Raw genomic sequence first — 57,671 nt, forward strand, 5'->3', positions numbered from 1 at the left:
CGTCTGCTTTGACAAGCAAAGTGGAACAATAAGCGATGATCCTGAAAAGCAGAGCAAAGGGCTCACTAAACTTGCACAAGCCTGGCAAGGCGATGGGCGCGTGCCCGGTGAGGGGCAAGACCCTTATGTACAAAGAGTCATGCGTCAGCTTGATCCAGAAAACGTCGAAGCCATCATTGCTGAGGCAGAGCGCTTTCTTTTACCTGTGGTTCAACATAATCTGGCCTAGGTGCCGAGATAAAAAACTATCTGTTGCCTGTGAGGTCTGAGTTATTTAGCACGCTTTTGGTTAGAGGTTCGGTCATTTTCGACTCTATAGCCTGAGTTATCTTTTCTATCAAGGGAGACAGGTAATGTTAAAACAGCTTACCCGTGTAAGCGGGTTACTGTTGTTGTTGACGTTTTGGGCCCCCGCAGTCTGGTCCGCGACAGACTGGCAACCCATTGCAGAAACAATACATAAGAGTCAAAACGATCCTCGCCAGTATCAGGCCATTAAATTGTCCAATGGTATGACGGTACTACTTGTTTCCGACGCCAATGCCAGCAAGTCACTGGCTGCGCTGGCCGTGTCGGTTGGGTCCTTACAGGATCCCGATGGGCAACTGGGGTTGGCGCATTTTACTGAACATATGCTGCTGATGGGTTCAAAAAAATATCCTAAACCTGAAAGCCTCTCCGAGTTTCTCAAGATGCACGGTGGCAGCCACAACGGCAGTACCGCCTCTTACCGCACCGCTTTTTATCTTGAGGTTGAAAATGATGCTCTGAAAGAGGCGGTCGATCGCCTCGCTGATGCCGTTGGTGAACCTTTACTTGACGCAAGCTATGCCGACAAAGAACGTAATGCGGTCAATGCCGAGCTTACGATGGCGCGTTCGCGTGACGGCATGCGTATGGGACAGGTTCGTGCTGAAACGCTGAATCCGGCGCATCCTGGGTCGCGCTATGCAGGTGGGAACCTTGATACCTTAAAAGATAAACCGGGCAACAGTCTGCATGATGCGCTGGTCAATTTTTACCACCGTTATTATTCCGCGAATCTGATGGTCGGCGTGATTTACAGCAATAAGTCCTTACCCGAGCTGGCGCAAATCGCCTCCGATACGTTCGGAAAGATTGCCAACCACAATGCTGTTGTCCCGCCAATAACCGTGCCAAGCGTCACTCCGGCTCAGCAGGGCATTATCATTCATTACGTGCCTGCGGAGCCGCGCAAGCAACTGCGCGTCGAATTTGCTATCGATAATAACAGTGCTGCATTTCGCAGTAAGACGGACACCTATATCAGTTACCTGATTGGTAACCGTAGCAAGAATACGCTGTCAGACTGGCTGCAGAAAGAAGGGCTTGCAGACGGAATCAACGCCGGTGCCGACCCGATGGTACAGCGTAATCAAGGGATCTTCGCCATTTCGGTGTCTCTCACTGACAAGGGGCTGGCGGAGAAGGATAGGGTGATTGCAGCCATTTTTAACTATCTGTCGCTGATTCGCTCAAAGGGCGTTAAAAAAGAGTATTTCGATGAAATTGCACACGTGCTGGCGTTGGATTTCCGTTATCCAGCGGTGACACGTGATATGGATTACGTCGAATGGCTGGTAGATACAATGGTGCGAGTGCCCGTCGATCATGTTCTGGATTCACCTTATCTTGCCGACCAGTTTGATCCTCAGGCCATTGATAGTCGACTGGACTCCCTTACTCCAGAGAAAGCCCGTTTCTGGATTATCAGCCCGAATGAACCCCATAATAAAATGGCCTATTTTGTTGATGCACCTTACGAGGTGGATAAGGTCCCCGCCGCAGAATTTACCCAGTGGCAGCAGTTGGAGGGCCAAGTCAGTTTGTCCTTGCCGATGCTAAACCCCTATATTCCTGAAAATCTCGATCTGGTCAACAAAAGCAATGCGCCTGTCAAGCCTGCTCTTATCGTTAATAAGAAGGGGCTACACGTTCTTTATATGCCAAGCCACGACTTCTCCGGTGAGCCAAAGGCCGACATCACGCTGGCATTTCGTAGCGAACAGTCACTGAACACGGCAAAAAAACAAGTGCTCTATGGCCTGAATGATTATCTGACCGGCGTGGCCTTCGACCAGCTGAGCTATCAGGCTTCGATTGGGGGTATCGGTTTTGCGACCTCCCCGGACAATGGTCTGGAGCTCAATGCGAATGGCTTTACCAATCATCTCCCTGATTTATTAAGCGAGCTGGTAGAGGAGTATCCTAAGGTCGTGCCCACACCGGAGCAGCTTGAGCAGGCCAAGTCCTGGTATCTCGAACGGCTCGCTTCCGCAGACAAGGGTAAGGCGTTTGAATTGGCCCTACAGCCTATTCAGTTGATTTCACGCCTGCCGTACAGCGAACGTGAGGTACGTGAAAAGCTGGTGAAAAGTATCACGTTAAAAGAGGTAGTCGACTACCGTAAAAGCCTGCTGGATGATGCGGCGCTCGAAGTGTTGGTGGTGGGGAATATGACGGCTCCTCAGGTTGAAAAAATGGTCAACAATATTGAGGCCAAGGTTAAGCCTCGCGGTACGCAGTTCTGGCGCGGAAGCCGGATTATTATCGATCGTCCCAAGAAGGTTAATATGCAGCGCGTTGGTACCTCGACGGACTCTGCTTTAGCTGCGGTTTATGTCCCCGTAGGCTACGACGAGGTTCGCAGTATGGGATATAGCGCGCTGCTGGGGCAGATAATTCAGCCTTGGTTCTACAGCCAGCTTCGCACGCAGGAACAGCTCGGTTATGCGGTGTTCGCCTTCCCAATGCCGGTCGGCAAGCAGTGGGGGATAAGCTTCCTGCTGCAGAGCAACAGCAAGCAACCCAAATATCTCTATGAGCGTTATCTTGCCTTCTACCCTCAGGTTGAAAAACGTCTGCGCGATATGAAAGACGCCGAATTTAATCAGTATAAGCAGGGGCTGCTGAACGAGATGTTGCAGAACCCACAGACCATGACTGAAGAGGTCGGGCGTTTTAGCGAAGACTTTAGCCGCGGTAACGACAAGTTTACGACCCGAGCCAAGGTTATTGCGGTGATTCAGGGGCTGACGCAGAAACAGCTGGCAGATTTCTATCATCAGGCTGTCATCAGCCAAACCGGGTTTACTATGCTTTCTCAGGTTTCGGGCAATGACAGCAAGGTTCATGAGTATGCTGCACCGTCAGGTTGGAAAACTTACTCGACGACCTCAAGTTTGCAGAAAACCTTTCCACATCAGGTTAATAAATAATGACAGAAACAATCCCGCACAAACTCAACCCTCTCACTCTGCCGCTGTCGGGCGAGCGTTTGATTGAGGCTTCTGCGGGCACCGGAAAAACTTTTACACTGGCGCTTCTTTACCTGCGCCTGCTGCTTGGCCTTGGCAAGGAGGCCGCATTTTCCCGCAGGCTGACGGTAGAAGAGATTCTGGTGGTCACTTTTACCGAGGCGGCCACAGAGGAACTGCGTGGTCGTATTCGCAGCAATATCCACGAGCTGCGGCTGGCCTGTATCAGAGGTAATAGCGCTAACCCGATGCTTACGGCGCTAATGACTGAAATTGTTGACCTGTCGGAGGCGGCCTCGACGCTGTTGGCCGCTGAGCGTCAAATGGACGAAGCGGCCATCTATACCATTCACGGCTTTTGCCAGCGCATGCTGATGCACAACGCGTTTGAGTCGGGCATTCTTTTTGAGCAAACGTTAATTCAGGACGAACTGCCGCTGCGCCGTCAGGCCTGTGCCGACTTTTGGCGGCGATATTGCTACCCGTTGCCGCTCGATATTGCCCGTGTGGTTTCGCAAGAGTGGAGTGGGCCTGAAGCCTTGCTTGGAGACTTGTCCTCTTATCTTCACGGCGAAGCGCCGCAGCTGCGTTTCCCGCCCGACCAGCAGGAAACGCTCGAAGACCGACATCAACGTATTGTTTCGCGTATCGACGACATCAAGCTGCAGTGGCTTGCCGCTGCGGCAGATTTTGAAAGTCTGATAACTCAGTCGGGTATCGATAAACGGAGCTACAGCAGCCGCTATCTTCCCAACTGGCTTGCTGCCATTGGCTACTGGTCTTCTCAGCCAACGGAAAGCTACAGCCTACCGAAGGAGCTTGAACGTTTCCGCCAGTCGGTGCTGCTTGAGAAAACCAAGAAAGGTGAGCCACCCGAACATAGGGTGTTTAGTGCCATCGATCGGCTGTATGAAGAACCATTAAGTATTCGAGATCTGGTGATTGCTCGCGCATTGACGGCAATCCGCCAGTCGATTGCCGAAGAAAAACGTCAGCGTGCCGAGTTGGGGTTTGATGACCTGCTTAGCCGGCTTGATAATGCGCTGCGCCAACCTGGTGGAGAGGCGCTGGCCCAGGCTATCCGCCAGCGCTATCCGTTGGCCATGATCGATGAGTTTCAGGATACCGACCCACAGCAGTATCGTATTTTTCATCGTCTTTATGGTAAACAACCGGCCTGTGGCCTGTTGCTAATCGGCGACCCTAAACAGGCGATTTATGCTTTTCGTGGTGCCGATATTTTCACCTATATGCGTGCGCGTTCCGAAGTGAGTGCTCATTACACCATGGACACCAATTGGCGTTCGTCGGTGCCGATGGTCAACGGCGTGAACAAGATTTTCTCACGGCTGCCGACGCCGTTTCTGTTTGCGCAAATACCCTTTATTTCGGTGCAGCCTGCGCCTAAAAATAACGAGCTGAGCTTTGAGCTGCACGGCGTTAAACAGCCGGGATTGCAGTGCTGGCTTCAGCCCGGGGAAGGCGTTGGCGTGAGTGACTACCAGCAGTTTATGGCACATTACTGTGCCTCACAGATTCGTGACTGGCTAACCGCTGGCCAGGAACAGCAGGCATGGCTGGTTTCGGGTCAAACGCGCCGGGCAGTTCAGGCATCGGACATTACGATTTTAATCCGTAGCCGTCGTGAGGCCGCACTAATCCGTGACGCGTTGAGTGCACTGAATATTCCCTCGGTTTATCTTTCGAATCGCGACAGTGTCTTTGATACCCCAGAAGCGATGGACGTGCTTTGGTTGTTGCAGGCAGTGTTGACGCCGGAACATGAAAGAACGCTGCGAAGCGCAATGGCAACCGGCCTGATGGGGCTTGATGCCCTGACGCTCGACGCACTCAGCCAGGACGAGCTGGCGTGGGACAAACTGGTGGACGAGTTTGACGGCTATCGTCAACGTTGGATGCAGCGTGGCGTATTGCCGATGCTTAAAAATCTTATCTCCCACCGACACCTGGCTGAGGATCTGCTGGCAAACCCTGGGGGAGAACGGCGAGTCACCGACTTGCTGCATCTTGGCGAGCTTCTTCAGGAGGCCGCCGCACAGCTCGACAGTGAGCATGCGTTGGTTCGCTGGCTTGCACAACAGATTGCCCAGCCAGACACTCAGTCCCAGAGTCAGCAGCTAAGGCTTGAGAGCGACAGGCATCTGGTCAAAGTTGTGACTATCCACAAGTCGAAAGGACTTGAGTATCCGCTGGTTTGGCTACCGTTTATCAGTAATTTTCGCCTTCAGCAGCAGGGGCTTTATCACGACCGTGAGAGCTTCGCGGCGCTGCTCGATCTCAGTGAGGACGAGAAAAGCCTTGAACTGGCCGAGGAAGAACGCTTGGCCGAGGACCTACGCCTCCTCTACGTTGCGCTCACGCGTTCTGTTTATCACTGTAGTCTCGGTATTGCGCCGCTCATTCAGGGGACGCGTAAAAAACAGGGCGATACCGATCTGCACCTCGGCGCTCTTGGGTACCTGGTTCAGGGCGGACAGGCTGGTGATGCGAGTTATCTTGCCGAGTCTCTACAGGCTCTGGCCGATGAAAACGTGGCTGTTGCACAGGCTGCTACAGTGGAGCAAACCCTGTGGGTCGCGCCTGAAGTGGCGACTCCTGAGCTTTCGGCAGCACAGATAAGCCGTAGTCTTGCCGACTTTTGGCGTGTGACTAGCTATTCCGGTTTGCAGCAGCATGGCTCATCACTTGCTCAGGACTTGCTGCCAAAACTTGACGTTGACGCAGCCGGTGAGCAACCCGAGGATATTGCGCCGCAGATGACACCGCACAGCTTCCCACGCGGTGCTGCACCGGGGACTTTCCTCCATAGCCTGTTCGAGGAGATAGACTTTAGCCAGCCGGTAGACCCACAGTGGCTGCTGGAGCAGCTCGAAGCTCAAGGTTATGCTGGCGAATGGCTGCCGGTGCTTGAAGAGTGGGTAAATAATGTGCTGACCGCGCCATTAGACGAGAGCGGCATGGCGCTTGCCGAGCTGGAACCTTCTCAGCAGCAGTCTGAATTACAATTTTATCTGCCGATCGACGGATTGCTCAAGTCTGAGCAGCTTGATGCTCTGGTTCGTCACTACGATCCCTTGTCTGCGCAGTGCCCTCCTTTAAATTTTCAGCAAGTTCGTGGCATGTTAAAAGGCTTTATAGATTTGGTTTATTGCTGGCAGGGACGCTATTACCTGCTCGACTACAAGTCCAACTGGCTTGGGGAGGACAGCAGTGCCTACACCCGTTCTGCGATGGAAAACGCTATGGCGCAGCATCGTTATGACCTGCAATATCAACTCTATACGCTCGCTCTTCATCGTTATCTGGGACATCGATTAGCGGGATACAGCTATGAAAAACACTTCGGGGGCGTCATCTATCTGTTTTTACGCGGAGTGGATTCGGCTCATCCCGACAACGGTATTTACCGTCAACGCCCAGACGAGGCGTTTATTGAGGCAATGGACAGTCTGTTTAAGGGTGATGAGGTGCCAATGTTGACCTCGTTGTTGTTGCAGGAGAATTCATGATGTTGGCCCTTTACGAACAGGCGATGGCACTCGGTGCGTTGCGTGCACTCGACGTACAGTTTGCTCGAACGATAGCGGGAGATAATCCGGCCATGATGCTGGCTGCAGCCTGCCTGAGCGCCGAAGCTGGAAAAGGGCACGTATGCCTTCGCCTCGAAGAGCTACGGCCTGACCGGTTGTTTGAGGGCCGTTTCCCCGCGTTGGCGAGCAGTCTTTGGCTCAGCGCGGGCGAGCCTGATGAAGCACAGTGGTTGTCTTTATTACAGCAGCATCCTGCGGTCAGCGACGGGAGCGGAGCGACACCTTTGGTTTTGCAGCAGCAACGGCTTTATCTCCAGCGTATGTGGCAGGACGAAGGGCAGGTTGCCGCGTTCTTTATTGACGAAGGCGTTCTGTCGTCGCTCAACCCGATGGAGCAAAACGGTGAAATTGCGGTTGACGAGGCTCGCCTGCGTGAGGTTCTCGACCAGTTGTTTGGGCCAGCGACCCCAGGCGAAATTGACTGGCAAAAGGTTGCCGCCGCCGTTGCAGCAACCCGTCGTATAGCGATTATCTCCGGGGGACCGGGGACGGGTAAAACCACGACGGTGGCCAAACTCCTTGCAGCGCTGGTACAGCTCAATAGCGAGGGGCGGCTGCGTATTCAACTGGCTGCTCCGACGGGCAAAGCGGCTGCAAGGCTTACCGAATCGTTGGGACAGGCGAGCCGCAGGCTGAATCTCACCGACGAGCAGCGCGTTCAGTTCCCCGATGAAGCCTCGACACTGCATCGTCTGCTGGGGGCTCAGCCGAACAGCCAGAGGATGCGCTACCATCAGGGCAACCCACTGCACCTCGACGTGCTGGTGGTCGACGAAGCGTCTATGGTCGACTTGCCTATGATGGCTCGTCTGATTGCCGCATTGCCTGCCGAGGCGAGGGTCATCTTCCTAGGGGATCGTGACCAGCTCGCTTCGGTTGAAGCGGGTGCTGTACTCGGTGATATTTGCCGTTTTGCCGAGGAGGGATACAGCCCGGCACGCGCCGCAGAGCTAGAACGGCTCACCGGCTGCGCGATAACCGGCGAAGAAGGGGAACATGCGGCCAGCGTCCGCGATACGCTTTGCCTGCTGCGTAAAAGTTATCGATTTGACTCGGGTTCCGGCATTGGCATTCTGGCAAAGGCGGTTAACGCCGGGGATGCTCAGCTCGCAGGTCGCATTCTGTCGCGGGATTTGCCGGACGTCGGCAGCTTTGCTCTCAACGAGACAGAAGATTTTAAAATGCTGCTCGATGCCTGTGTGGCGGGTTATCGCCCTTATTTACAAGCCGTGGCCGCAGGTGAGGATCCGGCCGAAATCCTCAAAGCATTCGGCACCTTTCAGGTACTTTGTGCGCTGCGCGAAGGACCATTTGGTTTGACAGGGCTTAATGAACGCATTGAACAGGTTTTACAGCGTGAAAGACTTATCCGCAGACCGACCGCGTTGGGTGGGCGTTGGTACGCCGGAAGGCCGGTGATGATAAGCCGCAATGACAGTGCGCTCGGGCTGTTTAACGGCGACATCGGCATCACGCTGCGTAACGAATTGGGCGAGCTTAGGGTATATTTCCAGCTCCCCGACGGACAAATCAAATCGGTACAGCCGAGCCGACTGCCGGTGCATGATACCGCTTATGCGATGACGGTGCACAAGTCGCAGGGGTCTGAGTTTGAACATACGCTGCTGGTCTTGCCAAATCACTTCTTGCCGGTGTTGACCCGTGAACTGGTGTATACGGCTATCACGCGTGCCAAGCGTCGGCTGTCGCTTTACGCCAGTGAGAAGGTTTTAGGGTTGGCAATACGCACGCCGACGCTGAGGCGAAGCGGGCTTGTCGAGCGGTTAACCACAGGTTAAGGCATCGATAAAACAAAAAGGCAGACTGAGTGAACTCATTCTGCCTTTTTTATTTTTACGCCGCTACGTGGCTAATTACAGGTCGGCGATCAGGATCTTGGAGCGGCGCTGGTAGTTGTACATTTCCTGCTTTTGAATCGGCAAAACGTCGACGTCAGCCGGTTTGAATCCGCGCTCCTGGAACCAGTGGATGCTGCGGGTCGTCAGCACGAACAGGCGATTAAGCCCCATCTGTCTTGCGTGGCTGGCAACGCGTTTTAGCAGCATCTCGCCGCGCGACGAGCTTCGATAATCAGGATGCACGGCGACGCAGGCCATCTCACCTATCTTCTCGTCGAGGAATGGATACAGTGCAGCACAGGCGATGGTCAGGTTATCGCGCTCGATGATGGTAAATTTATCAATTTCCATCTCAAGCTGTTCGCGAGAACGGCGGACCAGAATACCCTGTTGCTCAAGAGGACGAATAAGCTCAAGGATGCCACCGATGTCGTTGATAGTTGCACGACGCACCTGCTCGGCGCTTTCCATCACGACCTGCGTACCGATTCCGTCACGAGAGAACAACTCCTGGACCAGTGCGCCGTCTTCCTGATAGCTGATCAGGTGACTGCGACGCACGCCGCTGCGGCACGCTTTGACAGCACCGCGCAGGAAGCGCACAGTTTCTGACTGGTATTCGCCTTTATCTTCAATTTTCTCGATGAAGTCCTGCGCCTCATTAGGGAAGAGCTCGGAGATAATGTTGCCTTCTTCGTCACTTACACCCTGTTCGGCGCTGAAACCGATCATCTTCTCGGCCTTTAGTTTAATCGCCAACTGAGTCGCGACCTCTTCAGACACCAGATTGAAGCTCTCACCGGTAACGGAAACCGCAACCGGCCCCAGCAACACGATGGCGTTGCTGTCGAGCTGGCGGTGAATCGCCTCTTCATCGATACGGCGGATACGACCGCTGTGGCAATAATCCACGCCGTCGTCCACACCCAAAGGCTGCGCAATAATGAAGTTACCGCTGACCACATTGATATGCGCACCCTGTAACGGCGTGTTATTCAGGCTCATCGACAGACGTGCAGTAATATCGAGCTGCAAAAGACCCGCAGCCTGCTTAACCAACTCTAATGCTCGGGCGTCGGTCACGCGGGTGTTCTTGTGATAGATCGGCTGATAGTCATGCTCGGACAAGTTGCTGTCGATTTGTGGTCGTGCGCCATAAACCACAACCAGCCGAATACCCAGGCTATGCAACAGCCCGATATCGTTGACTATATTTGTGAAATTCTCATGTTCAATGGCCTCACCACTGAGCATGATAACGAAAGTCTTACCCCGGTGAGCATTGATGTAGGGAACTGAGTGGCGAAAACCTTGGACCAATTCAGTGCTTCGTTCCTTCACGGCAAAACCTCTTTTGCATTTTTATTCGTAATTTTCGTATTTTTATTCTTTTGTGGCTGTGTGGCAAGTAAGAAATCTCTGTTTTTGAAATTCAATTATTTCTAAGGCACAAAAAACTGAAAAATCCTGACAATCCTGAAGGTGACAGCAGCGGATCGATTCGTTAAAGTTTGTTCTATTGCGTTTTGTTACTTTTATTTATTATTTGATATCTTTGAGACTGCATGCCTGACGAACAACATAATTCTCGCCGTCGCCTCCTGTTACAAAGCGCAGCAGCATCATGGTTGTTAAGCGTTAGCCGGATTGGTTTTGCCGCCAGTCCGCACGTTGTTGCCGTTCGCGTCTGGCCCTCGGCCACCTATACCCGCATTACGCTGGAATCCAGCCAGTCGCTTAAATATAAACAGTTTAGGTTACAGAATCCGTCGCGTGTCGTGATTGATATTGAAGACGTGCAGCTTAATTCTGTGCTTAAGGGGATAGGTGAAAAAATACGCGCGCAGGACCCTTATATCTCTCAGCTGCGCGTCGGGCAATTTAATAAAACCACTGTACGACTGGTGATTGAGCTCAAGCAAACTATCTCTCCACACCTGTTCACGCTGCCGCCTGTGGCGGGGTTTCGTCATCGGCTGGTTATTGACCTCTATCCTGAGCAGGGCGGCGGCGAGCAGGACGATCCCCTGTTAGCATTGCTCGAAGACTACAATCGTGGCGATGTTGCGCGAAGTTTGCCGCCAGAAAAAAAGAAGGACGGCAAGGCAGGACACGAACGCCCAATTGTGATTATGCTCGACCCTGGTCACGGTGGTGAAGACTCCGGTGCCATCGGCAAATACAAGACGCGAGAAAAAGACGTGGTGTTGCAGATTGCCCGTCGACTGCAAAAGCTCATCAGGCAACAGCCGAACATGACCGTTTACATGACCCGCAACGAAGATATCTTTATTCCCTTAAAAGTGCGTGTCGCCAAGGCAAGAAAGCAGCGCGCAGACTTGTTTATCTCCATTCATGCTGATGCCTTTACCAGCCGAGCGGCACGAGGCTCATCTGTGTTTGCGCTCTCAACCGAAGGCGCGACCAGCGCTGCCGCGCGCTTTCTGGCCCACTCCCAGAATGAATCGGACAAAATTGGTGGCGTCAGTAAAAGCGGTGACCGCTATCTCGACCATACTTTATTTGATCTGGTGCAGACTGCCACCGTCAATGACAGTCTGAAATTTGGCAGAGAGGTGCTGACGCGAATGGGTAAGGTCAACCATCTGCATAAGCACAAGGTCGATCAGGCGGGGTTTGCGGTATTGAAAGCGCCTGACATTCCATCGATTCTGGTTGAGACCGCCTTCATTAGTAACATCAGCGAGGAGCGAAAACTACGTACCAGCCATTTTCAGCAGCAGGTTGCGGAATCTATTCTGGCCGGGATTAAGGCCTATTTTGCAAACGGCGGCATGTTGGCCCGTCGATAAACAAGGAGGTTTAGGGGGGAGGGGATAAATCGCGGGCAAAAAAAAACACCCGTAGGGTGCTTGTTTTTAACAGATTCACATTTAATGTGACAGTAAGATTGGTTGCGGAGGCCGGATTTGAACCGACGACCTTCGGGTTATGAGCCCGACGAGCTACCAGGCTGCTCCACCCCGCGTCCGTCTACTGCTATCTGTTTTTTACTTCTTTACTACCCATTCGGTTAGTTGGTTGCGGAGGCCGGATTTGAACCGACGACCTTCGGGTTATGAGCCCGACGAGCTACCAGGCTGCTCCACCCCGCGTCCGTATACTAACTTACTTTTTACTTCTTACGCAATTAAATCACGTAGTTATCGAACTTACATCCATTTTCGTATTGAGCAATGCGAAATTGGTTGCGGAGGCCGGATTTGAACCGACGACCTTCGGGTTATGAGCCCGACGAGCTACCAGGCTGCTCCACCCCGCGTCCGATGGAGGCGAACTATACTCCCCGTGAGAAATGATGCAACCTCTTTTTGTATTTGATTGAGATAAATCGCTTTATCGCTTTCTTTTTGTTCATAATGCCGGTTATTTCTGCTGTTTTCCGTTAAAGCATTTTTTTCTGCGGCGTAATTCCTTTCCTATTCCCCCTTTGTTATCTTTCCTCCCAGAAATCCGGCGCCATAATAGCGACAGTCGCGCTGGATTAAGAATTTTGATCCCTGAGCAAGAGAGCGCATTAATGAAAGGACGTTGGACTAAATATTTGCTGAGTGGGCTAGTGCTTGCCGTGCTGGCTGGCTGTTCATCCCGACCGACCGATCGCGGCCAGCAGTACAAAGACGGGCGTCTCGACAATGCGCTTGAGTATGTCAACGAGCCAAACGCCAGCGGTAAGCCAGTGAATGCGCGCGATTACGCGAATCAGGTGCTGGAGGTGCAGGCTGCATCGTCCTCTCTTTATAACCGCCATACCAATACCTATAGCGCCATCGAACGTTGGGTACGTTCTGGAGCGGACACCCGCACGCTGAGCCAATACGGTATTAGCGCCTATCAGATGGAAGGCGCAGACAATTTCGGTAACGTGCAGTTTACTGGCTACTATACGCCGGTAGTCCAGGCGCGTTACACGCCGCAGGGTGAGTTCCAGTATCCTTTATACCGTATGCCGCCAAAACCACGCGGCGGTCGCCTGCCGGATCGCTCGGCAATTTACGCCGGTGCCATCAGCAGTCGCTATGCCGTGGCTTACACCAATTCCCTGATGGATAACTTCATGATGGAAGTGCAGGGCAGTGGCTACGTGGACTACGGCGACGGTCGTCCTCTGACCTTCTTCGGCTACGGCGGCAAGAATGGTCATGCGTATCGCAGTATCGGCAAAATCCTTATCGATCGCGGCGAAGTAGCGCGTCAGGACATGTCGATGCAGGCCATTCGCCACTGGGCGGACACACACAGCCAGGCTGAGGTGCTCGAGCTACTGGAACAGAATCCTTCCTATGTGTTCTTCAGGCCTGAACCTTTCACGCCAGTGCGCGGTGCGGCGGGCGTTCCTTTGGTTGCCAAGGCATCGGTGGCCTCTGACCGTTCCCTCATCCCTTCTGGTACTACGCTGCTTGCCGAGGTGCCAGAGCTGAACAACAACGGCAAATTTACCGGTAAATATCATCTTCGCCTGATGGTTGCTCTGGACGTAGGCGGTGCAATCAAGGGACAACATTTCGATATGTATCAAGGGATTGGTCCAAACGCGGCGATTGCGGCAGGATTTTATAATCACTATGGGCGCGTATGGGTGTTAAAATCCTCGCAAAGCGCTCAGCCAATGTTGACCTCGTATCAGGAAGGGCAACTCGGCGGCGGGTCTCAGCTTGTTCCGGCAGCTGACGCCAAGAATCCTTTTGCAGACAATTAATTAGCACTTAGATTTGAGAGGTCACACAACATGGCAGCGGAATACTCTGAGGCTTATCAACAGCGCTTCGGCGGCACGGCGCGTTTATACGGTCACCAGGCTCTGGCGCTGTTTTCTGCTGCACATGTCTGTGTGATTGGCATTGGCGGCGTGGGATCCTGGGCCGCTGAGGCACTGGCGCGTACCGGTATTGGCGCAATTACGCTGATTGATATGGACGACGTTTGCGTCACCAACACTAATCGGCAGATCCATGCGCTGCGTGAAAACGTAGGTCAGTCAAAGATTGAAGTGATGGCACAACGCATTCTGGCGATTAATCCAGAGTGTAAGGTGACCTGCATTGACGATTTTATTACGCCCGACAACGTTGCCGAGATGCTCAATCGAAATTTTAGCTATGTGATTGATGCCATCGACAGCGTACGTCCGAAGGCTGCGCTGTTGTCATACTGCCGCCGCTATAAAATTCCGGTCGTCACTACCGGCGGCGCGGGGGGGCAAATTGACCCGACGCGTATCGAAGTAGCTGATCTGGCTAAAACTATTCAGGATCCGCTGGCGGCCAAGCTGCGTGAGCGCCTCAAAAATGATTTTAACGTCACCAAAAACAACAAGGGTAAGCTGGGGATTGATTGCGTGTTTTCCAGCGAACCGCTGATGTATCCGCAGGCAGACGGTTCTGTCTGTGCATCCCGCGCCACGGCCGAAGGGCCGAAACGGATGGACTGTGAGTCTGGATTTGGTGCGGCAACGATGGTCACCGCAACCTTTGGTTTTGTTGCAGTATCTCACGTGTTGAAGAAGATGATGGCCAAGGCAGAAAGAATGGCAGCCGCTGAGGCTGTTAAAAGTCCTACAGCGGCTGTTTAAGACATTTTTAAAGACAGGCGCGGGCGATGTTCTGTACGCCCTGTGAGAGCGCAGCCAGCCCGCTGGCACGGCTGCTGCTCAACTGTTCACGCAGCTGTAGCGTCTCAAAAAGTGCAAGCGGGTCTCGGTTCAAGATTTCTTGCGGCGTTTTTCCCTCGACGGCGGTGAGGAGAACTGCAAGTAAGCCTTTTACTATTCTGCCTTCGCTGTCGCCATAAAAATGAATCCCACCGTTTTCGAGTCGTTCGTAGCCTAGCCAAACGCGATTCTCACAGCCCGAAAGCTCAATCGATGGCGTTTTCAACGCTGCGTCGAGCGGCGGCAGGGCTTTAGCCAGCATCACCAACTGACGATAGCGGTCTTCCCACAGGCGGAAGCCGGAAAACGTTTCAATCAACGATGACTCGGTAATCTCGTATCCAAAAGGGTGCGGGGCTAACATAATTTCTCTCTAATTCAGTCTGCCAATAGCTCGAGGGCGAATTGAACGCCGTCGACCAGCCGTTCAACGTCCTGCTGGGTATTATAGGGCGCAAAGGAGGCGCGCAAGGAGCCGCTGACGCCAAGCGCCTCGGTTAAAGGTTGGGCGCAGTGTTGGCCGGCGCGCAGTGCCACGCCTTTCTCGGCCAGCAAGGCAATGATATCACTGTGGTGTACCCCTGCGATATCAAACGCCAGCAGCGATGAACCGCTGCGACGGAAGCTGCGAAAACCGGGGACGGCGCTGAGCGCTTTTTCTGCGTTGTCTGCCAACTGCGCGCTATAGCGCTCAGCGGCGATACGGTCTAGGGTGCTCAACCATTGAACGGCCGACCCCAAACCCAGCACGCCCGCGATGTTAGGCGTACCGGCTTCGAAGCGATGCGGTGCCTGTTGCGGAGTAAAGCGTTGCATGTCGGTATGGGTCAGCATTTTTCCGCCGCCGTGCCATGGCTGCATCGATTCCAGTCGCTCACTTTTGCCATAAAGCACGCCAATCCCCGTTGGGCCATACAGTTTGTGCCCTGAGAAAGCGTAAAAATCTGCGTCGAGTGCCTGTACGTCCGTTTCGCCATGCACCACACCCTGCGCACCGTCGACCATAACGGGCGTGCCGTTGGCGTGACAGAGGGCAATTGCGGTCGCGAGGTCGGGCTGTCCACCGGTTACATTAGACATCTGGCCGATAGCCAACAGGCGAGTGCGTGAATTAAGCAATGCGGGCAGGGCAGAGATGTCGGGCAGAAAGTCGGCGTTCAGCGGGAGTGTCACCACCTTTGCCTGACACTGTGCTGCCAGCATGAGCCAAGGGACGAGGTTGGCATGATGTTCGGCCTGACTGACAATAATCTCGTCGCCCGGCTGTAAACGCGGGCGTAGATAGCTTTGCGCAACCAGGTTTATTGACTCGGTGGTGCCGCGTGTCCAGACGATATCCTCTATGCGGGGAGCATGAATAAAATCGGCGACCTGCTGGCGTGCCTGCTCATAGGCCAGTGTTAAAGATTGTGCCGCTTTATGCTGGCTGCGGTGCACCGTGGCCCCTGCGTTTTGATAATAATTCACCGTCGCGTCAATCACCGTCTGCGGCGTGAGCGCAGTCGCGGCACTGTCTAAATAGCACAGTGTCTGAGCCGCGTCTTGGTTTAACGCGGGGAAATGGCGGCGAAATTCGGTGAAATCAAAAGGCGTATTGGTCATCAAAAATCCTGGTCATACCGGCGAATACGTTAATCGGTTAAAGGCCTGCATATAATGAAACAAGCGTCTTATATCACCTTTAGGAATGCTTACCTGGAAATATACCAGAAGCTTGTTATGCTGAAATGGAGTGTCTATCGAATTTTAGCGATATCTTTATCCTGAAATTCAAGCATTTTAATCTACAGGAGTTAATTATGAAGAAGATCTTCGCCGTAGTTTCAGCTGTTTTACTTGCCGGTACCCTTGCTGCTTGTTCAAGCAATTATGTGATGCATACTAACGATGGACGCACTATCGTTGCAAACGGTAAACCAAGCACAGACAGTGACACCGGTATGATCAGCTACACGGATGCCTATGGTAACAAACAGCAGATCAATAAGTCAGAAGTAAAAGAGATGGTCGAAGGTAACTAATCCTTCAGGCAAAAAAAAGCACCGCAAAATGCGGTGCTAAAAAATCACTTTGGACAGACAGGGTAATGTACAGGAAGTGAAAATTTGTAGCACTTAAGCTACTGGTCTGGATTGCCAGACAATACAAACACAACATCACAACCACTAGCCAAAAGCATCACGGCATCCTCATACCACTCAACTTTTCGTTCCGGCTACAGGAAGTGGCGCAACTATAGGTTTTTGCCTGTACATCCTCAATGGACAATTTATAATGTCTCGGATTAAAAAAACTAATAACTAAAATTGTGCACGGGTCTTTGGCCCGCGGCCTGAATGAGAAGTATCCACTTCATGTCTAAACGTTTACCCCCACTTAACTCATTGCGTGTGTTTGACGCAGCGGCGCGGCACCTGAGTTTTACCAAGGCGGCCGAGGAGCTTTTCGTCACACAGGCCGCAGTAAGCCACCAGATCAAGTCACTTGAGGACTTTTTGGGCTTAAAACTGTTTCGCCGACGCAATCGATCACTTTTGTTGACCGAAGAAGGGCAGAGTTATTATCTCGATATTAAAGAAATTTTCTCGTCGCTGAATGAGGCAACCCGCAAGCTTCAGGCGCGCAGTGCGAAAGGCGCGCTGACCGTCAGTTTGCCGCCGAGCTTTGCCATTCAGTGGCTGGTTCCGCGTCTCTCTGGCTTTAACTCAGCTTATCCGGGGATCGACGTTCGTATTCAGGCCGTTGATAGAGAAGAAGATAAATTATCGGATGACGTAGACGTGGCAATCTTCCACGGTCGAGGTAACTGGCCGGGACTGCGCACCGAGCGTTTATACGCCGAATATCTCCTGCCGGTTTGCGCGCCTTCGCTATTAATGGGCGATAATGCGTTGAAGACGCCGGAAGACTTATCCAAACACACGCTACTGCACGACGCCTCGCGCCGTGACTGGCTTGCGTATACCAAGCAGCTGGGTTTGCAGCATATTAACGTGCAGCAGGGACCGATATTCAGCCACAGTGCAATGGTGGTTCAGGCGGCGGTGCATGGTCAGGGTGTGGCGCTGGCGAATAATGTGATGGCGCAGACTGAGATTGAGGCGGGCCGCCTGGTGTGCCCGTTTAATGAAGTTTTAATCAGTAAAAACGCTTTTTATCTGGTTTGTCATGACAGTCAGGCAGAACTGGGTAAAATAGCCGCCTTTCGTCAGTGGATCCTCGCGCGCGCTGCCAGCGAACAAGAAAGGCTGCGCTTCCGCTACGATCAACCGCAGATATAGAAGACTTCTATAAAAGAAAAAATTTCGATATCCAGAGTATCAACGCTTCTGGAATTTGAAACTAAAGGATAACACTAGCTATGAGCAGTCGTGCAATGTTGATTTTTGCCGCCATCAGCGGCTTTTTCTATGTCGCCTTTGGCGCATTCGGCGCACATGTATTAAGCCAATCGCTGGGCTCTGCCGAGATGGCGTGGATTCAAACCGGATTAAATTACCAGAGTGTTCACACGCTGGCGATATTGGCTCTGGGCGTTGCCATGCAGCGTCGCAGCAGCCTCTGGTTTTATTGGAGCGGCGCCTGTCTGGCTCTGGGAACCGTATTATTCAGCGGCAGTCTTTACTGCCTGGCGCTGTCAGGACTCAAATTCTGGGTCTTCGTTACACCGATCGGTGGAACCTTCTTCCTGATCGGTTGGATATTGATGTTAGTCGGCGCGCTGCGTCTGGGACAAAAGGCACAACGCCATGAATAATAAACTCGCACTCTACTGCCGTTCTGGCTTCGAAAAAGAATGCGCGGCGGAAATCACCGCCAAAGCGGCCGAGAAAGAGATCTTCGGTTTCGCCCGCGTTAAAGAAGACAGCGGCTATGTGCTGTTTGAGTGCTACCAGCTGGAAGACGCCGATCGGCTGGCGAAGGAAATTCCTTTCCGTGAGCTTATCTTTGCCCGCCAGATGCTGGTTGTTGGCGAGCTGCTTAAAGACCTGCCGCCTGAAGACCGTGTAACACCTATTGTGGGTATGTTGCAGGGCGTTATCACTAACGGCGGCGAGCTTCGCGTTGAGGTCCCTGACACCAACGAAAGCAAAGAACTGACCAAATTCTGCCGCAAACTGACTGTGCCGCTGCGTTCGGCAATGCGTGAAGCGCGCGTATTAGGTAAAAAAGAGAATGCGCAGCGTCCTGTGGTGCACGTATTCTTTATCGCACCGGGCTGCTGCTATGTGGGTTACTCCTACAGTAACAACAATTCTCCGTTCTACATGGGGATCCCACGTCTCAAGTTCCCATCCGACGCGCCAAGTCGCTCTACGCTGAAACTGGAAGAGGCGTTCCACGTCTTTATTCCGGCCGACGAATGGGAAGAGCGACTGGCCAGCGGAATGTATGCGGTCGATTTGGGTGCATGTCCGGGGGGGTGGACCTATCAGCTGGTTCAGCGCAGCATGATGGTAGACGCTATCGATAACGGCCCGATGGCACCGAGTTTGATGATGACCGGTCAGGTGACACACCACCGCGAAGACGGCTTCAAATATAAGCCAACGCGCAGCAACATTTACTGGCTGGTGTGCGATATGGTCGAAGTGCCGGCCAAGGTTTCGGCGCTGATGGGCGACTGGCTGGTTAACGGCTGGTGTCGTGAGGCTATTTTCAACCTCAAGCTGCCGATGAAAAAGCGCTACGAAGAAGTTTCGCAGATCCTTGCACACATGAAGAGCCGTTTGGCTGAAAACGACATCAACGTTGAAATCTTTGCCAAGCAGCTGTATCACGACCGCGAAGAGGTAACGGTTCACGTCCGCAGGTTCTGGGCAGCGGTTCCTGGCCGTCGCGACGAGCGCTATTAAATCCTCGTCGTTCTTGTTGCTGTAGCAGCGTTGCCTGCCTTAGCTCTCCCCGAACACTGACTTATGTCAGTGTTCGGGGAGGCGACTTTATGGGTGCCTTGCCACGTCATAACTCAATTTACGGTTCAATTTTTGAGCCGTAAATCTTGCAGATTCCCGTTTAAAACCACATTTTTTTGCAGCGTAGAGACACGGCGGCAGGCAAAGGCCAGCTCCTGATATTCACGCAACTTCTCCCGCCATTTCTCCGGTACGTCTTGCAGATTCTCATAGAGTGCTTCGAGCGTAGGATACTGCGCGAGCAGCGTTACTGCTGTTTTGGGCCCGATGCCCGGCACGCCAGGGATCTTGCTGCTGCTGATACCTGCGAGTCCCCAGTAGTCGGTAAGCTGAGTCGGTAATACCCCGAAGCTGGATTGGACAAAAGGCATGTCGAGCCAGCGTTTCTGGAAATAATCGCGTATCTGCACCTGCGGCGCTAGGAGTTGGCAGTAGCCTTTATCGGTCGAGACAATGGTCACCTGATGGCCAGCGCCGGCCACCTTGGCGGTCAGGGTAGCGGCAAGATCATCGGCTTCTTGTCCTGCCGAATGCCAGCAGGCAATGCCCTGGCTCTCAAAGCCGGCCTTCAGTGCGGGCATCTCGGCAAACAGGTTTTCTGGCATCGGAGAACGACCCGCTTTGTAGTCGGGCAGACACTGGTGGCGCCAGCTGTCAGGACGATCGTCTTCGTCAAACACGGCGACGGCGTGGGAAGGTAGCGTATGTTGAATCAACTGGTTAACGGCGCTCTGGCAGGCGATGACGCAGGGAGAACCCTGTACAGCATGAATGCGCCTGATTAAATTCAGTGCGTCAATGATTAGTAAGTGAATTTTCATTTCAAGAGGGTATCAGTAAATCGGGGAGATGGCACCGCAGACGTGAGCTTGCGGTGCTTTGCAGTTATAAATTGCGAGGATTCGCCCAGTAAAACACTTTCCCCACTTCTTCAGCGGGGAAAGGCTAGGTGACGAGACCCCTGAGCGCTAAACTCAGGAACAGATTTCATAGCAAGGTACGTAGGCCGTACCCGGCAGTTTCATACGATGCTGAGCAACAAAACCTTGCAGCAGACTGTCCATTTTTTTCATCAGTTGCGGGTCGCCATGCAGCTTGAAACGGCCGTGCTTCTCGATAGCACGGATCCCAACCTCTTTAACGTTACCGGCAACAATACCGGAAAACGCCCTGCGCAGTGCAGCGGCAAGCTGTTCCGGCGGCTGATTGGGGTGCAGATTGAGATTCGCCATGTTTTCGTGGCTTGGCTCAAACGGCAGCTGCAGATCGGGTGCTATACGAATCGACCAGTTAAAGCTGTAGGCATCTCCGCTATTGCGGCGATTCTCTTTAACTAATGGCATCGCACGTTTCAGCTGACGGGCAACTTCAATCGGATCGTCGATGATAATGGTGTAGTGTTTCTGCGCTTCATCACCCAGCGTTTCGCGAATAAACGCATCCAGCACGGTAAAGTAGTTGGCGCTCTCTTTAGGCCCGGTCAGGATCAACGGTAGAACCTGATCGCTGTTGGCCGGATCCATCAGAATACCCAGCAGATAAAGCAGCTCTTCGGCGGTACCTACGCCGCCCGGGAAGATGATGATCCCGTGTGCAATACGCACAAAGGCCTCAAGGCGTTTCTCGATATCCGGCATGATAACCAACTCGTTAACCAGCGGATTTGGCGGCTCTGCGGCAATGATCGACGGTTCGGTCATGCCAATAAAGCGGCTATTTTTGTAACGCTGTTTTGCATGACCGACGGCGGCACCTTTCATCGGCGCTTCCATCGCACCCGGCCCACAGCCGGTACAGATATTGAGTTCACGCAGACCTAACTGGTTACCGACGTTGTGCGCATACTGGTACTCAATTTCATTAATCGAGTGACCGCCCCAGCACACCACCATGTTCGGATCTTCGTCCAGGTGCAGCGTTCGGGCGTTGCGCAGGATAGAGAACACCAGATTGGTGAGGTACACCGAGCTGCCTGTGTCGAGGTCCTGATATCGGCCCGCGGTGCTGAGCTGCGCATTGACGAACAGGATATCGCGCAGCACGGCAAACAGATTGGCCTGCAGCGAGCGAATAATACGTCCGTCGACAAACGCCTCTTCGGGCGGGTTTACTAATTCAAGTTTTACGCCGCGTTCGCGACGCAACACGTTGATGTCAAAGCTTTCAAAGCGGTCAAGCAGCTCTTTACTGCTGTCGGTCTGGCTCCCGCTGTTCAAGACTGCCAAAGAACAATTACGGAAGAGGCGATATAAGTCGCTGCTCGCAGTACGTTTGAGCATGTCCACTTCCAACTGAGACAACAAATCCATTGAGCCAAGTGGGCTGATATGTGTAATCAAAGTTGCTCCTTATTAACGCCGCGTTAATGATGTCTTGCGTGCTTGTTATGCTTTAACAGTAAACCTGTCCATAGGCTTTTACCATTGGTCGTCGCTCGACAGCTCAGTTCTTGAGCAAAGCCGGGCCTTATTGGCGAACAAGACGTGCGGTTGTCGGCTCAAACAGGAAATTGGCACGCCACGGGTTAATGTCGAGACCACCGCGGCGGGTATAGCGGGCATAGACCGCAAGACGCGTCGGTTGGCAGAAACGCAGCAGATCGTTAAAAATGCGCTCGACGCACTGCTCGTGGAATTCGTTGTGATTGCGGAATGAGACTAAATAGCGCAACAGAGCTTCGCGGTCGATGGCTGGCCCACGATACTGAATCTGCACTGAACCCCAGTCAGGCTGATGGGTAATCAGGCAGTTTGATTTAAGCAGGTGACTGACCAGCGTTTCATCGACTATTTTGTCGCTGGTGGCGTCCTGGAGATAATCGGTACTGAAGCCGTAATCGGTGATTTCAATATCTTGAGCATCGATACAAATACCGGCGAAGCGGCCGATTGGGCTGCCTTCAATCTCGTGCAGGGCGCGGAGACTGACGGTCACGCTGCCTTGAGCGCAGGCGCTCAGGTCTTTTTCGAGCGTCATCTTAACGGCGTCCCAGTCCTGGAATTTGGTCTGGTTGAAGCTGTTGAGGTACAGTTTGAAGCTCTTTGACTCGATGAGATTGACGCTATCGGCTTGCAGGCTGATTTCACCGACGGCGACCTGCGGCAGACCCTTGGCATTTAGCCAGGAGAGTTCGTACATCGTCCAGATGTCTGCGCCGTGGAACGGCAGAGAGTCCGGAAATAGCCCAAGGGGTTCGCGATTCATGCTGCGAGGCACGGCTTGCAGCAGAGTGGCGTCGTATTGGTCGCGATAAGGCGTCGCTTTGCCTAGTGTCAGTTGAGAAAGAGCGGGGTTATCCTGATAGGAGGACATGCTGTCACCTTGATAAGAGATTGGTACAATACAAAACGAATTGCGTATTCTCCTAGTTTAACGCACTGCTGACCCTGAAGATGAGAAAAAATATGGACCTTGATGTTTCCGACGCCCTGCGCGGGTTTACCCAACGTTATGTTGAGCTGTGGCAGCAGCAAACCGGTCATGAACCCGCCAGTGAAGAGTTGTTCGGTGTGGCGTCACCCTGTGCCGTAAGAAGCAGCGACAATGAAGTGTTTTGGCTTCCTCAGCCTTTTACGCCACCTTCCGCGCTTAACAACGTTGAACGTGCGCTCGATATTCAACTGCGTCCCGAGGCCCATGCGTATTTCACCACGCAGTTTTCCGGGGATATGAGTGCAAGCTATCTCGAGCACTCATTCAATTTGGTGCAGGTGTGGAGTGAAGACGATTTTATTCGCCTGCAGGAGAATCTGATTGGGCATCTGCTGACGCAAAAGCGTCTCAAGCTTTCTCCGACCCTTTTTCTGGGGACTACCGATTCGGAATTAATGCTCATCTCGCTCTGTAACCTCAGTGGCGAGGTATTGCTCGAGCAATTTGGCAGTAAAAAAAGAACGATTCTCTCGTCTTCGTTATCCGAATTCCTTACAATGCTGCTCCCTCGAAATCCCTGACTGAGCGCATGGGAAATTTGGCTTACGGACGTGTGAGAGATCTCTCACAAACGCTGTAAGAGATCTCTTATATTTACTGCTAATAATTTTCTTTGTAATTATAAAAATCAATTAAAATCATTAAGTTGATTCAATAAGACCTACTGTTTATACGTCCTGCCCTGCTGTAAGCCTGAGTGCTAGCCTTGCCTCGGCGGGCAAAATCGACGATTCTAGCTGTGTCGAAAGGAAGACATGAAACTGAACATTAGGATGATGGCGGTTTCATCAAGTAGGGGAAAGGCTCAGGATGAGTCAGGACGGCATCGGATTATGCCAGGATGTTTCAGGACGAAACAAGGGACACCTCCAGGACGGAGATTGAGAGCCAAAACAGGAAGTTTGGTGGGTCAGGAAGACTAAAGGATGAAAGTCAGGACGACTAGGATGATACGTCAGGATGAAAGTAGGACGATGCAACGGATGGCTGGTTAGGATGACCGCAGGACAAGTTTTCAAGGAACGAGCAGGGAGCACACAGGTAGCTGGATTGCTATAAAACGAACCGGGGGTACTGTGAAAACAGTACCCCCAACTTTTTGTCTCTATCTTGCCAATTTCCCTCACTAAGCCACTATTAGCCTATTGCACCCAGCGTGTCTTCTTTCTTACTTTGCGCTTTTGGCAGCAGGAACAGCGTCGCATAGATATCCAGCAGGTAAATTGCCGCCAGCAGTGTAATCGCCGCGGTAAAGGCTATTTGTGACGCCAGCATACCTATCACCAGTGGTCCAAAACCGCCTACGCCGCGTCCAAGATTAAATAATACGTTCTGTGCCGTCGCGCGCGCATTGACCGGGTAGCTGTCAGAAATCAGGCCCCCATAGCCACCAATCATTCCGTTCACGAACATCCCCATCACGGCACCGGCAAACAGCATCGCCGCCGGGTCTTTCAGCTGGGCATAACACACCACCATCACCACCGCACCGACCTGATAAATCACGAAAATCTTCCAGCGTGCAAAGCGGTCTGACAATGCGCCAAACAGCCAGATACCGAAGGTCATGCCGATAACGGTGACGGCGGTCCACATGCCGGATTTGGTGAGCGAAAAACCGAAGTTTTTCGACAGATAGCTTGGCATCCAAATCATTAATCCGTAATAGCCGAAGTTTTGCACCGAACAGAGGATCAGAATGCCGATACTGCATCGACGGGTCGCACGGTCCTTGAACAGCAGCGCTAAACGAGTCAATAAAGGCTCCTGCTGCTGCTTAGAGGACTGCTTAACGAATTCCTCGGGCTCGCCCATACTACGGCGGATAAGAAAGGAGGCGAGGGCGGGCACAAGCCCTATCAGGAACATGCCGCGCCAGCCAATAGTACCGAGCAGCAGCGGTGTCAGGATCGCGGCCATCAGCACACCCAGCTGCCAGCCCATGCCAACGTAAGCAGAGGCACGATTACGCTTCTCAATCGGCCAGGCTTCGGCGATTAGCGCCATACCAATACCAAATTCACCGCCAAGCCCAACGCCCGCCAGAGTGCGATAGGTCAGCAGGTCCCAATACCCCTGGGCAACGGCGCACAGGCCGGTAAACAACGAGAACATCAAAATTGTGAAAGTCAGTACGCGTATGCGTCCAAAGCGGTCGCTGATCGGGCCAAAAATCACGCCGCCAATCACCGCGCCGATAAGCGTCCACGTCACCAGCGAACCGCTCTGTGATGCAGTAAGCCCCAGCTCGCTTGAAATAGCGGGCAACATGAATCCGAGGATCAACAGGTCAAAGCCGTCCATTGCATAGCCTGACACGGAAGCGATCATTGCTTTCATGGGCGTGGCGTGTTTTTTGGGCGTTATTATTGAGTTTGCAGGCATCTTTAAAGTCAATTTATGTAAAGTGCGCCTATTTTGCCCGTAGCAATCACACAGTACCAGTATGAAAAACTGATAGTTGATTGATGGAGGCTATGCTTAGTAGAGACAACGAGAGAGTTTCGTCCAGCGAGTTGAAACTTGGGGCGTTGCGGCTTCAGTGCTATGCTTTGCCCCTTTTCGGCGCGCTATCCAAAACCCGCACGTATGCAATGCAGAGAGTGATTGATGAGTACAGAAAACCAGGTCCGCGAAATATTGCTTAATATTGAGCAAGTTATGCGTGAGTTGTCTTTGTGGCAACCTATGCCGCCAGAGCCCGAAGCGTTTGATAGCAAAGAGCCGTTCGCCGTCGATACCATGTCCGCCGAGCAGTGGTTACAGTGGGTGCTTATCCCCCGTATGCATGCTCTGCTGGCCGCCGAGGCCAACCTGCCGACTCGTTTTGCCATCACGCCTTATTATGAAGTGGCGATGCCTGGAATGGAAAAGCTGCATAACGCGCTACAGCGCCTCGACGATTTACTGAATATAGAAGACTGACATGCTGGAAATTTTGTATCAGGACGAGCATCTGATAGCGGTGAACAAGCCCGCCGGTATGTTGGTTCATCGTAGTTGGCTAGACCGGCATGAAACCGTTTTTGTTATGCAGACGCTGCGTGACCAGATTGGTCAGCACGTATTTACCGTACACCGTCTTGATAAACCCACCTCGGGCGTGCTGTTGTTTGCGCTGTCGAGTGATGTTGCACGAATGCTGTCTCAGCAGTTTGAACAGCATCAGATGATTAAGGTTTATCACGCCGTCGTGCGTGGTTATGTGCTGGAAGACGGCACTGTCGACTATGCGCTTACCGAAGAGCTTGACAAGATTGCCGATAAATTTTCGGAAGGGGAAAAAGCCCCACAGCCTGCGGTAAGCCATTATCGGGTGTTAGCGCGTCGCGAGATGCCTGTTGCGATTGGCCGTTATGACACCGCCCGCTACAGCTTGGTTGAGTTGACGCCGGAAACGGGCCGCAAGCACCAGCTGCGACGCCATATGTCCCATCTGCGTCATCCGATTATTGGTGATACCGCACACGGTGATTTGAAGCAGAACCGCGGAATGGCGCAGCATTTCGAATGCCCAGGCCTGATGCTGCACGCTAGCCACCTGCGCCTGACGCATCCTGTCACCGGTGAAGCCCTGTCGTTGACCGCCCCTTGGGACCCTCGCTGGCAGCAGCTGGTCGAGCGTTTTGACTGGAAGGGCTGTGTCAGCGAGCTGGAAAGGGTTGAGTTTCCTGCGCAGGCGAGTCAGGATAGTTGACAATTTTGGGTTAAAGTTAGGGAGTTAGGGTCATGGCTGAGATTGGTATTTTCGTAGGCACTGTGTATGGAAACGCGTTGCTGGTAGCTGAAGAAGCAGAAACCTTGCTCAAAAAACACGGGCATCAGGTAAAGGTCTTTGAAGAGGGTACCCTTGAGGCCTGGCAATATTATCGCCATCACTTCGTGCTGGTGATTACTTCTACTACGGGTCAGGGCGATTTACCTGACAGCATCGCGCCGTTGTTTGATGCCATCCGCGACCAAGTCGGATACCAGCCGGAACTGCGTTACGGCATGATTGCGCTGGGTGACAGCAGCTATGATTTCTTCTGCGGCGGTGGCCACAAGATGGACAATTTGCTCCAGGAGCAGGGTGCAAAACGTATTGGTGAGATGCTGGAGATCGATGCTATTGAGCAGCCGGAGCCAGAAATTGTCGCTATGCCATGGGTAGAAAAGTGGGCCACTCAATTGAGTTAGTTCGCTGCCCATAATATTTCGAACTGCAGATGAACGTGTTTTCCTGCAGCTCGAAATTTTAGGGTATCGATAACGTTGAACATTACAGGCTCTAATGCAACTGATTAGCGGCCGCTGGTCAGTTTTTCCAAATCGGACTCAATCTCGGTAATCTTATTGGCAACCACGGACTCGAGGTGGCGCAGGTCGTCGAGGATTTTACGCTTGAGGTCGACTTCAATCTGCTCACGCTGGCAGATCTGATCCAGTTCATCGATAACGTAGCGCAGGTTTGGGCTAATCTCGTTAATCTCTTTGTAACCCTGACCCGCGTTGTCGGCGGCAATGGTTTTACGCTGGCGTGGGTATTTAAACTTCACGCTCTTGGCAAAAAACTCGCCTTTATCTTTGCGAAAATAAATCTTCAGAATGTCGTTATTTGCTTCCTGACGCAGATTATAACGATCGACGTCATCAGGATTGTTAATCCCCAGGCCTTTCAGGTTGTCATACATAGCAGCACCATCCTTTTGTTTTAAACTTATTGCTCATACGTGAAACGCCGAAAATACCTTAAAAAAAAGCGGGTTAATTAACCCGCTTCTTCAGTTTAGTCGATAGAACGTAATAACTCATTAAGACCGGTTTTGCCTAAGGTTTTTGCATCAACCTTTTTCACGATAACAGCACAGTACAGGCTGTATTTACCGTCTTTAGAAGGCAGGTTGCCGGAAACAACCACCGAACCTGCTGGCACACGACCGTAGTGAACTTCGCCGGTTTCGCGGTCATAAATCTTGGTGCTCTGACCAATGTAAACGCCCATTGAGATTACGCAGCCGTCTTCAACGATGACGCCTTCAACGATTTCTGAACGTGCGCCGATGAAGCAGTTGTCGCCGATGATGGTCGGGTTAGCCTGCAGTGGCTCCAGAACGCCGCCGATGCCTACGCCGCCGGACAGGTGAACGTTTTTACCGATCTGCGCGCAAGAACCCACGGTGGCCCAGGTATCAACCATGGTGCCTTCATCAACGTAGGCGCCGATGTTAACGTAAGAAGGCATCAGCACCACGTTGCGAGCGATGAAAGAACCTTTACGTACGGCAGCAGGAGGCACTACGCGGAAACCTTCACGCTTGAAGCGCGCTTCGTCGTAGTCGGCAAATTTCATTGGAACTTTGTCGTAGAAGCGGTTTTCCGCGCCTTCCATCACTTCATTGTCATTGATTCTGAAAGAGAGCAGTACCGCCTTCTTCAGCCACTGATGCGTAACCCATTCGCCATCAATCTTCTCGGCAACGCGCAGTTCGCCGCTGTCGATCTTGCTGATAACCTGGTTAACGGCGTCGCGTGTTTCGCTGTCAACGTTAGTCGGAGTGATGTCTGCACGGCGTTCGAATGCCTGCTCAATGACGGTTTGTAATTCCATACTGTTCTCTTTATCTGATAGTGATGTTGAAAGAAAAAAAGCCAAGCGTTACTTGTATCATACTTTATCGAACGGGTTGAGCACCTCAGTTAATCTTCGCTCAATTTCTCGACGTGTTTGCTTGTCTAATGCCCGGCGTTCGCTGTTGGCGAGGATAAACAAGTCCTCTACGCGTTCGCCAATGGTAGAGATTCTCGCACCGTGCAGCGACAGCCCAAGATCCGAGAACACCTCACCGACACGCGCCAGCAGCCCGGGTTGGTCAAGCGCGACCAGTTCCATATAGGTTTTGCGATCGGTATGCGTCGGCAGGAAGCTGACCTCGGTCGGCACGCTGAAATTACGCAGTTTTGACGACGGACGGCGCGCGCGTGGCGGTTGATAAGCCTGTAGCATCGCCTGCTCGAGCGCAAAGCGCGTCGTTTCGTGACGGTCCTGTGCCAGCGGCTTGCCGTCCGGCTCCAGCACAATAAAGGTGTCCATCGCCATCCCGTCGCGGTTGGTGAAGATCTGCGCGTCGTGGATACTCAGGTTGCGTCGGTCAAGCTCACCGGCCACGGCGGCAAACAGGTAGGGTTTGTCCGGACTCCAGATGAAGATCTCGGTGCCGCCACGCGTAGCCTGATGGCTGACCAGCACCAGAGGTTTGGTCGAATCATGGTCGAGCAGATGACGCGCGTGCCAGGCCAACTGGTTCGGCGTATGGCGCAGGAAATAGTCGGAGCGGCAACGGCTCCAGATATGGTGCAGCTTCTCTTCGTCGATGTTGTCCATGCGCAGGAGCGCCAACGCTTGCAGACGATGATGGCGCACGCGCTCGCGCAGGTCCGGCGTGTTTTGGGTGCCGCGACGCAGCTGTTTCTCTGTCGCGAAATAGAGCTCGCGTATCAGGCTTTGCTTCCAGCTGTTCCATAGGGTCTCGTTGGTGGCGCAGATATCGGCCACGGTCAGGCAGACCAGGTAACGCAGGCGATTCTCGGTCTGCATTTCAGCGGCGAACTGCTGAATTTCGTTCGGATCCTGAATATCACGACGTTGAGCCGTGACCGACATCAGCAGATGGCAGCGCACCAGCCATGAAACCAGCTGGCTGTCGTTCGAGCTCAGGCCGTGCAGCTCGGCGAATTCCTGTGCGTCGTGCGCACCCAGCACCGAGTGATCGCCACCGCGACCTTTGGCGATGTCGTGGAACAGTGCGGCCATCAGCAACAGCTCAGGCTGCGGCAGACGAGGAAAGAGATCGACGCAAAGCGGATGACGCGGACGGGTGTTCTCATCAGCAAAGCTTTCGAGTTTTTGCAGCACGCGTACGGTGTGCTCATCGACGGTATAAGCGTGGAACAGGTCGAACTGCATCTGACCGACAATCAGCCCCCACTGTGGCATATAGGCCCACAGCACGCTGTGGCGATGCATTGGCACCAGTGCACGGCTGACCGCGCCAGGGTGGCGCAGGATTGCCATGAAAATCTCCCGAGCTTCGGGAATCATGCACAGCGGCGTTTGAAGGTGGCGGCGCGTACGGCGCAGCAGACGCACGGTGGTCGAGTAAATGCCTTTTATCTCGCGGTGGCGCACCATCAGGTAGAACATACTGATGATCGCCTGCGGCTCGCGGTCAAACAGCGTCTCGTCGCGTACGTCAATCAGGTCACCGCGCAGCTGGAAGTTGTCGTCCAGCGGACGCGGTTTCTCGTTCGGGCCAATGGCCAGAATCGCCTCGTCAAACAGTTGCAGCAGCATCTGATTCAACTCGCCGACGCGGCGCGTCATGCGATAGAAGTCTTTCATCATCCGCTCGACCGGCTCGTTGCCTTCGCCCTGATACTGCAAAAGTTGGGCAACGTTGAGCTGGCGGTCGAACAGCAGGCGGTTATCGTAGCGGTTAAGGATCAGGTGCAGGGCGAAGCGAATACGCCACAGAAAGCTCTGGCATTCGTTGATTTCGTTGCGTTCGGCCTTGGTCAGGAAGCCGAAGCTGACCATTTCGTCGAGCGACGTTGCGCCAAAGTGGCGGCGAGCGACCCACAGCAGGGTATGGATGTCGCGCAGTCCGCCTGGGCTGCTCTTAATATCCGGCTCAAGGTTATAGCTGGTGCCGTGATAACGTTGATGACGTTCGTTCTGTTCGTCGATTTTTGCGCGAAAGAAGGTCGGAGAGGGCCAAAATCCGTCGCTAAAGATATGCTTTTGCATGTTCAGGAACAGGGCGACGTCGCCACAGACCAGACGCGACTCAATGAGGTTGGTTGCCACGGTGAGGTCGGCAAGGCCTTCGAGCATGCACTCTTCCAGCGTGCGCACGCTGTGACCCACTTCGAGCTTGAGATCCCACAGCAGGGTAATCAGTTCACCGATGCGCTGCGCCTGGTCGTCGTTGAGGCGTTTCTGGCTCAGCACCAAGACGTCGATATCCGACAGCGGATGCAGCTCGCCGCGCCCGTAGCCGCCAACTGCCACCATCGCCGTCTCGGGGATTTTATCGAAGCCGTAGAAAATCCACAGGCGTTGCAGCATCTGGTCGATGTAAAGCGCGCGCGCGGCAACCAGCTCTTCAACGCGTTGCCCGCAGTTAAACGCCTCTGCCAGCCAAAGCTGGAATTCATCCATGTGCTGTTTTAGAGACTGACGGTTCAGCTCTTCATCGGCATAGGAGGAGGGTGAAGGGGGCTTATCGGGAAACGCGCGAGTTATCTCGACCGGCAGCGGCAGAGCCAGATGAATAAGGTTTTTAGACAGAAACGAATCAGACATAAGTGCGTAGCCCACGGATTTATAAAATAAGACGACAGGACACTCTGATAAAAAAGCCGGCAAAAATAGCCGGCCTGTATGCATTCTTCGGGATTAGTTCGCCGCCGTGGTTTCGTGCGTCAGGACGTTGGGGATAGTCTCATCCTTACGCAGGGTCATGATTTCACAACCGTTGTCGGTCACGACGAGCGTGTGCTCATACTGCGCAGACAGGCTGCGGTCTTTGGTTTTCACGGTCCAGCCGTCTTTCATGCTGCGAATTCGATAGTCACCGGCGTTTACCATCGGCTCGATGGTAAATGCCATGCCCGGTTGGAGAACCACGCCGCCGTCGTCTGCATCATAGTGCAGCACCTGTGGCTCTTCGTGGAAGCCTTCACCGATGCCATGGCCGCAGTATTCGCGCACCACGGAGAATTTCTCACCTTCGACGAACTGCTGAATCGCCTTACCTAGTGAACGCAGGCGAATACCCGGCTTGACCATCTTCAGCGCCAGATACAGGCTCTCTTGGGTCACGCGGCACAGGCGCTCGCCGAGAATGGTCGGCTTGCCGGCGATAAACATGGTCGAGGTGTCACCGTGGAAGCCGTCTTTAATCACGGTCACGTCGATGTTCACGATGTCACCGTCTTTGAGAACACGGTCATCGGAAGGAATGCCGTGGCAGACGACTTCATTAATGGAAATACACACTGATTTCGGGAAGCCGTGATAGCCCAGACAGGCCGGAATTGCCTGCTGCTTCACAGTAATATGCTCGTGGCAGATACGGTCAAGCTCAGCCGTGGTGACGCCAGGTTTGACGTGTGGCTCGATTATCTCCAGCACTTCTGCGGCGAGGCGTCCGGCCACGCGCATTTTTTCGATGTCTTGAGGTGTTTTGATTGAAATTGCCATGAAAGAATCCTGCTGGTGTCGAGTTTTTTGACGAGCCTGGTTTAAACAGCCTTTATTTATGCCTGCGGGTCGTCAATAATTAGCTAGGTCTTATGGTATCAGCCCAGTTCTGAGCTGCCAAATTATCATTCTACCGCCGCGCCTTTGTGTAAGTTTAGTTGGTTTCTTACCGTGATTTATGGTATAAAGCGCGCCGGCAATCACTGTATTGTCTTTGCAGACAAAAGGTGGATGAGCCAAATACTCACTCATTTGTGTACTTATTATTCATTCAATAAGTAATAACACACACGTATCGACACCTGCGCCGGGGTGCTCTGGAATCGCCTTCTTCGGATGGCTTTTTACGGGGTCGGTTGCATGGGATACGTGGAGGCATAACCCCAAACATTTACTATAGAGGTTTTATCATGGCAACTGTTTCCATGCGCGACATGCTCAAGGCTGGTGTACACTTCGGTCACCAAACCCGTTACTGGAACCCGAAAATGAAGCCATTCATCTTCGGCGCTCGTAACAAGGTTCACATCATCAACCTTGAGAAGACTGTACCAATGTTCAACGAAGCTCTGGCTGAGTTGACCAAGATTTCTTCCCGTAAAGGTAAGATCCTGTTCGTTGGTACCAAACGCGCAGCAAGCGAAGCGGTAAAAGACGCTGCAAACAACTGCGACCAGTTCTTCGTGAACCATCGCTGGTTGGGCGGCATGCTGACTAACTGGAAAACTGTTCGTCAGTCCATCAAACGTCTGAAAGATCTGGAAATCCAATCACAAGACGGCACTTTCGAAAAGCTGACCAAAAAAGAAGCTCTGATGCGTACTCGCGAGCTTGCGAAGCTGGAAAATAGCCTGGGCGGTATCAAGGATATGGGTGGTCTTCCTGATGCACTGTTTGTTGTCGATGCCGACCACGAACACATTGCAATCAAAGAAGCTAACAACCTGGGTATCCCGGTATTCGCTATTGTTGATACCAACTCTGATCCAGATGGCGTTGACTTCGTTATCCCTGGTAACGATGACGCAATCCGTGCAGTAAATCTGTACCTGAGCGCCGTTGCTGCCACTGTTCGTGAAGGCCGTTCTCAAGATCTGGCTGTTCAGGCAGAAGAAAGCTTCGTAGAAGCTGAATAATAAGGAAGGCTCACAGCAGCCCTTATTAACCAGGTATTGAATATGTTGGTTAGGGGGCCTTAATTGGCCCCCTTTGCTTATCTTAAATGCGAGAAATATCTCAATGCAAAAGCCTTTTTGCACTGGGATAATCGAGGAAACTACAATGGCTGATATTACCGCTGCCCTGGTAAAAGAACTGCGCGAACGTACTGGCGCTGGCATGATGGATTGTAAGAAAGCGCTGGTTGAAGCTAACGGCGACATCGAGCTGTCAATTGAAAACATGCGTAAATCTGGCGCGATCAAAGCTGCTAAGAAAGCAGGCAACGTAGCTGCTGACGGCGTGATCAAAACTAAAGTCGAAGGCAACTACGGTCTGATCCTGGAAGTTAACTGCCAGACTGACTTCGTTGCTAAAGATGGTGGTTTCCAGGCTTTCGCTGACAAAGTGCTGGATGCTGCTTTCGCAGGCAAAATCACTGACGTTGAAGTACTGAAAGCTCAGTTCGAAGAAGAGCGTGTTGCTCTGGTTGCTAAGATCGGTGAGAACATCAACATTCGCCGTATCGCTGCACTGGAAGGCGACGTTCTGGGTAGCTACCTGCACGGTGCTCGCATCGGTGTTCTGGTTGCTGCTACTGGCGCTGAAGAAGACCTGGTTAAGCAAATCGCTATGCACGTTGCTGCAAGCAAGCCAGAATTCGTTAAGCCAGAAGACGTGTCTGCTGAAGTTGTAGAAAAAGAGTACCAGGTTCAGCTGGACATCGCGATGCAGTCTGGCAAGCCAAAAGAAATTGCAGAGAAAATGGTTGAAGGCCGCATGAAGAAATTCACCGGCGAAGTTTCTCTGACGGGTCAGCCTTTCGTTATCGACCCAAGCAAATCAGTTGCTCAGGTTCTGAAAGAGCACAACGCTGACGTGACTAACTTCATTCGCTTTGAAGTGGGTGAAGGCATCCAGAAAGCTGAGACTGACTTTGCTGCAGAAGTTGCTGCAATGAGCAAACAGTCTTAATGCTGGATTGATGTAAAAATGGAACCGCTGAAACTGGCGGTTCCGTTTTATCCGGCCTTAAAAAATACCTCAGAGGTTATCCTCTACTAGTTTAATCAGGCAGATAAGTTGATGTCTGATGACATCACAGGACTTGTGATGCAAAAAAAACGACCATCCCATTACGACACATTGCTTCTTAGGACAGACACCATGGCTACCAATGCGAAACCCGTTTATCAGCGTATCCTGCTAAAACTCAGTGGCGAAGCCCTGCAGGGCAGTGAAGGTTTTGGTATCGATGCGAGCGTTTTGGATCGCATGGCACAGGAAGTGAAAGAGCTGGTTGAGCTGGGCATCCAGGTGGGTGTTGTGATTGGCGGCGGGAACCTGTTCCGCGGTGCTGGTCTTGCTCAAGCTGGAATGAATCGCGTCGTAGGCGACCACATGGGAATGCTGGCCACCGTAATGAATGGTCTGGCAATGCGTGATGCACTGCACCGTGCCTATGTGAATGCGCGCCTCATGTCTGCGATTCCGCTTAACGGCGTTTGCGACAACTACAGCTGGGCAGAAGCCATTAGCCTGCTGCGTAACAATCGTGTCGTAATCTTTGCAGCCGGTACCGGCAATCCATTCTTCACTACAGATTCTGCGGCCTGTTTGCGCGGGATCGAAATCGAAGCTGACGTGGTTCTCAAGGCCACCAAAGTTGACGGCGTCTTCTCTGCCGATCCGGTTAAACACCCGGAGGCGACCATGTTCGATCACCTGACTTACCAGGACGTGCTTGAAAAAGAATTGAAAGTCATGGACCTTGCTGCCTTCACGCTGGCTCGCGACCACAACCTGCCGATTCGCGTTTTCAACATGAACAAACCAGGCGCTCTGCGCCGCGTCGTCATGGGTGAGAACGAAGGTACGCTCATCTCCAGCGGCGAGTAACCTGTCGTTTATTAGAAGACCGTTTTGAATATTCACGGACTATAATAAAGTTATGGTCTGCCAAGTAACCCGTTTCCAAAGGTTCGCAACGTGATTAATGAAATCAGAAAAGATGCTGATACCCGCATGTCAAAATGCGTAGAAGCATTCAAAAATAACATCAGCAAAATCCGCACCGGTCGTGCACAGCCAAGCATTCTTGATGGTATCCATGTCGACTACTATGGCTCTTCCACTCCGCTGCGTCAGTTGGCAAGCGTTGTTGCAGAAGATGCACATACCCTGGCTGTTACCGTATTCGACCGTTCCGTTAGCGCAGCGGTAGAGAAAGCTATCATGGCGTCCGACCTGGGTCTGAACCCGATGTCTGCCGGTAGCGTTATCCGTGTTCCACTGCCTCCGCTGACGGAAGAGCGTCGTAAAGACATGATCAAAATCGTGCGCGGTGAAGCCGAGCAGGGTCGTGTTTCTGTGCGTAACGTTCGCCGTGACGCTAACGATAAAGTGAAAGCACTCCTGAAAGACAAAGAGATCAGCGAAGACGAAGATCGCCGTTCCCAAGACGACATTCAGAAAATGACTGATACGTATATCAAAGCGGTAGACAAAGCGCTGGCTGATAAAGAAGCCGAGTTGATGGATTTCTAATCTATCTCTGCGTATTACCTGAAGCGTCGCAAATGCGGCGCTTTATTTTTTTGAAAAAACATTTCTTATAAAAGCCCTACAGTTAATTGTAAATTAAGTATTAATCAATAAAATGGGCCCTATCCCGTCGTTGTGACACATGAAATTTGGTGCTTGAATCTGATAGACAAGTGGCTGAATGAGTAACAGACTGTGTCACCTCCGATAATGACTTTCGCTATATTGAGTACCTTCATGAAGCAACTGACTATCCTTGGCTCAACAGGTTCTGTTGGCATTAGCACGCTTTGCGTCGTGCGGTCCAACCCTGAGGCCTTTGCCGTGCGTGCGCTGGTCGCAGGAAACAATGTTCAGGTCATGGCCGAGCAGTGTCTCGAGTTCTCTCCTTTGTACGCCTCAATGGCGGATGAAAGATCGGCCGCTGCGCTGAGAGAGATTCTAAAAGAGCAGGGGAGCAAGACGCAGGTCATGTCGGGCGTGAATGCCGCCTGCGAACTGGCCGCGCTGGATGAGGTTGATCAAGTCATGTCTGCCATCGTCGGTGCCGCCGGCCTGTTGCCGACGCTTGCCGCCGTCAAAGCCGGTAAACGCGTTCTGTTGGCAAACAAAGAGTCGCTGGTGACCTGCGGTCGCATCTTCATGGATGCAGTACGTGAAAATAAAAGTCAGCTGTTGCCCATCGACAGCGAACATAACGCGATTTTTCAGAGCCTGCCGGAAACTATTCAGCAACAGCTGGGTTACGCATCTCTGCAAGACAACGGCGTGTCGCGCATTATTCTGACCGGTTCGGGTGGGCCTTTCCGTGAACTGCCGCTGTCAGAGTTCGCCGACGTGACGCCTGAACGCGCCTGCGCGCATCCAAATTGGTCAATGGGTCGGAAAATTTCTGTCGACTCGGCCACAATGATGAACAAAGGTCTGGAGTATATTGAGGCTCGCTGGCTGTTTAACGCTTCGGCGGAGCAGATGGAAGTCATCATTCACCCACAGTCGATGATTCACTCGATGGTGCGCTACATCGACGGCAGCGTATTAGCTCAACTGGGTTCGCCGGATATGCGTACGCCAATCGCCCACGCCATGGCGTATCCACAGCGTGTTGCTGCGGGCGTTGAGCCTCTGGATTTCTGCAAAATGGGCGCATTGACTTTCAGCGAGCCAGACTACGAGCGTTATCCGTGTCTAAAATTGGCCATCGAGGCCAGCCGTACTGGTCAGGCTGCAACCACGGCGCTCAATGCCGCTAATGAAATTTCGGTTGCTGCATTCCTGGCGGGGAAAATTCGCTTTACCGATATTGCCAAACTCAATCATCGGGTCATGGATAAAACTTTGCCCGGAGAGCCAAGCTGCGTAGAAGAGGTTTTGGAAATAGACCGCTCTGCGAGAGAGGCCGCATCATTGTTATTACAGTCATTTACTCTGTAAAATTATACGTCAATGAATGAGGTCGTTTGTTCGAACAACGTTGAAATGATATAGTCTGCGCCTCCTGACGACGCGAAATTGCGTTTCATGGCCGTACTACTCATTTTTAAGTACGTTGGTAGTCAGGTGAAGCCGTGCCTGATAGGGTTCACGGCTTTTTTACGCGCACGCTTCATCATGCACGCGAATGCAGGGTTTACAGGTGACGTCGTTAATTCTAGCTGAAGGGAAAGAGTACGGGTTATGTCGCTCGAGAATCAACAAATGACTGATACAACTTGTCTGCTACCGCGCCATGTTGCCATTATTATGGATGGAAATGGCCGTTGGGCGAAACGCCAGGGAAAAATGCGGGTCTTTGGTCATAAAGCGGGAGTAAAGTCCGTTCGCAAGGCTGTCAGCTTTGCTGCAAGCCATCACCTTGATGCGCTCACGCTTTATGCCTTCAGTAGTGAGAACTGGAATCGCCCGATTCAGGAAGTTTCTGCTTTGATGGAGCTTTTTGTCCGTGCGTTAAGCAGTGAAGTAAAAAGTTTGCATAAACACAATGTCCGCTTACGGGTTATCGGCGACGTCAGCCGTTTTAGCTCACGTTTGCAGGACATGATCCGTAAATCGGAAACGCTGACACAAAATAACGATGGGCTTACGCTAAACATTGCTGCCAATTACGGTGGGCGATGGGATATTATTGAAGGCGTAAAGAAGCTGGCAGGCCAGGTTGAAGCTGGTACACTGCGGGCGGACCAAATCACGGAAGAGGCGTTAGGTGCATCGGTCTGTATGAGCGAACTGGCACCCGTCGATCTTGTTATCCGAACCGGTGGGGAACATCGTATCAGTAACTTTTTGCTGTGGCAGATTGCCTATGCAGAGCTTTACTTTACCGACGTCCTCTGGCCGGATTTTGATGAAAATGTCTTTGAAGGTGCGCTGAATGCTTTTGCACAACGCGAGCGTCGCTTCGGGGGGACTACACCTATCGGCGCCAATGCGTCCTAGGGAGAACTTTTGCTGAAGTATCGCATTATCACAGCTTTGATTTTGATTCCCATTGTCATCGCCGCTCTATTTTTACTGCCGCCCGTCGGCTTTGCCGTCGTCACTATCGTCGTTTGCATGTTAGCAGCGTGGGAGTGGGGCCAGTTTGCCGGATTTAAATCACGCACCCAGCGCGTGTGGTTAGCTATTCTCTGCGGCTTCCTGCTTGCCGCCATGATGCTAAGTCTTCCGGCTTATCAGCAGTCTGTTCATCTGATTCAGATTAGTGGCTCGCTCTGGCTGTCGCTAGCCTGGTGGATTGCAGCGTTTATTTTGGTCGTTTTGTATCCCGGTTCTGCCGCAGCGTGGCGTAACTCACGTCCGTTGAAGCTGATTTTCGGTTTATTGACCATTGTTCCGTTCTTCTGGGGTATGCTGTCGCTGCGCCTTTACGGCTACGCTGAAAACCATTACAACGGCGCCTGGTGGCTGCTCTACGTGATGCTGCTGGTATGGGGTGCCGACTCTGGTGCCTACATGTTTGGCAAGCTGTTTGGTAAGCACAAGCTGGCCCCGAAAGTCTCGCCAGGTAAAACCTGGGAAGGGTTGATTGGCGGTCTGTTGACCTCGGCTTTGATATCATGGCTGTTTGGTCGTTATGTACCGTTGAACGTTGCACCGGCAACCCTGTTGATTTGCTCCGTCATTGCGACGTTGGCATCGGTTCTTGGCGATCTGACCGAAAGCATGTTCAAACGTGAAGCAGGGATTAAAGACAGCGGTAACTTAATACCCGGCCATGGCGGCATCATGGACCGTATCGACAGCCTGACCGCTGCGGTGCCGGTTTTTGCTTGTCTCATGCTGTTGGTGTATTAACCTTTATGCCTGCGGCAGTTTTTAAGGAATAGTTGGGATTATGATGAACATACTCTGGAGCCTGGCCGCCTTTATTGTTGCATTGGGGGTGCTAATCACCGTGCACGAATTCGGCCATTTCTGGGTTGCTCGTCGCTGTGGCGTTCGCGTTGAACGTTTCTCTGTCGGTTTTGGGCGCGCTATTTTCCGCCGCACCGACAAGCAGGGAACGGAATACGTGTTGGCCATGATCCCGCTGGGCGGCTACGTCAAAATGCTCGATGAGCGCGTTGAGGCAGTCGCCCCCGAATATCGTCATCAGTCCTTCAATAACAAAACCGTCTGGCAGCGCGCGGCCATCATCAGTGCCGGCCCCATCGCTAACTTCATCTTTGCCGTTTTCGCCTACTGGCTGGTCTTCATTATCGGCGTCCCGAGCCTGCGCCCGGTCGTCGGCGAAATCGCCCCACATTCTATTGCCGCACAGTCCAATATTTTGCCCGGAATGGAACTTAAGTCCGTTGATGGTATCGAAACGCCTGATTGGGATTCAGTTCGCATGGCGTTGATCGGCGAAATTGGAGACGCGAAAACTACCGTCGGGATTGCCCCCTTTGGCTCGTCTCAAGTTGTTGTAAAACAGCTTGATCTCACGGCGTGGCACTTCGACCCGGAAAAGCAGGATCCTGTTGTATCACTGGGTATTATTCCCCGTGGTCCGCAGATAGAATCTATTCTGGCTCAGGTGCAGGCTGACTCCGCTGCGCAGAAGGCAGGTTTGCAAGCGGGCGACAGGATAGTTAAAGTTGATGGTCAGGTTTTAGTAAGTTGGCAAGCTTTTGCCATTCAGGTACGCGATAATCCGGGCAAGTCGATGGCGTTGGAAATCGAGCGCAATGGGCAACCTGTGAACTTAACGCTAATACCAGACACTAAATCAGTGGGTAAGGGACAGGCGCAGGGTTTTGCCGGCGTGGTCCCAAAAATTATTCCACTGCCTGACGAGTATAAAACGATTCGCCAGTATGGTCCGTTTGTGGCGTTTTATGAAGCTGGGGATAAAACCTGGCAACTCATGAAATTAACGGTCAATATGCTGGGCAAGTTAATAACCGGTGATGTGAAGCTGAATAATTTGAGTGGCCCTATTTCCATCGCACAGGGTGCAGGTTTATCAGCTGAATATGGATTTGTGTATTACCTGATGTTTTTGGCATTGATAAGTGTCAATCTCGGTATCATCAATCTGTTCCCATTACCGGTGTTAGATGGGGGTCACCTGCTGTTTCTGGCAATAGAAAAGCTAAAGGGTGGGCCAGTTTCCGAGCGAGTTCAGGACTTCAGTTATCGCATTGGCTCTGTATTGCTGGTGTTATTAATGGGGCTTGCACTTTTCAATGATTTCTCCCGTCTTTAACGGCTGGGGATTAGGTTAGGAAGAACGCATAACAACGATGGCGATCAAAAAGTTGCTCATAGCGTCGCTGCTGTTTGGCAGCGCAACCGTATACGGTGCAGATGGATTCGTAGTGAAGGATATTCATTTCGAAGGCCTGCAGCGCGTTGCCGTCGGTGCGGCGTTACTCAATATGCCGGTTCGCGTAGGGGATACAGTCACCGACGATGATATCAGTAATACCATTCGTGCATTGTTTGCCACAGGCAACTTTGAGGACGTTCGCGTCCTGCGCGATGGTGACACGCTGATTGTTCAAGTCAAAGAGCGCCCGACTATCGCCAGCATCACCTTCTCCGGCAACAAAGCCGTGAAAGATGACATGCTGAAACAAAACCTTGAGGCCTCTGGCGTCCGGGTTGGCGAAGCGCTTGACCGTACCCAGGTCTCCAATATCGAAAAGGGTCTGGAAGACTTCTACTACAGCGTAGGTAAATACAGCGCGTCTGTTAAAGCCGTTGTAACGCCTCTGCCTCGCAACCGCGTCGACCTGAAACTGGTCTTTACCGAAGGTGTCTCTGCGCAAATTCAGCAGATCAACATCGTCGGTAATCACGCTTTCAGCACCGATCAATTAGTTTCTCAGTTCCAGCTGCGCGACGAAGTGCCGTGGTGGAACGTTATTGGGGATCGTAAATATCAGAAGCAGAAGCTTTCCGGTGACCTGGAAACCCTTCGCAGCTACTACCTCGATCGCGGTTACGCGCGCTTTAACATCGACTCGACTCAGGTCAGTTTGACGCCGGACAAGAAGGGGATCTACATCACCCTGAACATCCACGAAGGCGATCAGTACAAAGTCACCGGTGTGCAAGTTGCGGGCAACATGCAGGGTCACTCGGCTGAAATCGAAAGCCTGAGCAAAATCAACAATGGCGAGCTTTACAGCGGTGCCAAAGTGACCAAGATCGAAAATGACATCAAAGCGATGCTTGGCCGTTACGGATATGCGTATCCTACGGTGAACACGCAGCCTGAAATCAACGACAAAGACAAAACAGTTATCCTGCACGTCAACGTTGACGCAGGTAACCGTTACTATGTCCGTCACGTTCGTTTCGAAGGCAATGACACCAGTAAAGACAGCGTGCTGCGTCGTGAAATGCGCCAGATGGAAGGCTCATGGCTCGGCAGCGACCTGGTCGATAAAGGTAAAGATCGTCTGAACCGCCTGGGTTATTTCGATACGGTTGACGTCGAAACCCAACGTGTGCCAGGGACAACCGATCAGGTTGACGTAGTTTACAAAGTGAAGGAGCGTAACACCGGTACCTTCAACTTTGGCGTAGGCTATGGCTCCGAGAGCGGCGTGAGCTTCACGGTGGGCGTCCAGCAGGATAACTGGTTAGGTACCGGCTATCAGGCAGGCATTACCGGCACCAAAAACGACTACCAGACCTATACCGAGCTGACCGTGACCAACCCGTATTTCACGGTTGATGGCGTGAGCCTGGGCGGTCGCATCTTCTACAATGACTTCAAAGCAGATGATGCAGACCTGTCCGAGTACACCAACAAGAGCTACGGTATCGGCGGCAACCTGGGCTTCCCGGTTAACGAAAACAACTCCCTGCGTCTGGGTCTCGACTACGTCCATAACGACCTGTCGAACATGGAACCGCAGGTGGCAATGTTCCGTTACCTGAACAGCGTGGGTGTGAACCCGAGCGTTGTGGCCGGTGAAAACACTTCGGATGCAACCTACAGCGCCAACGACTTCTTCCTGACGCTGGGCTGGGGTTATAACGACCTTGACCGTGGCTTCTTCCCAACGGCGGGGAGTAAAGCCAGCCTGACGGGTAAAGTTACCGTGCCAGGTTCGACCAACGAATACTACAAAGTCACCTTCGATGCGACCAGCTACCTGCCTCTGACGCAGAGTCATAACTGGGTGCTGATGGGACGTGCCCGCGCCGGTTATGCCGACGGCCTGGGTGGCAAAGAAGTGCCGTTCTACGACAACTTCTATGCCGGTGGTTCAAGCAGCGTCCGTGGTTTCCAGTCGAATACCATCGGTCCTAAAGCGGCTTATTACAACTGTGCAACCGGTGCAGCCTCATATAAAGATTGTCCAATCGACAACTCTAGTGATGCGGTAGGCGGTAACGCGATGGGACTTCTCAGCGCTGAGCTGATCGTTCCTACGCCATTTGTCGGTGACAAATACGCTAACTCGCTGCGTACCTCTGTGTTCGTTGACAGCGGCACCGTTTGGGATACCAACTGGGAGAACACCCCAGAGACTATCGCTGCCGGTGTTCCTGACTACAGTAAACCAGGTAATATCCGTGTTTCTTCCGGTGTGGCATTGCAATGGCAGTCTCCTTTGGGACCTCTGTCATTCTCTTATGCACAGCCGGTTAAGAAATATGAAGGTGATAAGGCAGAACAGTTCCAGTTTAACATCGGTAAAACGTGGTAATCTGTTACGGAATTATACCCCAGGTATCAGGGTATAAGCCTTAATCAGCAGAATCGCTTGGGCCTGAGTGATAATAATCTTCTCAGGCCCTCTGCGTAATTGACTGTGCCATCTGGCACAAACGGGTGATGGAAGGAGTTTATAGTGAAAAAGTGGTTATACGCCGCAGGCCTCGGATTAGTTATGGCTGCTTCAGCTAGCGTTCAGGCTGCTGATAAAATTGGTGTTGTAAACGTTCAGCAAATTTTCCAACAAATGCCTGCTCGTGAAGCTGTTGCTAAACAGCTTGAAAACGAATTCAAAGGTCGCGCTACCGCACTTCAGGCACAGGAAACTGCTCTGCAGTCTCAGATGCAGAACCTGCAGCGTAACGCTTCAACAATGAAAGCCGCTGACCGCGCCAAACTTGAAAAACAAGTTATGGCTAACCGCGAAGATTTCTCTGCAAAAGCTCAGGCTTTTGACAATGATAATCGTCGTCGTCAGGCTGAAGAACGTAACAAAATCCTGGGCCGTATCCAGGACGCTGTTAAAACTGTTGCAGCAAAAGACGGTCTTGATATCGTCATCGACGCCAACGCTCTGGCTTATGCATCAAACGATGCTAAAGACATCACTGACGAAGTGCTGAAACAGGTTAAATAAGCATGGCTTCAATTCGACTGGCTGATCTCGCACAGCAGTTGGATGCACAATTGCACGGTGATGGCGAACTCGCCATCACCGGCATTGCTTCAATGCATTCCGCACACTCTGAGCAAATCACGTTTTTATCAAACAGCCGTTACCGTGAACAGTTAGCATCCTGCCTTGCAGGCGCTGTAGTGTTGACCGAAGCGGATCTGCCCTTTTGCCAAAGTGCGGCATTAGTGGTTAAAAACCCGTACCTGACTTATGCACGCATGGCTCAAATTCTTGATACTACGCCTGCGCCTGCACAAGACATCGCTCCGAGCGCCGTCATCTCTCCTGAAGCAAAAATTGGGCAAGGGGTATCGGTAGGCGCGAATGCAGTGATCGAATCCGGTGTTGAATTAGGCGACGGCGTTATTATTGGCGCGGGCTGTTTCATCGGAAAAAATGCCAAGATTGGTGCGGGAACGCGCATTTGGGCGAATGTCTCTATCTATCATCGCGTCGAAATTGGTCAGAAATGTCTGATTCAATCAGGTACGGTGATCGGTGCAGATGGCTTCGGATACGCGAACGATCGCGGCAATTGGGTTAAAATCCCTCAGCTTGGTACCGTGATTATCGGCGATTCTGTTGAGATCGGTGCCTGTACCACGATTGACCGTGGTGCCCTTGATGACACGCAAATTGGTAACGGTGTCATCATTGATAATCAATGTCAGATTGCACACAACGTCGTGATTGGAGACAATACGGCGGTTGCAGGTGGTGTGATTATGGCGGGTAGCCTAAAAATTGGGCGTTACTGCCAGATTGGCGGTGCCAGCGTCATAAACGGCCACATGGAAATTTGCGATAGGGCTGTTGTCACTGGAATGGGAATGGTCATGCGACCAATTACCGAACCTGGGGTATACTCTTCCGGGATTCCGTTACAGCCGAACAAAGCATGGCGTAAGACTGCCGCGTTGGTTATGAATATCGACGAGATGAATAAACGCTTAAAAGCCGTAGAGCGTAAAATCGAAGAAGACTAATTCACCAACAATTAACTACTAAAAATCAATAAGTAATGTGATGTTTCAGTTTCACTGTTCATCGTCTTTACGATTCTTAGTCCCTATTTGCGGCCTGCACAATGCTCCTCTTTGAGGGGCACGCAGGCCGTGCTATTGATGATATCAGTAATATTAGACAGGACGAGTATTTTGAGCACTCCTACTCACAACGATCACTCTCATGAAGAAGTTAGCGTAGAAGGTTTTGGTATTGGAGAAATACTTGAGCTGCTTCCGCACCGTTTTCCGTTCTTGCTGGTAGACCGTGTTGTTGAATACACGCCCCACAAAACGCTGCGTGCGATTAAAAATGTTTCTTTCAATGAGCCTTGCTTCCAGGGACATTTCCCGAGCAAACCCATTTTCCCTGGCGTTCTGATCCTTGAAGCCATGGCGCAGGCTACCGGCCTGCTGGCGTTTAAAAGCGTCGGTAGACTTGAGCCAGGCGAGCTTTACTACTTTGCTGGCATCGACAGTGCACGCTTTAAAAAACCAGTGGTTCCAGGCGACACCATGGTTTTGGAAGTCGAGTTCAAGAAGACTCGTCGCGGTGTCACCTGGTTCACCGGCGTGGCGAAAGTCGATGGTGCCGTAGTATGTGAAGCCGAGATGATGTGCGCCCGTAGTCAGGAGAAATAATCCGTGATTGATAAAACCGCCTTTATTCACCCTAGCGCTGTCGTTGAAGAGGGTGCTGTTATTGGTGCAGGCGTTCATATCGGGCCTTTCTGCTATATCGGCTCTCAGGTCGAAATTGGCGAGGGCACCGAGCTCAAGTCACATGTGGTGGTGAATGGCGTGACCAAAATTGGTCGCGACAACCGTATTTTTCAGTTCGTTTCCATCGGTGAAATCAACCAGGATCTGAAATATGCCGGTGAACCTACACGTGTTGAAGTGGGCGATCGCAACAATATTCGTGAGAGCGTCACCATTCATCGTGGTACCGTTCAAGGCGGCGGACTGACTAAAGTAGGCAGCGATAACCTGCTGATGGTCAATGCCCATATTGCTCATGACTGCATCGTCGGCAATCGTTGTATTCTTGCTAATAATGCGACCTTGGGCGGTCACGTTCAGGTTGACGACTTTGCCATCATCGGTGGCATGACCGCCGTGCACCAGTGGTGCATCATTGGTGCACACGTCATGGTTGGCGGCTGTTCCGGCGTTGCTCAGGACGTACCTCCTTTTGTTATCGCTCAAGGAAACCACGCGACGCCGTTCGGTATCAATATCGAAGGGTTGAAACGTCGTGGTTTTGACAAGCCTTCTCTTCACGCGATTCGTAACGCCTATAAGGTATTGTATCGCAGCGGTAAAACGCTTGAAGAGTCGCAGCCGGAAATTGCAGCTATTGCTGCGGAGTTCCCGGCAGTGCAGCCGTTCAGCGACTTCTTTGCCCGCTCCACGCGCGGCATCATTCGTTAACAGAGCACCGTTAATTAAAGAAACGCTCATCACGGCGAGCTGATTTAGCAGCACAACTGGATTTAAGAAAAAAATGGAAAAGCCCGTTCTGACAATCGGCCTGGTTGCCGGCGAAACATCCGGCGATATTCTGGGGGCGGGCTTGATCCGGGCTCTGAAGGGCCACTATCCTGATGCGCGCTTTGTGGGGGTCGCTGGCCCTCTAATGCAGGCAGAAGGTTGTGAAGCCTGGTTCGAAATGGAAGAGCTTGCAGTGATGGGCGTGGTAGAAGTGCTTGGGCGTCTGCCACGCCTGTTAGAAATCGGCAATGAGCTGACGCGACGCTTTGCCGAGCTTAAACCTGATGTGTTTGTCGGCATCGATGCGCCTGATTTCAATCTCAGGCTCGAAGCCCGCCTCAAAAAGCGCGGTTTGCGCACTATTCACTATGTCAGCCCGTCGGTCTGGGCCTGGCGACAAAAACGCGTTTTCAAAATTGGTAAAGCCACCGACATGGTGCTGGCGTTCTTGCCTTTTGAAAAAGCGTTTTATGACAAATTTAATGTCCCATGCCGTTTTATCGGCCACACGATGGCAGACTCGATCCCGTTGGATCCTGACAAACAGCTGGCGCGTGAGACTTTAGGTATTCCTCGTGACGTACACTGTCTGGCGTTGCTGCCGGGAAGCCGTCATGCCGAGGTAGAAATGCTGAGCGCCGATTTCCTGAAAACGGCGCTGCAATTGCGACAAACTTACCCTGATTTGCACATCGTCGTGCCGCTGGTTAACGCCAAACGCCGTGAACAGTTCGAGCGTATCAAGGCCGAGATTGCCCCTGATTTACCGGCACACCTGCTCGATGGGCAGGCACGCAATGCGATGATAGCCAGCGACGCAGCCCTGCTGGCATCCGGCACCGCAGCGCTGGAATGCATGCTGGCCAAGTGTCCGATGGTGGTCGGTTATCGAATGAAGCCGTTTACCTTTTGGCTGGCCAAGCGTCTGGTAAAAACGCCTTACGTGTCTTTGCCTAACCTGTTGGCCGGTCGTGAAATCGTGACCGAACTGCTGCAGGAAGAGTGCGTACCTGACAAACTTTCGGCTGCACTGCTGCCGCTGCTGGCGGGCGGTGAGAAGAGCCACCAGTTGAAACAAACTTTCCTGACGCTGCATGAAAGCATTCGTCGCGATGCCGACGAGCAGGCGGCGCAGGCGGTGATGGAGTTGGCAAGAAAATGACAGACATTTTTGTATACCCGCAGGCGAATCTCATCGCCGGCGTGGACGAAGTCGGACGCGGCCCTCTGGTTGGTGCCGTGGTAACCGCCGCGGTCATTCTGGACTCGTCAAAACCGATTGCCGGTCTGGCCGATTCAAAAAAACTCAGCGAAAAGCGCCGTGAATTTCTGTTTGAAGAAATCAAGGAAAAGGCGCTGGCCTGGAGCCTTGGCCGCGCTGAGCCAGAAGAGATTGATGCGCTCAACATCCTGCATGCCACCATGCTGGCAATGCAACGCGCCGTGGCGGGATTAGGCATCGCGCCTGAATTCGTCCTGATCGACGGCAACCGTTGCCCGAAACTGCCAATGCCTTCGCAGGCGGTGGTAAAAGGCGATAGCCGTGTTGCAGAAATCAGTGCGGCGTCTATATTGGCTAAGGTTACTCGCGACCGTGAAATGGTTGAGCTGGATAGGGAATTCCCTGAGTATGGCTTTGCCAAACACAAGGGCTATCCAACGGCGGCGCATCTCGAACAGCTGGCACGCCTGGGCGCGACCACTCACCACAGGCGCAGTTTTGCCCCTGTCCGACGTGCGTTGGAAGATGCGCTACTGTCGCGTTAAGCGGCCGTCGTATAGACCGATAACACCGTTTTTTCACAGCAACTCTTAGATTTCTGGTAACTGAATATGGCCGAACCTCGTTTTATTCATCTGCGCGTGCACAGTGACTATTCCATGGTTGATGGATTAGCCAAGGTTGGCCCGTTGGTGAAACGAGCGGCTGCTCTCGGCATGCCTGCGCTGGGTATCACCGATTTCACCAACCTCTGCGGGCTGGTGAAATTTTATGGCTCGGCGCACGGCGCCGGGATTAAGCCGCTGATTGGCGCCGATTTTAACGTACACAGCGACATGCTGGGCGATGAGTTAGCCCAGCTCACCGTGTTGGCGATGAACAATCAAGGCTACCAAAACCTGACGCTGCTGATTTCCAGAGCTTACCAGCGCGGCTATGGCGCGGCAGGTCCGATTATCGAGCGTGAATGGCTGGCAGAGCTTAACGAAGGCCTGCTGCTGCTTTCTGGCGCGCGTCACGGCGATATCGGCAAATTCCTGAGCCGTTCTAATCAACCGCAGGTTGAGCAATGCGTTGAGTTTTATCAGCAATACTTCCCAAATCGCTACTATCTCGAGCTGATCCGCACCGGCCGTCCTGATGAAGAAAACTATCTTCACGCCGCAGTCGCGCTGGCGGGCGAGACCGGCTTGCCGGTGGTTGCCACTAATGACGTACGTTTTCTGGTAGAGAGCGACTTCGACGCGCATGAAATTCGCGTGGCTATCCACGACGGTTTCACCCTTGATGATCCTAAGCGTCCCAGGAATTACACCGCGCAGCAGTATATGCGCAGCGAAGAAGAGATGTGCGAGCTGTTTGCCGACATCCCCGAGGCGTTGCAGAACAGCGTCGAGATTGCGAAACGCTGTAACGTTACCATTCGCCTAGGCGAATACTTCCTGCCGCAGTTCCCGACCGGGGATATGTCGACGGAAGACTTCCTGGTAGTGTGCTCGAAAAAAGGGCTCGAGGAGCGTCTCGAGTTCCTGTTCCCTGATCCGGCGGTGAGAGCCGAGCGTCGCCCGGAGTATGACGAGCGTCTCGACGTCGAGCTGCGCGTAATCAACCAGATGGGCTTCCCGGGCTACTTCCTGATAGTGATGGAGTTCATCCAGTGGTCCAAGGATAACGGCGTGCCGGTGGGTCCTGGCCGTGGTTCCGGTGCAGGTTCACTGGTCGCGTATGCGCTGAAAATCACCGACCTCGATCCGCTGGAATTTGACCTGCTGTTCGAACGCTTCCTGAACCCTGAGCGTGTTTCGATGCCTGACTTTGACGTCGACTTCTGCATGGAAAAACGCGATCTGGTGATCGAACACGTTGCCGAAATGTACGGACGTGAAGCGGTATCACAGATAATCACCTTCGGTACCATGGCGGCCAAAGCGGTAATCCGCGACGTAGGCCGTGTACTGGGTCATCCATACGGTTTTGTGGATCGTATTTCAAAACTGGTACCGCCGGATCCGGGCATGACGCTCGAGAAAGCCTTCGCAGCAGAGCCACAGCTGCCTGAGATTTATGAGGCCGACGAAGAAGTCAAAGCCCTGATCGACATGGCGCGCAAGCTCGAAGGTGTGACGCGTAATGCCGGTAAACACGCCGGCGGTGTCGTTATCGCCCCGACCAAGATCACTGATTTTGCGCCGCTGTACTGCGACGCAGAGGGCAACAACCCGGTTACTCAGTTCGACAAGAATGACGTGGAATATGCCGGGCTGGTGAAATTTGACTTCCTTGGGCTGCGAACGCTGACTATCATCGACTGGGCGTTGAATATGATCAACGCGCGTCGTGCAAAAACAGGTCTTGAACCTCTTGATATTGCAGCGATTCCGTTAGACGATAAGAAAAGTTTCGACATGCTGCAACGCTCGGAAACTACCGCGGTTTTCCAGCTCGAATCCCGCGGTATGAAGGACCTTATCAAGCGTCTGAAGCCCGACAGCTTTGAAGACATGATTGCCCTGGTGGCACTGTTCCGTCCCGGCCCGCTGCAGTCGGGCATGGTAGACAACTTTATCGACCGTAAACACGGGCGCGAAGAGCTGTCTTACCCGGACATTCAGTGGCAGCACGAATCCCTGAAGCCGGTACTTGAGCCGACCTATGGCATCATCTTGTATCAGGAACAGGTGATGCAGATTGCCCAGGTGCTGGCCGGTTACTCGCTCGGCGGTGCAGACATGCTGCGTCGTGCGATGGGTAAAAAAAATCCGGTCGAGATGGCCAAGCAGCGCGGCGGTTTTGAAGACGGCGCTAAATCACGCGGTATCGACGGCGAACTGGCGGTGAAAATCTTCGATCTGGTAGAGAAATTTGCTGGTTATGGATTTAACAAATCGCACTCCGCTGCCTATGCCCTGGTCTCGTATCAGACGCTGTGGTTAAAAGCGCACTATCCGGCAGAATTCATGGCGGCGGTAATGACGGCCGATATGGATAACACCGATAAAGTGGTGGGGTTAGTCGACGAATGTTGGCGAATGGGGCTTAAAATTCTGCCTCCGGACATCAACAGCGGCCTCTACCACTTCCACGTCAACGACGACGGGGAAATTGTTTACGGCATCGGCGCTATCAAAGGCGTGGGTGAAGGGCCAATTGAAGCTATCATTGAAGCTCGCAATCAGGGCGGCTATTTTAAAGAGCTGTTTGATCTCTGTGCGCGTTCGGACACTAAAAAGCTCAATCGCCGCATTTTAGAGAAACTGATCATGTCCGGGGCGTTTGACCGTCTCGGACCGCACCGCGCCGCATTGATGCACTCTTTGGGCGATGCGCTGAAGGCCGCAGATCAACACGCCAAGGCCGAGGCTATCGGTCAGGCTGACATGTTCGGCGTACTGGCTGAAGAGCCGGAGCAGGTCGAGAAGTCTTATGCCAGTGTTACGCCCTGGCAAGAACAAAAGGTATTGGACGGTGAACGCGAGACTCTGGGACTGTATCTGACCGGACATCCGATCACCCAGTACCTGAAAGAAATCGAGCGTTATGGCGGTGGCCAGCGCCTGAAAGATATGCACCCGACAGAACGGGGAAAAATGACCATCGCAGTCGGTTTGGTTGTGGCTGCGAAGGTGATGATGACCAAGCGGGGTAACCGCATTGGCATTTGTACGTTGGACGACCGGTCAGGCCGTCTTGAAGTGATGTTGTTTACCGAAGCCTTGGAAAAATTTCAGCATTTGTTGGAAAAAGACCGTATCCTGATAGCGACGGGACAGGTCAGCTTTGATGACTTCAACGGCGGGCTTAAAATGATGGCCCGTGATTTAATGGACATCAGTGAAGCGCGTGAAAAATACGCTCGTGGTCTTGCTATATCGCTGACTGACAGGCAAATTGATGACCAGCTTTTGAACCGTCTGCGCGAATCGTTGGAACCTCATCGATCGGGGACGATACCAGTTCATCTGTATTATCAACGAGAAAACGCTCGGGCACGGCTCAGATTTGGTGCAACATGGCGTGTTACGCCAACCGATCGTCTGTTGCTTGATTTACGTTCTCTGGTAGGTACTGAACAGGTTGAACTGGAATTTGACTAAAATAGGAATGCTATGAGTCTGAATTTTCTTGATTTTGAACAGCCGATTGCGGAGCTGGAAGCGAAAATTGACTCGCTGACTGCAGTCAGTCGTCAAGACGAAAAATTAGATATTAATCTGGACGAAGAAGTGGGGCGCCTTCGCGAGAAAAGCGTCGAACTGACTCGTAAAATTTTCTCAGATTTGGGTGCCTGGCAGATTGCGCAGTTGGCTCGCCATCCGCGTCGTCCTTACACTCTTGACTACATCAAGCACATCTTTACTGATTTTGATGAACTTGCGGGCGATCGCGCGTTTGCCGACGATAAAGCTATCGTAGGTGGGATTGCACGTTTGGGTGAGCGTGCCGTGATGATCATTGGTCATCAAAAAGGTCGTGAAACCAAAGAGAAGATCCGTCGTAACTTCGGTATGCCAGCTCCAGAAGGCTATCGCAAGGCGCTGCGTCTGATGGAAATGGCCGAACGCTTCAAACTGCCTATCATCACCTTCATCGACACCCCGGGTGCTTACCCAGGCGTTGGTGCTGAAGAACGTGGTCAGTCCGAAGCTATCGCTCGTAACCTGCGCGAAATGTCCCGTCTCAACGTACCGGTTATCTGTACCGTTATCGGTGAAGGCGGTTCAGGTGGTGCATTGGCTATCGGCGTCGGTGACAAAGTCAACATGCTGCAATACAGCACCTACTCGGTGATTTCACCAGAAGGCTGTGCGTCAATTCTGTGGAAGAGCGCAGACAAGGCGCCGCTGGCAGCGGAAGCTATGGGCATCATCGCTTCACGTTTGAAAGAGCTGAAGCTGATCGACTCCGTGATCCCTGAACCACTGGGTGGCGCGCATCGTGACGTTCCTGCTATGGCCGCATCACTGCGTGCTCAGTTGGAAGCTGACCTCAGAGAACTCGACGCGTTGAACACCGAAGAACTGCGTGACCGTCGTTATCAGCGACTGATGACTTACGGCTACTGCTAATATCCTTCAGTCTTCGCGATGTAGGGGATTGGCTGCGTCTGCTCACCCCAGTCACTTACTCAGGTAAGTTTCTGGGGATTCGTGACGTTGCCGCCGACTTACATCACGGATACTGTGGATATTTGCCAGGCAATTAAAATTTAAAGGGCAGTCTTAGGACTGCCCTTTTTTATTGTCTCGAGGTGTTAGGGTCTATAACCTGTCTTTTAGGAAACCAGAAGGATTTGTCAGATGAATATTCTCGCCATCATGCGCCCGGAAGGGGTTTACTATAAAGATGAGCCCATCCGTGAACTGGATGCTGCCCTGAACGAGTTGGGCTTCAAGACGATTTACCCGCGCGACAGAGCCGATTTGCTCAAGCTTATTGAAAGCAATGCGCGTATCTGTGGCGTTATTTTCGATTGGGATTTGCACAGTTCAGCGCTGTGTTCAGAAATTAACGAGCTGAATGAGTATCTTCCGCTCTATGCGTTTATCAATACCCACTCCACGATGGACGTTAGCGTACACGACATGCGCATGGTGCTGTACTTCTTCGAGTACGCGCTCAATGCCGCAGACGATATTGCTAAACGCATTCGACAGTATACCGATGAGTATATTGACCAGATTACCCCTCCGCTGACCAAGGCACTGTTTAATTACGTCGAGGAAGGGAAATATACTTTCTGTACTCCTGGCCATATGGCAGGGACTGCATTTCTAAAAAGTCCGGTCGGCACGCTGTTTTATGACTTCTTTGGTGCTAAAACGCTGAAGGCGGACGTCTCTATCTCGGTCACCGAACTGGGTTCTCTGCTCGACCACACCGGCCCACATCTCGAGGCCGAAGAGTATATCGCCCGCACCTTCGGCGCCGAGCAGAGCTATATCGTCACCAACGGTACATCGACCGCCAACAAGATTGTCGGCATGTACTCTGCGCCAGCGGGCAGCACGGTGCTGATAGACCGCAACTGCCATAAGTCACTGGCACACCTGATGATGATGACCAATATCATCCCAATCTATCTGCGCCCGCTGCGCAATGCCTACGGAATTTTGGGCGGTATTCCCCAGCGAGAGTTCACCCGTGAGAGCATTGAGCAGAAGGTGGCGCAGACCGAAAATGCCACCTGGCCGGTGCACGCGGTCATCACCAACTCAACCTATGATGGCCTGCTCTATAACACCGATTTTATCAAGCAGACGCTCGACGTGGCCTCTATCCACTTTGATTCCGCCTGGGTGCCTTACACCAATTTCCACCCGATCTATGCGGGTAAAAGCGGCATGAGCGGCGATCGAATCACGGGGAAAGTCATCTATGAAACGCAGTCGACCCACAAGCTGCTGGCGGCGTTTTCCCAGGCTTCGATGATTCACATCAAAGGGGATTATAACGAAAATACCTTTAATGAAGCCTACATGATGCACACGACCACGTCGCCAAACTATGGAATTGTGGCCTCTGCCGAAACCGCAGCGGCGATGCTGCGAGGCAACCCGGGCCGTCGTTTGATCAATCGGTCAGTGGAAAGGGCGCTCTATTTCCGTAAAGAAATTCAGCGCCTGCGTGAAGAAATGGACGGCTGGTTCTATGATATCTGGCAGCCGGAAGGGATTGACGAGGCTGAATGCTGGCCGCTTAATCCGGATAACAACTGGCACGGTTTCGCCAACGCTGACCCGGACCATATGTATCTCGACCCTATCAAGGTCACCATCCTCACGCCGGGGATGGACGAAACCGGCAAGCTAGAGGCAGAAGGCATTCCCGCCGCGTTGGTGGCTAAATACCTCGATGAGCGCGGCGTGGTGGTGGAGAAGACAGGTCCTTATAATTTGCTGTTCCTGTTTAGCATCGGCATCGATAAAACCAAGTCGATGAGCCTGATGCGAGGTCTCACCGACTTCAAACGCGCTTACGATCTCAATCTGCGGGTGAAGAATATGCTGCCGGATCTTTATGCCGAAGATCCTGATTTTTACCGTCATATGCGCATTCAGGATCTTGCTCAGGGGATCCACAAGCTGATCGTCGAACACGATCTTCCTACGCTGATGCTCAAGGCTTTTGACGTGCTGCCGGAGATGAAAATGACGCCTTACGAGATGTTCCAGCATCAGGTACGAGGCAATATTGAAGAGTGTGAACTCGAACAGCTGGTGGGTAAGGTGTCGGCCAATATGATCCTACCTTATCCACCGGGGGTACCGGTGGTCATGCCGGGCGAGATGATTACGACGGAAAGCCGCGCGGTGTTGGATTTCCTGCTGATGCTGTGTTCTATAGGTGAGCATTTCCCGGGCTTCGAGACCGATATCCACGGCGCGAAGCTGACCGAAGAGGGAAAATATCTCGTTAAGGTACTTAAACAAGAGGTGCTCGATGCTTAATTTACGCCGGATCCATCACATCGCGATTATTGCCAGCGATTATGAGGTCAGCAAAAAGTTTTACTGTGAGGTACTCGGCTTAACGCTGCTTTCCGAGGTTTATCGCGAGGCGCGTGACTCATGGATGGCCAATCTAGCCATCGACGGGCACTATCAAATTGAACTGTTCAGCTTTCCTTCGCCGCCAGCGCGCGTGAGTCGCCCCGAGGCCTGTGGCCTGCGTCATCTGGCGTTTAGCGTGGAAAATATTGAGCAGTCTGTCGCGCATCTTCTGGCGGCGGGCGTAGCCTGTGAACCGGTGCGTATCGATGAGCACACCGGCAAGAAATTCACCTTCTTCGCCGATCCCGATAATCTGCCTTTAGAACTTTATGAAATCGATTAAGTTTGCCTACAGCGCGGCCAGCCATGCTGCCTGAACATCTGGTCAAACAGCTGGGAGACAGGCGTCGCCTGTGCGTGGCATTCAGCGGCGGGCTCGACTCGACGGTGCTTCTGCACGCGTTGGTACAGCTGCGGGCCAGTATTCTGCCTGACCTACAGCTGCGGGCTATACACGTTAATCACGGGCTGAGCGCCTTTGCTAACCGGTGGACCGCGAGCTGTCAGGCTCATTGCCAGCGCTGGCAGGTCGAGTTTTTACCGCTGTTTGTGACGGTGGATGCCAGTCAGGGGGGAATAGAAGCCGCGGCGCGCAATGCGCGTTACCAGGCACTGACGCAAAATCTTCACAGCGGCGAGACCTTACTGACGGCACAGCATCTCAATGACCAGTGCGAAACCTTTATACTGGCACTCAAGCGTGGCAGCGGACCCGCCGGGCTGTCGTCGATGGGGGAACGCGCGAAGGTCGGCGGTTTTCCACTGCTAAGGCCTCTGCTTTCGCTCCCCCGCGAGGCGCTGGAGGCCTATGCTGGCCAGCATCAGCTGAGCTGGATAGACGATGACAGTAATCAGGACACGCGTTTCGATCGCAACTTTTTGCGCCTGGAAGTGCTGCCGCTGCTGTATCAGCGCTGGCCGCATTTTGCTGCCGCTACGGCACGCAGCGCTGGCCTCTGCGCAGAGCAGGAGTCTTTGCTCGATGAGTTGTTACAGGAAGACTTAGATAGTCTGACTGATGCGCAGGGCAGCCTGTCGGTCAGCGGATTAGAGCCACTCTCTGAGTCCCGACGCTTTGCGTTGCTCCGTCGATGGCTGGCGGGATGCGGCGCTAAAATGCCCTCACGTGAACAGCTACAGCGAATGTGGGACGAAGTGGCGGTCAGCCGCGCAGACGCTGAACCTCAGATGCGCCTCGGTGCCTTCAGCCTGCGGCGTTTTCGCCAGCGACTTTACTGGCTGCCACCGATGCAGGCGTTGAAACAAACGGTCATTCCCTGGACCGGAGAGGGCATACTCAATCTTCCGGACAATCTCGGTCATTTGACGTTCGCGTCCCAAACGGATGAAGGTCTTTCGATACGCAAGCCGCGTGACGATGAGACGATGAGCATAAGGTTCTATGCCCGTGGCGAGGTGCATAAAGTGGGCCGCGACCGTTCGCGGCAGATGAAAAAACTGTGGCAGGAGCTCGACGTCCCACCCTGGGAACGTAACCGCATTCCTTTAGTGTTTTATAACGAACGGCCGATCGCTGCGGCGGGGCTATTTATTACCCATGATGCATTGACCACAGGTCCGCAAGAGGCTGTCTGGTCGCTGCTTTGGCAAAAATAACAAGACTTAACATTACCGCCGGGGTGAACCGGTTTGGGAGCAATGATGCATTGGTTAACTAAAGGCGCGTTGAGCGCCGCTCTGGCGTGGGCGAGCCTGAGTCTGCCTGCGCTGGCTGACGGAAATATTGCTGACGGTCAGGCTAAGTCGGCAAGCTGTGCCGCTTGTCATGGGGCAACCGGTAAGGCCAGCAACGCGCTTTATCCTAATCTTGCCGGACAAAATGAGGCCTATCTCGCGCTTGCGCTTCATGGCTATAAAAATGGCGGACGAACCGGCGGGCAGGCGGGGGTAATGCAGGCGTTTACTGCGGGGCTTTCCGATCAGGATATCAGCGATTTGTCGGCCTTCTACGCCAGCCAAAAACCCTGATATCAGACCATAAAAAACGGGCAACCTTGAGATTGCCCGTTAACGTTTTGGCTTGGCCCTGTAGGGCAAAGTCTTGCTCTTTACTTGCGACTACTCTGCGCTGACAACGACTGTGCCAATTTTTGGATTACTGAAGCTCTCGATATGGTCAAGCCGCAGTTCCAACTGTTGTCCACCCGAGTCAACAATCAGATATTCCACTTTTTTTCGCATCAACAAATCTTTGGCTTTAGCCTCGACAAGCTCTCCGCTGCGCATCTTTAGCGTCAGAACCAGATGATCCTGACAGGCAAGCTCGAGATTATCGTAGTCATCGCAATTGATGGGTTGGTACTCATCATTAATCGACATAATCGCTCACCAGTAAGTTAGCGGCGGCATAAGCCGCCTGTTCTCGAACGGAAGACGGAAGTTCGGCGTTGGCCGCCACATCGTCTAATGCCTTTAGCACACAGCCCAACGCATCGGGCACATAACCAAGACAGCCACTGCCTATCTCGGAATATTTTTGGCGTACTAATTCAGAGTATTGTTGCATAGGTCCTCCTTTAGAGCTTGTTCGAAATGGCTCTTTACGAATCTTTTCGAATAAGCTCCTTTCTGCTTCCCTCGATAAGCCAAATCCTTTCAGCCAGGGAAATATAAACTTCCGTTATTAAACGACTATAGCACAGAGACGCTGTAGTTATCAGCACAGGTCCAAGCTTTATCTTGTGTCGATATCAAGTACAATGTGCGTCCATTACTTAGAGGTTTACCATGGCGTTAAAAGCAACAATTTATAAAGCCGCAGTCAATATTGCCGATATGGATCGTAATTTTTTCTACGATGCCAATCTTACGCTGGCACAGCATCCCTCTGAA

Annotated in this window: 50 protein-coding genes and 3 tRNA genes (2 of these 53 cut by a window edge); 37 read left to right on the forward strand and 16 right to left on the reverse strand. The window is 52.5% G+C overall.

Annotated features, from left to right (window positions below; all coding sequences use genetic code 11):
* The 4 genes from recC to recD form a co-directional block, all read left to right on the forward strand.
* A protein-coding gene (gene recC / locus O1V65_RS22775; RefSeq protein WP_192504094.1) for an exodeoxyribonuclease V subunit gamma crosses the window boundary here: on the forward strand, positions 1-229 show its 3' portion. It extends 3,146 nt beyond the left edge of the window; 229 of the gene's 3,375 nt are visible here — the last part of the coding sequence; its start codon lies beyond the left edge, outside the window; the stop codon is at positions 227-229.
* Positions 230-353: 124 nt separating this feature from the next.
* On the forward strand, positions 354-3,239 hold the full coding sequence (ptrA, locus tag O1V65_RS22780; protein ID WP_269130062.1) for a pitrilysin: 2,886 nt from the start codon (positions 354-356) through the stop codon (positions 3,237-3,239).
* On the forward strand, positions 3,239-6,808 hold the full coding sequence (gene recB / locus O1V65_RS22785; protein WP_269130063.1) for an exodeoxyribonuclease V subunit beta: 3,570 nt from the start codon (positions 3,239-3,241) through the stop codon (positions 6,806-6,808). The genes ptrA and recB overlap by 1 nt, the downstream gene beginning before the upstream one ends.
* Entirely contained in the window at positions 6,808-8,688 is a 1,881-nt protein-coding gene (gene recD / locus O1V65_RS22790; protein ID WP_165429953.1) for an exodeoxyribonuclease V subunit alpha, read from the forward strand. The genes recB and recD overlap by 1 nt, the downstream gene beginning before the upstream one ends.
* Before the next feature lie 75 nt (positions 8,689-8,763).
* Here recD and argA read toward each other — a convergent pair whose 3' ends face one another.
* Positions 8,764-10,089 (reverse strand): amino-acid N-acetyltransferase, encoded by a 1,326-nt coding sequence (argA, locus tag O1V65_RS22795; RefSeq protein WP_026110770.1) that lies wholly within the window; start codon positions 10,087-10,089, stop codon positions 8,764-8,766.
* 224 nt (positions 10,090-10,313) lie between these two features.
* Here argA and amiC point away from each other — a divergent pair, with 224 nt between their 5' ends.
* Positions 10,314-11,561: an N-acetylmuramoyl-L-alanine amidase AmiC gene (gene amiC, locus O1V65_RS22800; RefSeq protein ID WP_269130064.1), complete on the forward strand. Its 1,248-nt coding sequence runs from the start codon at positions 10,314-10,316 to the stop codon at positions 11,559-11,561.
* 99 nt (positions 11,562-11,660) lie between these two features.
* On the opposite strand, the gene O1V65_RS22805 is transcribed toward amiC, so the two are convergent.
* From O1V65_RS22805 to O1V65_RS22815, 3 genes are all read right to left on the reverse strand, one after another.
* A tRNA-Met gene (locus O1V65_RS22805) sits at positions 11,661-11,737 on the reverse strand.
* Between the two features lie 50 nt (positions 11,738-11,787).
* A tRNA-Met gene (locus O1V65_RS22810) sits at positions 11,788-11,864 on the reverse strand.
* A gap of 90 nt (positions 11,865-11,954) precedes the next feature.
* A tRNA-Met gene (locus O1V65_RS22815) sits at positions 11,955-12,031 on the reverse strand.
* Between the two features lie 258 nt (positions 12,032-12,289).
* On the opposite strand from O1V65_RS22815, the gene mltA reads away from it, so the two are divergent.
* Both mltA and tcdA read left to right on the forward strand, forming a co-directional pair.
* Complete coding sequence (gene mltA, locus O1V65_RS22820; RefSeq protein WP_017492002.1) at positions 12,290-13,468, forward strand: murein transglycosylase A; 1,179 nt, start codon at positions 12,290-12,292, stop codon at positions 13,466-13,468.
* 30 nt (positions 13,469-13,498) lie between these two features.
* Positions 13,499-14,341, forward strand: coding sequence for a tRNA cyclic N6-threonylcarbamoyladenosine(37) synthase TcdA (gene tcdA, locus O1V65_RS22825; protein ID WP_227955866.1), 843 nt, complete (start codon positions 13,499-13,501; stop codon positions 14,339-14,341).
* Between the two features lie 7 nt (positions 14,342-14,348).
* On the opposite strand, the gene csdE is transcribed toward tcdA, so the two are convergent.
* Both csdE and csdA read right to left on the reverse strand, forming a co-directional pair.
* Positions 14,349-14,786, reverse strand: coding sequence for a cysteine desulfurase sulfur acceptor subunit CsdE (gene csdE, locus O1V65_RS22830; RefSeq protein ID WP_227953857.1), 438 nt, complete (start codon positions 14,784-14,786; stop codon positions 14,349-14,351).
* A gap of 11 nt (positions 14,787-14,797) precedes the next feature.
* Positions 14,798-16,021 carry a cysteine desulfurase CsdA gene (csdA, locus tag O1V65_RS22835; RefSeq protein ID WP_269130065.1) on the reverse strand — a complete coding sequence of 408 codons (1,224 nt, stop codon included), beginning with the start codon at positions 16,019-16,021 and terminating at the stop codon, positions 14,798-14,800.
* 197 nt (positions 16,022-16,218) lie between these two features.
* Between csdA and O1V65_RS22840 the strand changes: the two genes are divergently transcribed.
* The 4 genes from O1V65_RS22840 (at position 16,219) to rlmM (ending at position 19,275) form a co-directional block, all read left to right on the forward strand.
* Entirely contained in the window at positions 16,219-16,440 is a 222-nt protein-coding gene (locus O1V65_RS22840) for a YgdI/YgdR family lipoprotein (RefSeq protein WP_017491998.1), read from the forward strand.
* A gap of 333 nt (positions 16,441-16,773) precedes the next feature.
* Positions 16,774-17,700, forward strand: coding sequence for a transcriptional regulator GcvA (locus O1V65_RS22845; RefSeq protein ID WP_017491997.1), 927 nt, complete (start codon positions 16,774-16,776; stop codon positions 17,698-17,700).
* Between the two features lie 80 nt (positions 17,701-17,780).
* Positions 17,781-18,176, forward strand: coding sequence for a DUF423 domain-containing protein (locus O1V65_RS22850; protein ID WP_084912605.1), 396 nt, complete (start codon positions 17,781-17,783; stop codon positions 18,174-18,176).
* Positions 18,169-19,275 carry a 23S rRNA (cytidine(2498)-2'-O)-methyltransferase RlmM gene (gene rlmM, locus O1V65_RS22855; RefSeq protein WP_084912604.1) on the forward strand — a complete coding sequence of 369 codons (1,107 nt, stop codon included), beginning with the start codon at positions 18,169-18,171 and terminating at the stop codon, positions 19,273-19,275. The genes O1V65_RS22850 and rlmM overlap by 8 nt, the downstream gene beginning before the upstream one ends.
* Positions 19,276-19,400: 125 nt before the next feature.
* Here rlmM and xni read toward each other — a convergent pair whose 3' ends face one another.
* The 3 genes from xni to queF form a co-directional block, all read right to left on the reverse strand.
* Positions 19,401-20,156: a flap endonuclease Xni gene (gene xni, locus O1V65_RS22860; protein WP_165428902.1), complete on the reverse strand. Its 756-nt coding sequence runs from the start codon at positions 20,154-20,156 to the stop codon at positions 19,401-19,403.
* 153 nt (positions 20,157-20,309) lie between these two features.
* The gene (ppnN, locus tag O1V65_RS22865; protein WP_017491993.1) at positions 20,310-21,674 is read right to left on the reverse strand and encodes a nucleotide 5'-monophosphate nucleosidase PpnN; all 1,365 of its coding nucleotides are present in this window, start codon (positions 21,672-21,674) and stop codon (positions 20,310-20,312) included.
* A 127-nt stretch (positions 21,675-21,801) separates the two neighbouring features.
* Complete coding sequence (gene queF / locus O1V65_RS22870) at positions 21,802-22,647, reverse strand: NADPH-dependent 7-cyano-7-deazaguanine reductase QueF (RefSeq protein ID WP_084912603.1); 846 nt, start codon at positions 22,645-22,647, stop codon at positions 21,802-21,804.
* 92 nt (positions 22,648-22,739) lie between these two features.
* Here queF and syd point away from each other — a divergent pair, with 92 nt between their 5' ends.
* Positions 22,740-23,288, forward strand: coding sequence for a SecY-interacting protein (gene syd, locus O1V65_RS22875; RefSeq protein WP_017491991.1), 549 nt, complete (start codon positions 22,740-22,742; stop codon positions 23,286-23,288).
* Positions 23,289-23,904: 616 nt separating this feature from the next.
* Here the strand turns inward: syd and O1V65_RS22880 are convergent.
* A complete protein-coding gene (locus O1V65_RS22880) occupies positions 23,905-25,152 on the reverse strand; it encodes an MFS transporter (protein ID WP_269130066.1) in 1,248 nt (415 codons plus the stop codon).
* A 225-nt stretch (positions 25,153-25,377) separates the two neighbouring features.
* On the opposite strand from O1V65_RS22880, the gene O1V65_RS22885 reads away from it, so the two are divergent.
* The 3 genes from O1V65_RS22885 to O1V65_RS22895 are packed head-to-tail and all read left to right on the forward strand — an operon-like array spanning position 25,378 to position 26,946.
* Positions 25,378-25,692: a YqcC family protein gene (locus tag O1V65_RS22885; RefSeq protein ID WP_017491988.1), complete on the forward strand. Its 315-nt coding sequence runs from the start codon at positions 25,378-25,380 to the stop codon at positions 25,690-25,692.
* Position 25,693: 1 nt separating this feature from the next.
* Positions 25,694-26,464 (forward strand): tRNA pseudouridine(65) synthase TruC, encoded by a 771-nt coding sequence (gene truC, locus O1V65_RS22890; RefSeq protein ID WP_017491987.1) that lies wholly within the window; start codon positions 25,694-25,696, stop codon positions 26,462-26,464.
* Positions 26,465-26,496: 32 nt separating this feature from the next.
* Positions 26,497-26,946, forward strand: a complete 450-nt coding sequence (locus O1V65_RS22895; protein ID WP_017491986.1) for a flavodoxin — start codon at positions 26,497-26,499, stop codon at positions 26,944-26,946.
* A 104-nt stretch (positions 26,947-27,050) separates the two neighbouring features.
* Here O1V65_RS22895 and O1V65_RS22900 read toward each other — a convergent pair whose 3' ends face one another.
* The 4 genes from O1V65_RS22900 to map all read right to left on the reverse strand — a co-directional run bounded on the left by O1V65_RS22900 (position 27,051) and on the right by map (position 32,011).
* Positions 27,051-27,440: a DUF3461 family protein gene (locus tag O1V65_RS22900; RefSeq protein WP_017491985.1), complete on the reverse strand. Its 390-nt coding sequence runs from the start codon at positions 27,438-27,440 to the stop codon at positions 27,051-27,053.
* A gap of 95 nt (positions 27,441-27,535) precedes the next feature.
* Positions 27,536-28,357, reverse strand: a complete 822-nt coding sequence (gene dapD / locus O1V65_RS22905; protein WP_017491984.1) for a 2,3,4,5-tetrahydropyridine-2,6-dicarboxylate N-succinyltransferase — start codon at positions 28,355-28,357, stop codon at positions 27,536-27,538.
* Between the two features lie 57 nt (positions 28,358-28,414).
* A complete protein-coding gene (gene glnD / locus O1V65_RS22910; protein ID WP_376783576.1) occupies positions 28,415-31,096 on the reverse strand; it encodes a bifunctional uridylyltransferase/uridylyl-removing protein GlnD in 2,682 nt (893 codons plus the stop codon).
* A 108-nt stretch (positions 31,097-31,204) separates the two neighbouring features.
* The gene (map, locus tag O1V65_RS22915; protein WP_017491982.1) at positions 31,205-32,011 is read right to left on the reverse strand and encodes a type I methionyl aminopeptidase; all 807 of its coding nucleotides are present in this window, start codon (positions 32,009-32,011) and stop codon (positions 31,205-31,207) included.
* A 410-nt stretch (positions 32,012-32,421) separates the two neighbouring features.
* Here map and rpsB point away from each other — a divergent pair, with 410 nt between their 5' ends.
* The 21 genes from rpsB to O1V65_RS23020 all read left to right on the forward strand — a co-directional run bounded on the left by rpsB (position 32,422) and on the right by O1V65_RS23020 (position 56,807).
* A complete protein-coding gene (rpsB, locus tag O1V65_RS22920) occupies positions 32,422-33,147 on the forward strand; it encodes a 30S ribosomal protein S2 (protein WP_017491981.1) in 726 nt (241 codons plus the stop codon).
* A 145-nt stretch (positions 33,148-33,292) separates the two neighbouring features.
* Positions 33,293-34,144, forward strand: coding sequence for a translation elongation factor Ts (tsf, locus tag O1V65_RS22925; protein WP_017491980.1), 852 nt, complete (start codon positions 33,293-33,295; stop codon positions 34,142-34,144).
* A gap of 192 nt (positions 34,145-34,336) precedes the next feature.
* Entirely contained in the window at positions 34,337-35,068 is a 732-nt protein-coding gene (gene pyrH, locus O1V65_RS22930) for a UMP kinase (RefSeq protein WP_269130067.1), read from the forward strand.
* Between the two features lie 90 nt (positions 35,069-35,158).
* Positions 35,159-35,716 (forward strand): ribosome recycling factor, encoded by a 558-nt coding sequence (gene frr / locus O1V65_RS22935; RefSeq protein WP_017491978.1) that lies wholly within the window; start codon positions 35,159-35,161, stop codon positions 35,714-35,716.
* Between the two features lie 234 nt (positions 35,717-35,950).
* On the forward strand, positions 35,951-37,147 hold the full coding sequence (ispC, locus tag O1V65_RS22940) for a 1-deoxy-D-xylulose-5-phosphate reductoisomerase (protein ID WP_227989963.1): 1,197 nt from the start codon (positions 35,951-35,953) through the stop codon (positions 37,145-37,147).
* A 243-nt stretch (positions 37,148-37,390) separates the two neighbouring features.
* The gene (gene ispU, locus O1V65_RS22945; protein ID WP_017491976.1) at positions 37,391-38,149 is read left to right on the forward strand and encodes a (2E,6E)-farnesyl-diphosphate-specific ditrans,polycis-undecaprenyl-diphosphate synthase; all 759 of its coding nucleotides are present in this window, start codon (positions 37,391-37,393) and stop codon (positions 38,147-38,149) included.
* 9 nt (positions 38,150-38,158) lie between these two features.
* Positions 38,159-39,007: a phosphatidate cytidylyltransferase gene (cdsA, locus tag O1V65_RS22950; protein WP_017491975.1), complete on the forward strand. Its 849-nt coding sequence runs from the start codon at positions 38,159-38,161 to the stop codon at positions 39,005-39,007.
* Positions 39,008-39,047: 40 nt separating this feature from the next.
* On the forward strand, positions 39,048-40,403 hold the full coding sequence (gene rseP / locus O1V65_RS22955; protein WP_017491974.1) for a sigma E protease regulator RseP: 1,356 nt from the start codon (positions 39,048-39,050) through the stop codon (positions 40,401-40,403).
* A 37-nt stretch (positions 40,404-40,440) separates the two neighbouring features.
* Positions 40,441-42,864, forward strand: a complete 2,424-nt coding sequence (bamA, locus tag O1V65_RS22960) for an outer membrane protein assembly factor BamA (protein ID WP_017491973.1) — start codon at positions 40,441-40,443, stop codon at positions 42,862-42,864.
* A 144-nt stretch (positions 42,865-43,008) separates the two neighbouring features.
* The gene (skp, locus tag O1V65_RS22965) at positions 43,009-43,509 is read left to right on the forward strand and encodes a molecular chaperone Skp (RefSeq protein ID WP_017491972.1); all 501 of its coding nucleotides are present in this window, start codon (positions 43,009-43,011) and stop codon (positions 43,507-43,509) included.
* Between the two features lie 2 nt (positions 43,510-43,511).
* Entirely contained in the window at positions 43,512-44,534 is a 1,023-nt protein-coding gene (gene lpxD / locus O1V65_RS22970) for a UDP-3-O-(3-hydroxymyristoyl)glucosamine N-acyltransferase (protein ID WP_269130068.1), read from the forward strand.
* Positions 44,535-44,705: 171 nt separating this feature from the next.
* Positions 44,706-45,194, forward strand: a complete 489-nt coding sequence (gene fabZ / locus O1V65_RS22975; RefSeq protein WP_017491970.1) for a 3-hydroxyacyl-ACP dehydratase FabZ — start codon at positions 44,706-44,708, stop codon at positions 45,192-45,194.
* Between the two features lie 3 nt (positions 45,195-45,197).
* Complete coding sequence (gene lpxA, locus O1V65_RS22980) at positions 45,198-45,986, forward strand: acyl-ACP--UDP-N-acetylglucosamine O-acyltransferase (protein WP_017491969.1); 789 nt, start codon at positions 45,198-45,200, stop codon at positions 45,984-45,986.
* Between the two features lie 73 nt (positions 45,987-46,059).
* Positions 46,060-47,208, forward strand: a complete 1,149-nt coding sequence (gene lpxB, locus O1V65_RS22985; RefSeq protein WP_017491968.1) for a lipid-A-disaccharide synthase — start codon at positions 46,060-46,062, stop codon at positions 47,206-47,208.
* Positions 47,205-47,813: a ribonuclease HII gene (gene rnhB / locus O1V65_RS22990; RefSeq protein ID WP_084913163.1), complete on the forward strand. Its 609-nt coding sequence runs from the start codon at positions 47,205-47,207 to the stop codon at positions 47,811-47,813. The genes lpxB and rnhB overlap by 4 nt, the downstream gene beginning before the upstream one ends.
* Before the next feature lie 66 nt (positions 47,814-47,879).
* Positions 47,880-51,362, forward strand: a complete 3,483-nt coding sequence (gene dnaE / locus O1V65_RS22995) for a DNA polymerase III subunit alpha (protein ID WP_084913162.1) — start codon at positions 47,880-47,882, stop codon at positions 51,360-51,362.
* Positions 51,363-51,374: 12 nt separating this feature from the next.
* Complete coding sequence (gene accA, locus O1V65_RS23000; RefSeq protein WP_017491965.1) at positions 51,375-52,334, forward strand: acetyl-CoA carboxylase carboxyl transferase subunit alpha; 960 nt, start codon at positions 51,375-51,377, stop codon at positions 52,332-52,334.
* Positions 52,335-52,565: 231 nt separating this feature from the next.
* Positions 52,566-54,716 carry a lysine decarboxylase LdcC gene (locus O1V65_RS23005; RefSeq protein WP_017491964.1) on the forward strand — a complete coding sequence of 717 codons (2,151 nt, stop codon included), beginning with the start codon at positions 52,566-52,568 and terminating at the stop codon, positions 54,714-54,716.
* Positions 54,709-55,101 (forward strand): VOC family protein, encoded by a 393-nt coding sequence (locus O1V65_RS23010; protein WP_017491963.1) that lies wholly within the window; start codon positions 54,709-54,711, stop codon positions 55,099-55,101. Before O1V65_RS23005 ends, O1V65_RS23010 begins: the two co-directional genes overlap by 8 nt.
* A 23-nt stretch (positions 55,102-55,124) precedes the next feature.
* Positions 55,125-56,435: a tRNA lysidine(34) synthetase TilS gene (gene tilS, locus O1V65_RS23015; RefSeq protein ID WP_269130069.1), complete on the forward strand. Its 1,311-nt coding sequence runs from the start codon at positions 55,125-55,127 to the stop codon at positions 56,433-56,435.
* A 45-nt stretch (positions 56,436-56,480) separates the two neighbouring features.
* On the forward strand, positions 56,481-56,807 hold the full coding sequence (locus O1V65_RS23020) for a c-type cytochrome (RefSeq protein WP_017494137.1): 327 nt from the start codon (positions 56,481-56,483) through the stop codon (positions 56,805-56,807).
* Positions 56,808-56,897: 90 nt separating this feature from the next.
* Here O1V65_RS23020 and rof read toward each other — a convergent pair whose 3' ends face one another.
* Positions 56,898-57,158, reverse strand: a complete 261-nt coding sequence (rof, locus tag O1V65_RS23025; RefSeq protein WP_017494138.1) for a Rho-binding antiterminator — start codon at positions 57,156-57,158, stop codon at positions 56,898-56,900.
* Positions 57,148-57,345, reverse strand: coding sequence for a YaeP family protein (locus O1V65_RS23030; protein WP_017494139.1), 198 nt, complete (start codon positions 57,343-57,345; stop codon positions 57,148-57,150). The genes rof and O1V65_RS23030 overlap by 11 nt, the downstream gene beginning before the upstream one ends.
* A 221-nt stretch (positions 57,346-57,566) precedes the next feature.
* Here O1V65_RS23030 and O1V65_RS23035 point away from each other — a divergent pair, with 221 nt between their 5' ends.
* Positions 57,567-57,671: the 5' end (the start) of a YaeQ family protein gene (locus tag O1V65_RS23035; protein ID WP_017494140.1), read on the forward strand. The gene runs 459 nt beyond the window's last position; 105 of the gene's 564 nt are visible here — the first part of the coding sequence; its start codon is at positions 57,567-57,569; its stop codon lies beyond the right edge, outside the window.

It is taken from the genome of Rouxiella badensis, from assembly GCF_026967515.2.
Taxonomy (GTDB): domain Bacteria; phylum Pseudomonadota; class Gammaproteobacteria; order Enterobacterales; family Enterobacteriaceae; genus Rouxiella; species Rouxiella badensis.

What these genes read in the sequence shown, in the direction of transcription:
- ptrA (WP_269130062.1), top strand. Translation starts at nt 354, where the DNA reads ATGTTAAAACAGCTTACCCGTGTAAGCGGGTTACTGTTGTTGTTGACG.
- recB (WP_269130063.1), top strand. Translation starts at nt 3,239, where the DNA reads ATGACAGAAACAATCCCGCACAAACTCAACCCTCTCACTCTGCCGCTG.
- recD (WP_165429953.1), top strand. Translation starts at nt 6,808, where the DNA reads ATGTTGGCCCTTTACGAACAGGCGATGGCACTCGGTGCGTTGCGTGCA.
- amiC (WP_269130064.1), top strand. Translation starts at nt 10,314, where the DNA reads ATGCCTGACGAACAACATAATTCTCGCCGTCGCCTCCTGTTACAAAGC.
- mltA (WP_017492002.1), top strand. Translation starts at nt 12,290, where the DNA reads ATGAAAGGACGTTGGACTAAATATTTGCTGAGTGGGCTAGTGCTTGCC.
- tcdA (WP_227955866.1), top strand. Translation starts at nt 13,499, where the DNA reads ATGGCAGCGGAATACTCTGAGGCTTATCAACAGCGCTTCGGCGGCACG.
- csdA (WP_269130065.1), bottom strand. Translation starts at nt 16,021, where the DNA reads ATGACCAATACGCCTTTTGATTTCACCGAATTTCGCCGCCATTTCCCC.
- O1V65_RS22840 (WP_017491998.1), top strand. Translation starts at nt 16,219, where the DNA reads ATGAAGAAGATCTTCGCCGTAGTTTCAGCTGTTTTACTTGCCGGTACC.
- O1V65_RS22845 (WP_017491997.1), top strand. Translation starts at nt 16,774, where the DNA reads ATGTCTAAACGTTTACCCCCACTTAACTCATTGCGTGTGTTTGACGCA.
- O1V65_RS22850 (WP_084912605.1), top strand. Translation starts at nt 17,781, where the DNA reads ATGAGCAGTCGTGCAATGTTGATTTTTGCCGCCATCAGCGGCTTTTTC.
- rlmM (WP_084912604.1), top strand. Translation starts at nt 18,169, where the DNA reads ATGAATAATAAACTCGCACTCTACTGCCGTTCTGGCTTCGAAAAAGAA.
- xni (WP_165428902.1), bottom strand. Translation starts at nt 20,156, where the DNA reads ATGAAAATTCACTTACTAATCATTGACGCACTGAATTTAATCAGGCGC.
- queF (WP_084912603.1), bottom strand. Translation starts at nt 22,647, where the DNA reads ATGTCCTCCTATCAGGATAACCCCGCTCTTTCTCAACTGACACTAGGC.
- syd (WP_017491991.1), top strand. Translation starts at nt 22,740, where the DNA reads ATGGACCTTGATGTTTCCGACGCCCTGCGCGGGTTTACCCAACGTTAT.
- O1V65_RS22880 (WP_269130066.1), bottom strand. Translation starts at nt 25,152, where the DNA reads ATGCCTGCAAACTCAATAATAACGCCCAAAAAACACGCCACGCCCATG.
- O1V65_RS22885 (WP_017491988.1), top strand. Translation starts at nt 25,378, where the DNA reads ATGAGTACAGAAAACCAGGTCCGCGAAATATTGCTTAATATTGAGCAA.
- truC (WP_017491987.1), top strand. Translation starts at nt 25,694, where the DNA reads ATGCTGGAAATTTTGTATCAGGACGAGCATCTGATAGCGGTGAACAAG.
- O1V65_RS22895 (WP_017491986.1), top strand. Translation starts at nt 26,497, where the DNA reads ATGGCTGAGATTGGTATTTTCGTAGGCACTGTGTATGGAAACGCGTTG.
- O1V65_RS22900 (WP_017491985.1), bottom strand. Translation starts at nt 27,440, where the DNA reads ATGTATGACAACCTGAAAGGCCTGGGGATTAACAATCCTGATGACGTC.
- dapD (WP_017491984.1), bottom strand. Translation starts at nt 28,357, where the DNA reads ATGGAATTACAAACCGTCATTGAGCAGGCATTCGAACGCCGTGCAGAC.
- map (WP_017491982.1), bottom strand. Translation starts at nt 32,011, where the DNA reads ATGGCAATTTCAATCAAAACACCTCAAGACATCGAAAAAATGCGCGTG.
- rpsB (WP_017491981.1), top strand. Translation starts at nt 32,422, where the DNA reads ATGGCAACTGTTTCCATGCGCGACATGCTCAAGGCTGGTGTACACTTC.
- tsf (WP_017491980.1), top strand. Translation starts at nt 33,293, where the DNA reads ATGGCTGATATTACCGCTGCCCTGGTAAAAGAACTGCGCGAACGTACT.
- pyrH (WP_269130067.1), top strand. Translation starts at nt 34,337, where the DNA reads ATGGCTACCAATGCGAAACCCGTTTATCAGCGTATCCTGCTAAAACTC.
- ispC (WP_227989963.1), top strand. Translation starts at nt 35,951, where the DNA reads ATGAAGCAACTGACTATCCTTGGCTCAACAGGTTCTGTTGGCATTAGC.
- ispU (WP_017491976.1), top strand. Translation starts at nt 37,391, where the DNA reads ATGTCGCTCGAGAATCAACAAATGACTGATACAACTTGTCTGCTACCG.
- rseP (WP_017491974.1), top strand. Translation starts at nt 39,048, where the DNA reads ATGATGAACATACTCTGGAGCCTGGCCGCCTTTATTGTTGCATTGGGG.
- bamA (WP_017491973.1), top strand. Translation starts at nt 40,441, where the DNA reads ATGGCGATCAAAAAGTTGCTCATAGCGTCGCTGCTGTTTGGCAGCGCA.
- lpxD (WP_269130068.1), top strand. Translation starts at nt 43,512, where the DNA reads ATGGCTTCAATTCGACTGGCTGATCTCGCACAGCAGTTGGATGCACAA.
- lpxB (WP_017491968.1), top strand. Translation starts at nt 46,060, where the DNA reads ATGGAAAAGCCCGTTCTGACAATCGGCCTGGTTGCCGGCGAAACATCC.
- rnhB (WP_084913163.1), top strand. Translation starts at nt 47,205, where the DNA reads ATGACAGACATTTTTGTATACCCGCAGGCGAATCTCATCGCCGGCGTG.
- dnaE (WP_084913162.1), top strand. Translation starts at nt 47,880, where the DNA reads ATGGCCGAACCTCGTTTTATTCATCTGCGCGTGCACAGTGACTATTCC.
- accA (WP_017491965.1), top strand. Translation starts at nt 51,375, where the DNA reads ATGAGTCTGAATTTTCTTGATTTTGAACAGCCGATTGCGGAGCTGGAA.
- O1V65_RS23005 (WP_017491964.1), top strand. Translation starts at nt 52,566, where the DNA reads ATGAATATTCTCGCCATCATGCGCCCGGAAGGGGTTTACTATAAAGAT.
- O1V65_RS23010 (WP_017491963.1), top strand. Translation starts at nt 54,709, where the DNA reads ATGCTTAATTTACGCCGGATCCATCACATCGCGATTATTGCCAGCGAT.
- tilS (WP_269130069.1), top strand. Translation starts at nt 55,125, where the DNA reads ATGCTGCCTGAACATCTGGTCAAACAGCTGGGAGACAGGCGTCGCCTG.
- O1V65_RS23020 (WP_017494137.1), top strand. Translation starts at nt 56,481, where the DNA reads ATGCATTGGTTAACTAAAGGCGCGTTGAGCGCCGCTCTGGCGTGGGCG.
- rof (WP_017494138.1), bottom strand. Translation starts at nt 57,158, where the DNA reads ATGTCGATTAATGATGAGTACCAACCCATCAATTGCGATGACTACGAT.
- O1V65_RS23030 (WP_017494139.1), bottom strand. Translation starts at nt 57,345, where the DNA reads ATGCAACAATACTCTGAATTAGTACGCCAAAAATATTCCGAGATAGGC.